Here is a 57,671-nt window from a genome sequence, read left to right on the forward strand (position 1 = left end):
CAATCCCTCATCCATCCTGTCGTGCCTGCGCGCCGCGCGCGAAAACGCCCGCGCCGTGCGTGGCGCGTTGACCACCGAGGTATGGGAGACGCAGAACCAGACCTGGCTGGAATTGCACCGGCAACTCGAAGGCGACGCCTTTGAGCGCGATCCGGGCCAGTTTTTTGAATGGGTGAAGTACCGCTCGCACCTGTCGCGCGGCGTGGTGCTGGGCACCATGCTGCAGGACGAGGCTTTTCACTTCCTGCGCATGGGCACTTTTCTGGAGCGTGCTGACAACACAGCACGGTTGCTGGACGTCAAGTTCCATGCCGTCAAGAACGATTTCTTTGGCCGCGCCAGCGAGCGCAACCAGGAGAGCGATTTCTACCACTGGAGCGCCATTTTGCGCAGCGTCTCGGCGTTTGAGGTGTACCGCAAGGTGTACCGCGATGTGATCACCCCTGGGCGTGTGGCAGACCTTCTGATTTTGCGCCGCGACATGCCGCGCTCGTTACACGCCTGTCTGCGCGAGGTGGTGGACAACCTGGCGGTGCTTGCCAATGGCCAGTCTGCAGAAACGAATCGCAGGGCAGGGCGCCTGCTGGCCGATCTGCAATACGGCCGCATTGACGAGATCCTGGCGACGGGGCTGCATGCTTTCCTCACGCAGTTCCTGGACAGGGTCAATGACCTGGGAGGCGGTATCAGCCGCGATTTTCTGGTGACAGCCGAAGATTGAGGTGCTGCATGGCGACGCCGTGCAGCGCCAGTCCTATCAGGTAGGGCGCCAAAAGTGTCCAAGGAGATTCCAGCACAGCGCGCACTGGCGCGCTGCTGTGTACCCACAGCGGCAGAGCTGCACCCCACGGCGCATGCAGGCTCGCATTCAGGATCCCAAAGGTCGTGAGCGCCAGGCCCACGACCGCGCTGAGTGCGATGCAGTAGGCCACGGGCAACTTGCGGCGCCCCGCAATGGCCACGAAGACCGCGCTGAAGAAGACGCCCAAGAACATGGCCGCCAGCCAGGCCACCGGCCACCAGCCAGCGCCTTCTGTGGCGGACTGTGCTACCAGCAGTGCGTTGAGGCCGCCCAAGACGCCCAGCGTCAGCAGCGGCGCCAGAAAGTTGCGGTACCTTGCGCTCAGCTGTGCGGAATACGCCGGTGGCGGTTGGAGCAAATGCCCTGGCATTTCACTCTTGCGCATTGCGCTTTTGGTCCCTCAGCATGAAGAGATACAGGCTCTCGACCTTCTCGCGTGCCCATGGGGTCTTGCGCAAAAATTTGAGGCTGGATCCTACGCTCGGGTCGCTTTGAAAGCAGCGGATCGGGATTTGCCGGCCCAGTTCATCCCACCCAAAATAATCGGCCAGCGCCACCACAATCGCTTCCAGCGTCACGCCGTGCAAAGGATTGTGGGGTTGTTTAGCGGGCGTTTTGGGCTGGGGGGTGTTGGCAGACGAGGGCAGGTCTCCGCTGGTGTTGTCTGGAGCGGAAGGGGGGGTGGGCTCGGTGGCATTCATGGCCGCAAGCATAAAGCCGCCGGGCACGGCGTCACACCACCCGCTGCAGGTAGCTCTCGCGCTGGAACAGTTCTGCGGCCCAGTCCACAAACGCGCGCACCTTGGCGCTCAGGTGCCGGTTGGGGGGGTACACCACGTATACGGGCAGCAGCGGCTGGGTCCACTCGGGCATCAGCTGGACCAGTGCGCCGCTTTTGAAATGGCGCGCAGCCTGGTAGCTGGTGATCTGGCCAATGCCCAATCCGGCGAGCAGTGATGTCACATACGCATTGCTCTCGTTCACGCTGAGCTGGTAGGGGCCTGTGATATCAATGGATTCATCTCCCTTGCGAAACTCCAGGGGGTAGTGGCGGCCGCTCTGCGGCGAAAAGTAAATCACGCTCGCATGTTTTTCCTCGATCTCCAGCGGGTGGGTGGGTGTTCCCTTGCGCTCCAGATAGGCGGGGGATGCCACGGTGATGAATTCCAGGTTGCCAATCCGGCGGGCCACCAGAGACTGATCGGTCAGCTCTCCACCGCGAATCACGCAATCTACGTTGTCCCCGATCAGGTCCACCATGCGGTCGCTCACACCCAGGTCCACCTGAATGTCGGGATAGCGGGCATGAAACTCTGCCAGGTGCGGAATGATGAGCAACTGCGCCACCGAGGTGCCCACATCCACGCGCAAGCGCCCGCGCGGGTTGGCTCGCGCGTTGGTCATGCTGGCCTCGATGTCGTCCAGGTCGGTCAGCAGGCGCACCGTTCGGTCGTAGTAGGCTGCACCATCGGGCGTGACCGTCACGCGGCGCGTGGTGCGGTTGAGCAGCTTCACGCGCAGCCGCTCCTCCAGCGCCTGAACGTGTTTGGTGACCGTGGCCTTGGGCAGCGAGAGGGAATCTGCTGCCCGGGTAAACGTGCCGGCCTCCACCACCCGCACGAATATGCGCATGGCCTGTATTTGGTCCATGGCTTCTCCTTGAATCTGGAACGTCAGCACCCACCAGTGGGTGCTGCGGAATTCTCACACGCGTCCCCCACTTTGATTGTTGAGCTTTTGGAAACAGTGCGGTGGTGTTTGACCTGTTTATCCCGTAGGCGCAAACCACTACATTTCATCCATCGTCAACCGACCCTCTACCTACTTACTGGGTATCCTGCCATGCAGCCCGACCGCCCGTCTTCGTCATCTTCGCCATCGCAGTCTGCTGCGGCGCCCGCCAAGGCGTCCAGGGTGGCTTCGTCCGTGTGCGCCGATTCCACCATTGAGGTGACCCGGGGGCAGGACGTGGCAGTGCGCATGTACGGCCGCAAGAAGACCGGCCAGGCGTCACCGGTGATCGTGCACTTCCACGGCGGGGCCTTCATGTCGGGTGACCTGGACAACGGCTGCACGGTGGCCTCGCTGCTGGAGAGTGCCGGGGCTGTGGTGGTGTCGGTGGCGTATCCGCTCACGCCCTTTCCGCAGCCGGTGGACACGGGTTACGGCGTACTCAAGTGGGTGCACAAGCACCGCACCAAGCTCGGAGGGCAGGGCGCAGCCGTGTACCTGGCAGGCGAAGAGGCGGGCGGCAACCTGGCTGCCGCCGTGGCACTGATGGCGCGCGATCAGTCGCACCCCCCGATGGCTGGGCAGATTCTGCTGTCGCCCATGCTGGACCCCTGTGTGGGCACCGCGTCGCTGCGCGAGGCCACGGGTGATTCCACGGGCTGCAAGTGGACCGAAGGCTGGCGCAACTTTCTGCGTTGCCCACGCGATGCGGAGCACCCCTATGCCGTGCCGGCCGGTGCACAGCGCCTGGCGGGGCTACCACCCACGCTGATTCTGGTGGGGGACACCGACCCCATGCACGATGAGGCGCTGGCCTACGCGGCCCGGCTGGAGGCCGCCGGCCTGCCGGTCACCCGCCACGTGTTCTCCAAGAACCCGCAGTGGCCCGATGCCCTGCTGCAGACCGGTCCGCACGAATGCCCTTGTGCGGCGGGTGCGCAGGAGCAGTTCCGGCAGTTCTTTGCCTCCACGCGAAGTCCGGTGCCGTCCTGACGACGGCCCCTGACACCTTCTCACACCCCTGACAGCCGCTGACCTCCACCCGGGTGGAGGCAGAGAAACGCGGGCTCGGCGCGAGCCCCATTCCCTTTTTGCATCTTGATTTCCGGCCTGGCGTGCCGGAGGGGGAACGCTTGCCCGGCGTTGCCCGCTCCGCATGTCCTAGAGCCCACTTTAGCCATTCAAACGACACGGAGGAAAGAACACACCATGCATGCATTCCTGATCACACCGGCCTGTGGCGACTGTCACAGCGCACCCGGCCGCACCGTCTTTTGACGGTGGCACGCAGGCCGCCCCGGTGTTTGTCGCCGGGGTATTGACCTTTCCACCGTGTCATTGCCGAGACTTCATCCCGCTCCCTTTGCATTGACACCTGCCGAGCACAGCCCACAGGCGCCAGCGCTCGGCGGACAAGCTTCACAGCGTGCTCCACAAGGGCACACCTACTGATCGAAAGTGACCATGAACTTCCCATCCTTCTCCAAGTTCTCCCAGCGCCGCCCCCTGGGCCTGGCCACGCTTGCCACGGCCGTGACGGCCACCGTGGCGGCTGCTGTTCTGGTGTTTCAGGCACCCGTGGCGCAGGCGGATAGCGCCCCCGCAGCACCGCCCGCCATGCCGGTGTCGGTGGCTGCCGTGCTGCAAAAAGACATCGCCCTGTGGGACGAGTTTTCTGGCCGGCTTGAAGCCGTGCAGCGCGTGGATGTGCGCCCCCGCGCTTCTGGCGCTGTGCAGGCCGTGCATTTCCGCGAAGGCTCGCTGGTCAAGCAGGGCGACCTGCTGGTCACGGTGGACCCCGCCCCCTACGCTGCCGAGGTGGACCGCGCCGAAGCCCAGGTGGTCGCCGCTCAGGCCCGCGTTTTGTACACCCGCAGCGAGCTGGAGCGCGCCACGCGCCTGCTCGAAGAAAAAGCCATTGCCCAGCGCGAGCACGACGAACGCCTGAACGCCCAGCGCGAGGCCGACGCCAACCTGCGCGCCGCCCAGGCTGCGCTGCAAACCGCCAAGCTGAACCTCGGCTACACCCAGGTGCGCGCCCCCGTGTCTGGTCGCGTGGGCCGCATCGAAGTCACCGTGGGCAACCTGGTGGCGGCCGGTGCGGGCGCCCCCGTGCTGACCACGCTGGTGTCGGTGAGCCCCATCTACGCGAGCTTCGATACCGACGAGCAGATCGTGGTGAAGGCGCTGGCCGACCTGCAAAGCAGCCAGCGTGGCAACAGTGCGCGCCAGCTGATCGAGCGCATTCCTGTGCAGATGGGCACTGGCACTGCGGGCAGCACGCCCCACGTTGGCAAATTGCAGCTCATCGACAACCAGGTCGATGCCAAGAGCGGCACCGTGCGTGTGCGTGCTGTGTTTGATAACGAAGACGGTGCCTTGATGCCCGGCCAGTTCGCCCGCATCCGCATGGGCCAGGCCCGCAACACGCAGGCGCTGCTCATCAACGAACGTGCTGTGGGCACCGATCAGAACAAGAAGTTCGTGATGGTGGTGGGCGAGGGCAACAAGGCCGAGTACCGCGAAGTCACGCTGGGCGCGCCGATTGACGGCCTGCGCGTGGTCACCTCGGGCCTCAAGGCGGGCGAGAACATCGTCGTCAACGGCCTGCAGCGCGTGCGCCCCGGCGCCGTGGTGGCGCCGCAGCCTGTGCCCATGACCGCCAAGGCCGAGATTGCGGGTGATCGCAAGGAAGCCAAGAACGCCGCCAAGTCGCCAGCCGCCTGAGCGCGCTGGACACCAGGAATTTGCATCCATGAACCTGTCCCGCTTTTTCATCGACCGCCCCATCTTTGCCGGGGTGCTGTCGGTGCTCATCTTCCTCGGGGGGCTCATCGCATTGCGCGGTCTGCCTATCTCTGAATACCCTGAAGTCGCGCCGCCCTCCGTGGTGGTGCGCGCACAGTACCCGGGCGCCAACCCCAAGGTGATCGCCGAGACCGTGGCCACGCCGCTGGAGGAATCCATTAACGGTGTGGAAGGCATGCTCTACATGGGCAGCCAGGCCACCACTGATGGTGTGATGACGCTGACGGTGACCTTTGCCCTCGGCACCGACCCCGACAAGGCCCAGCAGCTGGTGCAGAACCGCGTCTCGCAGGCCGAGCCTCGTCTGCCTGAGGAAGTGCGCCGTCTTGGTGTGACGACCGTCAAGAGCGCGCCGGACCTGACCATGGTGGTCCACCTGGTCTCGCCCAACAACCGCTACGACATCGACTACCTGCGCAACTACGCCGTGCTCAATGTGAAGGACCGCCTTGCGCGCATCCAGGGCGTGGGCCAGGTGCAGATATTTGGCGGCGGCGACTACTCCATGCGTGTGTGGCTCGACCCGCAAAAGGTCGCGCAGCGCGGCCTCTCGGCCAGCGACGTGGTGGCCGCCATCCGCGGCCAGAACGTGCAGGCCGCTGCGGGTGTGGTGGGTGCATCGCCCGGCCTGCCCGGCGTGGACTTGCAACTGTCCATCAACGCGCAGGGCCGCCTGCAGACCGAAGAAGAGTTCGGCGACATCATCGTCAAGACCGGTGCGGATGGTGCGGTGACACGCCTGCGCGACATCGCCCGCCTGGAGCTGGGCGCGGCCGACTATTCGCTGCGCTCGCTGCTCAACAACGACCCTGCCGTGGGCATGGGCGTGTTCCAGGCGCCGGGCTCCAACGCGCTCGACATCTCGGCCAACGTGCGCAAGACCATGGACGAGATCCAGAAGAACATGCCCGAAGGCGTGGAATACCGCATTGCGTACGACCCGACGCAGTTCGTGCGTGCGTCGATCCAATCCGTGATCCACACGCTGCTCGAAGCCATCGCCCTCGTGGTGCTGGTGGTGATTTTGTTCCTGCAGACCTGGCGCGCGTCCATCATCCCGTTGCTGGCGGTGCCGGTGTCGGTGGTGGGTACGTTTGCCGTGCTGCACCTGCTGGGCTTTTCGATCAATGCGCTGAGCCTGTTCGGTCTGGTGCTGGCCATCGGCATCGTGGTGGACGACGCCATCGTGGTGGTGGAGAACGTGGAGCGCAACATCGAGGCGGGCCTGACCCCGCGCGAGGCCACTTACCGCGCCATGCGCGAAGTGTCTGGCCCCATCATTGCCATCGCACTGGTGCTGGTCGCCGTGTTCGTGCCGCTAGCTTTCATCAGCGGGCTCACGGGGCAGTTCTACCGCCAGTTCGCGGTCACCATTGCGATCTCCACGGTGATCTCGGCCATCAATTCGCTGACCCTGTCGCCTGCGCTGAGCGCCTTGCTGCTCAAGGGCCACAACGAGCCCAAGGACGCGCTCACGCGTGGCATGGACAAGGTGTTCGGTGGCTTGTTTCGCGGCTTCAACCGCCTGTTCCATCGCGGCTCCGAGGCCTATAGCGGTGGCGTCAAGCGCGTCATCGGCCGCAAGGCGCTGATGTTCGTGATCTACCTGGCGCTGGTGGGTGCCACCGTGGGCCTGTTCAAGATCGTGCCCGGCGGCTTCGTGCCCGCGCAGGACAAGCAATACCTGATCGGTTTTGCCCAGCTGCCCGACGGCGCCACACTGGACCGCACCGAGAACGTGATCCGCCGCATGGGCGAAATCATGAAGGAGAACCCGAACGTCGAAGACGCGATTGCCTTCCCGGGCCTGTCGATCAACGGCTTCACCAATAGCTCCAACTCCGGCATCGTGTTCGCCACGCTCAAGCCCTTTGCCGAGCGCACGCGTGCCGACCAGAGCGGTGGCGCCGTGGCGGGGCAGTTGAACCAGGCGTTTGGCAGCATCCAGGACGCGTTCATCGCCATGTTCCCGCCGCCCCCGGTGGCGGGCCTGGGCACCACGGGCGGCTTCAAGCTGCAGATCGAAGACCGCGCATCGCTGGGCTACGAAGCCATGGACAACGCCGTGAAGGCGTTCATGGCCAAGGCCTACCAGACGCCCGAGCTGGCCGGTATTTTCAGCAGCTGGCAGGTCAACGTGCCGCAGCTGTACGCCAACATCGACCGCACCAAGGCGCGCCAGCTGGGGGTGCCGGTGACGGACATTTTCGACACGCTGCAGATTTACCTGGGCAGCCTGTACGCCAACGACTTCAACCAGTTCGGCCGCACCTACAGCGTGCGCGTGCAGGCCGATGCGGCCTACCGTGCGCGGGCTGAAGACGTGGGCCTGCTCAAGGTGCGCTCCACCACGGGTGAGATGGTGCCCCTGTCGGCGCTGATGAAGATGGAGCCCAGCTTTGGCCCCGAGCGTGCCATGCGCTACAACGGCTACCTGGCCGCTGACATCAATGGCGGCCCCGCACCCGGCTACTCGTCGGGCCAGGCCCAGGCCGCCATCGAACGCATCGCCAAGGAGACGCTGCCCCAGGGCATCACCTTCGAGTGGACCGAGCTGACCTACCAGGAAATCCTGGCCGGCAACTCCGCAGTGCTGGTGTTCCCGCTGGCGATCCTGCTGGTGTTCCTGGTGCTGGCAGCGCAGTACGAAAGCCTCACGCTGCCCATTGCCATCATTTTGATCGTGCCCATGGGCATCCTGGCGGCCATGACCGGGGTGTGGCTCAGCAAGGGCGACAACAACGTGTTCACGCAGATCGGGCTCATCGTGCTGGTGGGGCTGTCGGCCAAGAACGCGATCCTGATCGTGGAATTTGCGCGCGAGCTGGAGTTTGCCGGGCGCACGCCGGTGCAGGCCGCCATCGAGGCCAGCCGCTTGCGACTGCGCCCCATCCTGATGACCTCGCTGGCCTTCGTGATGGGCGTGTTGCCCCTGGTGCTGTCCACCGGCGCGGGCGCCGAAATGCGCAGCGCCATGGGCGTGGCCGTGTTCGCCGGGATGATTGGTGTGACGGCCTTTGGCCTGTTCCTCACGCCCGTGTTTTACGTGCTGCTGCGCAAGCTGGCAGGCAACCGCCCGCTGGTGGAGCACGGCGCGCATGTGGCGCCGATCTCGCACACCCCTGGCACCGGTGGCACCGCTCACCCCGTGCTGGCCGCGCCGCGCAAGGAGCACGAGTGATGCCCCTGACCACGGTGACAACAACGACCTTTTTGGCCCTAGACGCTCGCTCCACGGTGCACCCGCTGCTGAATGCGGCGGGTGCATCGGCCGGGGCAGGAGACCAACCATGACCGATTTGCTCTTGAAGAAAAACTCCACCGACGGCGTCCTTGCAGCGCGCAGGCGCAGCCTGCTCGCGCCCCTGGCCGCCGCCCTGGTACTGGCCGGTTGCATGACCCAGCCCGTGGCCCCCGCGCCGCATGCGGGCGTGCCCGTGCCCACCAGTTTCACGGCAGGTGGCGACGCGCTGCCCGCCGCCCCCTGGACGGTGGCCGCCCCCGCCGAGGCGCAGCCGCGCGGCGAGTGGTGGCTGGGCTTTCAAGACCCGGTGCTGGCCGACCTGGTGCAGCGTGCGGGCACGGCCAACACCAGCATCCAGCAGGCGGCAGCACGGCTGGCCGAGGCGCGCTCGCTGCTGCGCTCTGCCGATGCCGCGCGCTCGGTGCAAGTGGGCGCCTCGGCGGGCGTAACGCGCCAGGCAGGTGCTGCCACCACGGGCAGCGCAGCACCCGCCACGTTGGGCACGGCGGGGCTCAATGCCTCGTACGAGCTGGACCTGTTTGGCCGCCTCTCGCAAACCAGCGACGCCGCGCGCCTGGACGCCGACACGCGTGAGGCCCTGCTGCAAAGCACGCGCCTCATGGTGCAGGCCGACGTGGCGCAAACGTATCTCCAGCTGCGCGCCGTGCAGGCTGAGCAGGGGCTGGTGCAAGAGAGCTTGGCTGCCTACGAAGGCACGCTGCGCCTCACGCAGCGTCGCCTGCAGGCGGGCGACGTGGCCGAACTGGACGTGGCCCGCGTGCAGACCGAAGTGGCGGCCACCGAATCCGAAGCCCTGGCCTTGCAGCGCCAGCAAGCCCTGCTGACCAACGCGCTGGCCGTTCTGGCGGGCGAGGTGGCCAGCGGCTTTGTGCTGCCGCCTGCGACGGGCGATGCCGCGCTGCCCGTGATCCCCCCCGGCGTGCCTGGCACCGTGCTGGCGCGCCGCCCGGATGTGTCGGCTGCCCAGACGGCCGTGCTGGCCGCCCAGGCCCGCGTGGGCGTGGCGCAGAAGGCTTGGTTCCCTGCCGTCACGCTCACCGGCAATGCGGGGCATGCTTCGCCGGAGCTGGGTGATTTGTTCAAGTGGTCTGCGCGTGCCTGGGGCCTGAGTGCGCTGCTATCGCTGCCGATCTTTGACGGCGGCCAGCGCGACGCGCAGATCGAGGGCGCCAAGGCGCGCCTGGAAGCTGCGCTGGCGGACCACCGTGGGCAGGTGCTCAATGCGTTTCGTGACGTGGAGGACCAACTGACCTCGCTGCGCCTGTTGTCCGGCCAGGCCGAGGCGCAGGGGCGCGCGGTGACGGCGGCGCGGCGGGCTACGCAGTTGTCGGATGTGCGGTACCGCAATGGCTTGGTGAGCCAGCTGGAGCTGCTGGACGCGCGCCGCAGTGAGCTGCGCAATCGGCGGCAGGAGTTGCAGGTGCGGACGGCGCAGTATGTGGCGACGGTGGGGTTGATTCGGGCGCTGGGAGGTGGCTGGGGGGATCAGCCTGCGGTGAAGTTGGCACAGGTGTCGCCGTAGCTTTTGATTGCTATTTTTGAGTGTTTTTGGCTGCTAGCGCTTATCTGGAAAGTGCTAGTAGCTATTGTTTTTATAGCTTAGAAGCTTTTCCCACCCGTTCGGGCTGAGCCCGTCGAAGCTTGGGCGTGCTGGTCGGGTCAGCGTGCTTGGGTTGAGTGCGGAGGCCGGGTTGTCGCCCCGGCGGGCGAGTCACTTTCTTTTGCTTCGCCAAAAGAAAGTCACCAAAGAAAAGGCGACCCCCAGTCTGCGACCCCCACGCGGTGCGTGGGGGGGCAAACCTGCGTCGGGGCGGTTGCGGGGTGCGCCGTGGAACTCGCTTTGCTGCTGCGCAGCGCCGCTCGGACAACCACGGCGAGCTAGATAACAAGGCATGGGCGCTAGGGCGCCCATGCTCACCCCGCAACCGCCCCGACGCAGGCGCAGCCAGCAGGGGTGGGGAGCCGAAAAGCCGAACACCTGAACACCCACACGGGCCATTGCTTCGCTCGGCCTAGCGGTCGCGGCGCGAAGCGCCCGCGCGTTCGGGGCCGAGTGCAGCGCAGCGAAGCAATGGCCCGCGTGGATGTCCGATCCCGGGGGGTTCCCTTCAGGATGCGCCGAGGAGCGCAGGGGCCAGCGGATCAGGGCTCGCGATTGTTTGAGCGCAACGCAGTGGAGCGAGTTCGAGCGAGACCCCGCTGGACGCGAGCACCGCAGGTTGCCCCTCGCGCCCGCAAGGGCGTGTGGGGACGCAGCGTGTAGGGTCGCCTTTTCTTTGGTGACTTTCTTTTGGCGAAGCAAAAGAAAGCCACTGCGCCGCCGGGCGCACACCCCGGCCTCCGCCCAGAAGCCAAGCATGCGGTCGGGTGAGGGCATGGCTTCGACAAGCTCAGCCCGAACGGGTCGGGGCGGGCGCACAGCTTCGACAGGCTCAGCCCGAACGGGTGGGCGCGCGCACTGGCGTCGACAACCTCAGCACTAAGGGTTAAGGCAAGAACCAAACACTACAAAAACAATAGCTGCCAGTGCTTACTCCACAAGCACTAGCGGCCAAAATCGTTCAAAAAACTCTCCATCACCCCTTCAACCAGCCCCGCAACCTCTCCACCCCTTCCTCCAGCCTTCCCACATCCCGGCTCGCAAAACACCACCGCAACCACCCCGCCGCCTCACCCCCAAACGCACTGCCCGGCGCCAACCCCAGCCCCGCCTCTCGCACCAGCCGTTTGGCCAACGGCAGGCACTCGTCATGCCCGTCGATGTGGAAGAACGCATACATCCCCCCCAACGGCGTGGCCACCGACACCCCCGGCACATCGGCCAGCAATGGCACCAGCGTATCGCGGCAGGTTTTCAGGTGAGCCACCAGCGCAGGTGTTACCTCGTCCGTGCGTTGCAGCGCCAACGTGGCCCCGCGCTGCACAAACACCGGCGCGCACGAGGTGTTGAACTCGATCAATTTGCCCACTGTCGGCGTCATCGACGGCGGCAGCACCAGCCACCCCAGGCGCCAGCCGGTCATTAAAAAGCTCTTGGAAAAACTGTGCGTCACCACCAGGCGGTCGTCGGGTTCGGCCACGTCCAGAAAACTGGGTGCCGCGCCGTTGGCCGTGTCGCCCGCGTAGTACAGGCGTTCGTACACCTCATCGGCCAGCACCCATGTGCCGGTGCGGCGGCAGTGCGCGAGGATGGTGGCTTGCTCTTCGCGCGTCAGCGTCCAGCCAGTGGGGTTGTTGGGCGCGTTCACGACCAAGAGGCGTGTGGTGGGTGTGATGGCGGCCAGCAGCGCGTCCATGTCCAGCCGCCACGCGCCGTGCGCGTTGGCCACCAGCGGCACGGTGCGCACCTGTGCACCCAGAATGCGTGGCTGCGCGACCAGGTTGGGCCACACGGGGGTGACCACCACCACCTCGTCGCCCGCGTCCACCAGTGCCTGCACGGCCACCATCAGCCCGTTGACGCCACCCGACGTGACCGCAATGCGGTCAAACCACGCATCGGTGTGCTGCTGCGGGTGCAGGCCGTGCATGTAGCCCGCAATGGCGTGGCGAAGCTCAGGCAGGCCCAGGTTGTGGGCGTAGAAGGTTTCGCCTTTTTGCAGCGACGCAATGGCCGCCTCGCGGATGAAATCGGGCGTGACCTCATCGCTCTCGCCAAACCAGAACTTCAGCACATCGCTGCGCCCCATGCCCTCGTTGGCGACTTCGCGGATGCGCGACTCTTCCAGGCTTTGGACTACTTCTCGCATGCAATCTCCTTGAAAAACACAGTCATCATCGCAGGCGTATAGTCGTTTTTTCGATTTTTTCACCACATAGGCTGACCAGCCCGCGCACATGACCTATCCCAACACCCAACTCTTCATCGCAGGCCAGTGGCAAGACGCCGCCGACGGCAAATCCATCGCCGTGTTCAACCCCTCCACCGGCAAAGAAATCGGCCGCGTGGCCCACGCCAGCAAGCCCGATCTGGACCTGGCCCTGGCTGCCGCCCAAAAGGGCTTTGAAGCGTGGCGCGACATGCCGGCCGCCGAGCGCGCCAAGACCATGCGCCGCGCCGCTGCCCTGATGCGCGAACGTGCCGAGGCCATCGCTGCCATCATGGTGCAAGAGCAGGGCAAGCCCCTGGCCGAGGCCAAGGTCGAAACCATGGCGTCGGCCGACATCATTGAATGGTTCGCTGACGAATCGCTGCGCGTATACGGTCGCATCGTGCCTTCGCGCAACCTCAAGGCCACGCAGATGGTGCTGAAGGACCCCGTGGGCCCCGTGGCGGCCTTCACGCCGTGGAACTTCCCCATCAACCAGGTGGTACGCAAGCTGGCGGCAGCACTCGCCGCAGGCTGCTCCATCCTGGTCAAGGCGCCTGAGGAAACCCCCGCCAGCCCCGCCGAGCTGATCCGCGCGTTTGCCGATGCAGGCGTGCCCGCCGGCACCGTGGGCCTGGTGTATGGCGACCCTGCCGAAATTTCGAACTACCTGATTCCCCACCCCGTGATCCGCAAGGTCACGTTCACCGGCTCCACCCCCGTGGGCAAGCAGTTGGCTGCGCTGGCGGGCAAGCACATGAAGCGCGTGACCATGGAGCTGGGTGGCCACGCCCCGGTCATCGTGGCGGAAGACGCCGACCTGGAGCTGGCCATCAAGATCGGCAGCGGCGCCAAGTTCCGCAACGCCGGTCAGGTCTGCATCTCGCCCACGCGCTACCTGGTGCATGAAAGCATCCGCGCTGAATTTGTGGCGGGTTTTGCCAAGTACGCCCAGGGCCTGAAGGTGGGCGATGGCCTGACCGCTGGCACGCAAATGGGCCCGCTGGCCAACCCGCGCCGTATCACTGCCATGACCGACCTGCTGGCCGACGCCGTGCAGCAGGGCGCACAGCTGATGGCCGGTGGTGAGCGCATTGGCACAGAAGGCAACTACTTCCAGCCCACCGTGCTGGACAACGTGCCGCTGTCAGCCCGCATCGTCAACGAAGAACCTTTCGGACCGGTGGCGGCCATTCGGGGTTTCGAGAAGATCGAGGACGCGATTGCCGAAGCCAACCGCCTGCCGTTTGGTCTGGCCGGTTACGCCTTCACCACGTCACTGAAAAACGCACACCTGCTGGCGCAGCGCCTCGAAGTGGGCATGTTGTGGATCAACCAGGCGGCTGCGCCTGCGGCCGAGCTGCCCTTTGGTGGCCTCAAGGATTCGGGCTATGGATCCGAGGGCGGGCCAGAGGCGATTGAGGCGCACATGAACACGCGCCTGGTGTCGATCATGAATGTGTGAGTGACGGGGTGAGCGTCCCTCCTGCGGTCGGAGGGCGCTCGCACCCAGTGTCCCTGGCGTCACGGGCAGCGGCTGGCCGCAGAGTGATGGGCTCCGCAACAGCAGCCGCTTCCATTGCGATGAAGTGGCTGCGCCAGCTCGGCCTGCCTCTTGCCGCCCTTCTTTTAAACAGCAAATTCCCCCATGAAGTGCTTCGCGCGTTCCTGCATCCTCTTTGTCTCCTTGATTGCGCCATTGACCTACGCCGCTGCGCCAGACCCCGCGCTCCTTGGGTGCTGGCGGGCGGTAAAGATCGTTCTGTATGGGGCGGACGGGTCAACGGCAGAGGACAACTCCGGGCGCTGCGTCCTGCAGTTCAAGGACGATCAATTCGATTCGACCTGCACAACGACCGGCGGGACGGCGACAACCTCGTACCAGTACCAGATTGTTCGCCCCCACTTTTACGTGGCAAAAATGACGAGCAGCACGTTTCGCACGGACCTGATCGGATCCACGCGCGAGTACGAATACCGGATGGAAGGGGATGGACTCGTCACATCGACCGCTTCACAAGCCAAGCTGCCCGCACCCGCTGCTGCGGCGCCAAGAGTAGAAACAAAAGCCACGAAGACGCCGTGCCCGTAAGGTGGAGCGTGCTGTGGAGCCATGGCGTTCCGATAGAGGCGCTCTTGCAGCTCCCTGCAGCCTTGTGTTGGCGCTGGCATTCGTTTTTTAGGGAGGTATTTCGCATGCTTGTTCGACTGCTTGCCCCCTTGCTGGTCATGGCCTGTGCTTTGCCCGCCTGCGCAGGCATGAGCAAAGAAAGCGACAGCAACCGTGGTGGACTTTTCTTTGCCATGCTGACGCCAGACCTTGAGCCGGTGATTGCGCGTTTCGACGACAAGGCCCAGCTCCAACAACTGGCGGGGCACTGCAACATGGGCAAGGCGGTGTTTTCGCTGCAGGCGGGGGTGAGGTACCAGTGCAAGGCAGACGTGTTCAAGACCCCGTCCGGTGCAGACGACTGGGAGGGGGTCGGCGTCACGGTGCAAGGCCCTGTCCGCCAGAGTGACCGTCGGGAATACGCGCTGTTCTCGCTCACACCGCCCGCTACGCCCCGGTGGGATGTGCGCAAGATTGACCCTGACCACCGCGCGGAGCTGCAGGCCTTTCTGCAGTCAGACCCGCGCCGCTTTGGCGGTCTGATGCGCCAGTTGAAGCTGGACGCTGCCATGTCCATTCGCCCGCCGCAAGGTGCTCCAGGCGCACGCGTCACCCTGGTGGTGCCCGGCAAAGTGGTGCGCGATGCGGATGCGTTCTATGAGGCGCAAAGGCACCATGTGTTTGTGCGCAACCAAGGCGCCTACGCCTACATGGGCGTGGTGCCCGGCACGCCCGACAGCTACGTCGATATTGACGGCAACGACCTGCCCGGGCTGGTCGTGAGTGAGGGGTGCGACGGCTGGTGCATCAGCCTGTGGGGCCTGACGGGCGGGCTGCGGCAGGTGGGCACGTTTGGCGGGCATTGAAGACAGTGGGCCGGTTGCCTGCTGCTTGCCTGTGCGGCGTGCCGGTAGGTTGTTGCTCTGCCAATGAATCGCTCATTTTTTGATAGCTGCCAGTGCTTGATGTGAAAGCGCTGGCAGCAATTTTGATTTAAACCGAGGCTGCGGTCACATCAGAACCGATAGGTGGACGTCAACGTATACGTCCGCGCCTGCCCATAGAAGCAATCGCCCCGCGCCAGGCACTGCGTGATGTGCACCTTGTCGGCCAGGTTGACCACGTTGAAGGCCACGCGCCAGTCGCCAGCATCGTAGGCCACCATGGCGTCGGCCAGGGTGGCGGCGGGTGTGCTGATGGCCGTGGTGCCACTCCACTGTGACCCTGTGTAGCGCACGCCCGCGCCCACTGTCCAGCCGCCACGGCCTTGGGCTGCGAAGCGGTGGCTCAGCCAGGCCGATGCAGTGTGTTTGGGCACGCTGGCCACGGGTTGCCCCTGGTCGCCCGCGTTGCTGCGGCTGATCTTGGCGTCGGTGAAGGCGTAGCCCAGGGTGAAGTCCCACTGGCGCGCCAGGCTGGCCTGCACTTCGGCCTCGAAGCCGTTGACCTTGACTTCGCCGATCTGCAGGCTGTTGAGCGGGTTGCCGGGGTCGTTGGTCTTGCGGTTTTTCTCGCGCAGGGTGTAGACGGCGGCAAAGGCGCTGATGCCCTGGCCGGGCGGTTGCCATTTCACGCCCGCCTCCCATTGCTCGCCGCGGGTGGGCTTGTAGGGCGTGCCATAGGCGTCCACGCCGCCCAGAGGCTGGAAGGACTCGGAGTAGCCCGCGTAGGGTGCCCAGCCGCCGTCCATCTGGTAAGTGGCGCCCGCCCGTTTGCTCCAGGCCTTGTCGTCCACGGCGGCTGCGGGGCGGCCTTCGGTGTCGGTCTGCACGCTGTCGTGGCGCAGGCCCAGGGTGGCGGTCCAGCGGCCCCATTGGATCTGGTCCTGGGCGTAAAAGCCCAACTGCTTTTGCACCACATTCGGTTGGCGCACCAGCTGTGCGGCGGTGGGCGGCGTGAAGTTGCCGTACACGGGGTGGTAGACGTCGATGGCCGGGGCCACGGCGCGCCAGGCTTGCTGGCCCGTGTGGTTGCGTTGCACGTCCAGGCCCGCCAGCAGCGTGTGCTCTGTGCTGCCGGCCTGGAGCTTGCCTTCCAGCTGTGTGTCGATGAGCAGCATGCGGCCGGTGTTGATGTTCCATACGGCGTCACGCACGGCAGTGCGGTTATCGCTGTTGAACACCGGCCGGGCAGGGCGACCCGTGGCGGCGTTGGCCGTGAAGCTGGTGTAGATGGTGCGGTAGTCCACCTCGCTCACGGTGCGGCGCAGGTTCTGGCGCACGGTCCAGTCGGCGTTCAGGCGGTGGCTGAACAGGTAGCCCCACGAGTTGTTGGTGGTGTCATAGGCGTCCCAGCCAGGCTCGCCGATGAAGGTTTGGCGGGGAATCTGGCCGTAGGGGCTGGCCAGCTGTGTGCCCTGCCAGGGGAAAAAGCCGATGAGCGAGCCGCTTTTGTCTTTCTGGTGCAGGCCCTGCAGCGTGAGCGAGGTGTCGGCGTTGGGCTTCCAGGTGAGCGATGGCGCAAACACCAGGCGGTCGTCATCGACATGGTCAATCTGGCTACCGCTGTCGCGGCCCACGGCCACCAGGCGATAGAGCCACTGCCCGTCCTTGTCGAGAGCGCCGGTCATGTCTGCAGCAATCTGCTTGCGTGCGTTGTTGCCCACCTGCACCTGCACTTCGCGCAGTGTTTCAGCCTGCGGGCGCTTGCTGGTGAGGTTGAGCACGCCGCCCACGCTGCCCTGGCCATAGAGCACCGAGGTGGGGCCGCGCAAAAACTCCACGCGCTCCAGTGTGTAGGGGTCGGGGCGGCTGGTGTTGTAGGTGCCGTAGGTGCGCAGCAGGCCGTCCTGGTACTGCGTCACGGTGGCACTGCGTGCCGCAAAGCTGTCCACGCGGCTGTCGAAGTAGTTGGAGACCGCACCTGCGGTGTAGGCCGTGACCTGGCGCAGCGTTTGCACGCCCTGGGCTTCCATCTGGTCGCGCGTGATCACACTGATGGCCTGAGGGGTTTCGATGAGTGGCGTGCCGGTTTTGGTGGCGCTGAGCGCACGCTTGGCGACAAACCCGGTGACGGGGGCTGTGGGCGATTCGTTCTCGGCGCCCGCGTTGACGGTCACGGGTGCCAGCGCCTTCTCGGTCGTGGGGGCGGGGGTATCGGTCGCAGTTTGCGCATGCGCTGCGCCGCACAGGGCCAGCAATGCAGCGTGCGCGATGGCGGTGCGGCAGAGGGTGGTGCCGGGGGTCATGGTGTTTCCTTGTCGACAGTGGAAAAAAACAGGGGTTAAAAAATCGGCGCCCGGAGCGCCGGAGGTGTGTGCCGCGCTGTCAGAAGCTGTAGTCCAGCGAGACCTGCAGTGCTCGGGGCTGGCCGGGCACGACCGATCCAAAGCCCGCTGCGGTGGCGGTGCCATCCAGGTAGTAGCGGCGGTTGGCCGCGTTCTTCAGGTTGACCTGCACGCGCACGCCGCCCGCAAACTGGTAGCCCACCGCCAGGTCGACCGTGGTGTAGCCCGGCAAGCGCCATTGGTTGTCGTTGGCGGTGAACTTGTCGCCTTGGTGCACCAGACCACCGCCGACCCACAGGCCGGGCAGCCGGGGCAGGCGGTACTGCGTCCACAGCGACGCGTTGCGGCGCGTGGCCAGCCCGACGCGGTTGCCTACGTTGGCGCCCGCTGTGGTGTCGGCCAGCACCCTGGGGTTTTGGAAGCTGGCCTGGGCGGTCACCGTCCAGCCCGGGGTGATGCGGCCCTGCAGCTCCAGCTCCACGCCCTTGATGCGCTGGCGCGCGGTGAGCACCGAGTAGCCGGGGTGCAGCGGGTCGGTGGCGGGCGCGTTGGTCAGCTCCAGGTCAAAGGCCGACACGGTGGTCAGCAGGCGCTGGTTCAGCCATTCCTGCTTCCAGCCCACTTCCAGCTGTTTGCCTTCGGATGGCGCTGCAGCACGGTCGCCCCAAACCAGCGTGCCCGAGTTGGCCTGGAACGAGCGCGCATAGCTGGTGTAGACCATGCTGCCCGGCCGCACTTCCCAGCTCAGCGCGGCGCTGGGCTGGGTCTGGTTCAGGTCGGTGACGGGGGTGGTGTAAGCGTCCGTGAAGCGGTCATGGCGCAGGCCCAGCAGCAGGGCAAAGTCACCCAGCGCCATGCGGTCTTGCACAAACACGCCGGTGTTGCGCGCGTCGGATGAGAGCCGGCCCACGCCGGTGGAGGCCACAGGTGGCACCAGGCCTGAGATGGGGTTGTAGAGGTCGATGGCGCCCAGGTTGCCCGTGGTGCGCGCGCCATAAAAGCCGGAAATCGCGCGCCAGTCCAGCCCGGCCAGCACCGTGTGCTGCACCGGGCCGGTTTGCAACTGCGCGCGCAGTTCGGCCAGCGCGGTATCTGATTTGTATTTTTGCCCCGGCGCCATCCAGTAGCCACGCGCCACGCGGCCATTCGTCACCGGGCCCATGGGCGACACGATGTTCACGTTGCGGGAGGTCTCGTTGCGCGACAGGTGCACACGGCCTTCCAGCTGGTCAGAAAAGCGGTGCTGTAGCTCGGTGGAGTAAAAGCGCAGGTGGCCGTCGGTCTTCAGCCACGGCTCACCGTAGAAGGCGCCCACGGGCAGCACGTCGGCACTGCGCGGGTTCTTGGGGTCTGGCACGGCCAGACCCGAGGTGGAGGTGCCGTCGATGCTCTGGGTTTCGGCCTGTGCGCGCCAGACTGTGTCGGGTGTGATCTGCCATTCCAGGCTCCCCGCAAACCCTTGTTTGTGGGGCTTGTTGCCATCCACAAAACTACCGCCCCGGCTGGCGGCGCCGTCCAGGCGGTAGCGCAACGTGCCCTCCGCATTGAGTGGGCCCGTCAGGTCGAACTCGGCAGTGCGCAAGCCATCGCTGCCTGCGCCGATTTCCACGGTGCGCAGCGGCTCGGCCTGGGGCCGTTTGCTGACGTAGTTGACCAGGCCGCCGGGCGCCACCTGGCCGAACTCCAGCGCCGCAGGGCCTTTGATGACCTCTACGCGCTCGATGTTGAACAGTGGCGGGTCCAGCAGGTGGACGAACTTGGCCCCGTCGCGCAAGAAGTTGTAGGTGTTGCTGGCCCACAGTCCCCGGATGGAGAACTGCGAATACGAGCCGTAGTACTCGCTGCGCGAGGCCACGCCCGAGGCGTTGCGCAGCACGTCGCGCTCGGTGGTGGCCATTTGCTGCTCCAGCAGCGCGTTGTCGATCACGCTGACCGAGCGCTGTGTCTCCAGCACCGACAGACCCAGGCGCGAGCTGCTCTGGGCGCGCCGCGCCGGTGTGGCCGCTGTGCCTGCGGTGGAGTCCACCACATCCACTTGGCGCAACGTGGGCGCTAGAGTGCTCGTGTCGTCGGCGGTGGGGGTTTGCGCCTGCGCGGCGCCATAGGCAACAAGCAAAACAGCCTGCGCAATCGCAGTGCGCAGGGGGCGATGGTGGTTCATGGTGCTATGCATTGAGGAGCTGCTGACGCTTGTCAAATAAGCGCTAGCGGGGTTTTTTAAGCACAAGGTGTGCGCAAGACGGTCCAACAAGACCCGTGGCACAGGGCGTGGCAAGGGGGCGTTGGGGATGGGGGGATGTGGCGCGCTGGCCCGTCGACCGTCAGACGGGCTGGCTGGCTGGCGAGCTGACCGGATGAAGGGTTGCTGCGTGCCGGACGGGGACTGCGGCCTGGATGGCCGTGTCCCGTCGACTGGCTTAGTGGCCCTTAGGTGGCTCTGGCAGCGCTGGCGACGCCATGCCGTCGGCCAGCACAAACGTCAACGTGGTCACGTAGCTGGCTTCGCCGTACTTCTCGCCCTGGGCGGTGGTGCCTTCGGTTTTGTCGTTGTGCTTGACCTCGGCCACGTACTGGCCCTTCCACGGCGTGACGAAGGTAACGGTGCCGTCTTCGCCGGTTTCAACTTCACGTGTCCAGCCCGATGGCGCGGCCAGTTGCACCTTGGCCTTGGGCACGGGCGCCCCTTTGTAGACCACCTTCAGTTCACCGGGTTTGCCGGTGGGCACAAGATCCAGAGGGGCGGTAGGCGTCACGGGTTTGGCCAGGCCCGCCACCCAGCGGGCCGAGGGCTGCCACACCATCGCAGGCAGGTTGCGTTTGCTGCGGTCGATCAGCGGGTAGGCGGGGGCGGCAAACAGCGTGTCGGGGGTGCCAGTGGTTGTGTAGGCAAAGGCGTCCTTGCCGAGTTTGCCTTCCACGCGCTGTGCGCTGGTGCCAGCCACTTGCTCCAGCATGGGTACACCCTTGAATTGGTCCAGTCGGCCGGGCGAGGTCTCACGCAGGTTCTCATTGAATTCGCCAAAGTGCAGGCGCGCCTGACCACCTGCGTTCTCGAGCCACACTTGGTGGGCGCTGGCGGTGGTGACAGCCGTGAGGGCTGCACACCCGATCATCGTGGTCATTAAAACGGTGTTGCGTTTGGGGGTTGATGGCATGAAGGTTTTCCTTTCGGTGGTTTCAACAAAAATCAAGAAGGCGCACGGCTCCGCACCCCCGCGTGCGCGGAGGTGCTTAGAACTCATCTTTTGATAGCTGCCAGCGATTTATGGATAAGCGCTAGGTGGCGTTTTGACCCTGAATTAGGTCAGTTCGGCGCGCAGGGGCTGGCCGCAGGGCCGGAGGCCGAATCGGCAGTTAGAAGTCCATGCCCACACTCAGCGACAGCGTGCGCGGCGCGCCCACCACCAGATAGCCCGAGCCGGGGTAGCCGCCCACTGAGGCCCAGTGGTTGCGGTTGGTCAGGTTGTCGATGCGGGCGCGCAGTGTGACGAGCCTGCCTTGCACCTCGGTGAGGTAACGCGCACCCACATCCAGCCGGTTCCAGCCGGGCACGCGCAGGGTGTTGGTGGCGTTGGCGTAGCTGGCGCCGGTGTGCACCCAGCGGCCATCCACGGCCAGGCCGGGCACCCCGGGCACATCCCATTCAGCGCCCAGGTTGGCCTGCAGCTTGGGCACGCCAATGACGCGCTGGCCGTCTGTGGCGGCAGCGCCCGTGGTCAGCTGCTTCGCATCCAGCCAGGTCAGGCCACCCAGCACGCGCAGACCCTTGGTGGCCTCACCTTGCAGGGCCAGCTCCACGCCCTGGTGGCGGTCTTTGCCGCTGGTGCTGAAGACGTTGGCGGCGTTCAAAAACGCACGCGGCTTCGTGGTGGAAAACAGCGCCACGCTGCCGCCCACGCGGCCAGCGTCGAACTTCACGCCCATTTCTTTTTGCTGGGAGACATAGGGCGCCAGCATCTCGCCGCGGTTGGCCGCCGTGCCGGGTGCCGTCTGGCCCTGGCTCAGGCCTTCCACATAGTTGGCATACACCGACAGGCCCTTGTCCAGTTTGTAGACCGCCGCCAGCAGCGGGCTCGTGCGGCTTTGGTCATAGCGGTCGGTCTGCGCTGCCGTGCCGTAGGCGTAGTTGGCGATCTCCATCTTTTGGTGGCGCAGGCCGATCGTGAACAGAAGGCGGTTGTCCAGCAGATGCAGCGTGTCGCCCAGCGCAAAGCTGAAGAGGCGCGTGCTGCCGGTGCGCAGGGGGTCGGCCAAGTCGCCGCCCCGGAATGCGCCTGCACTGAGCGCTGGCAGTGGCGATGCAACGGGGCGGTACAGATTGGTGGCCTGCGTGTTGGCAAAGTCCATCGCATACGCGTTTTTCTTGTCGGCGCTGAAGTGCGATGCCACTGCCACCCATTCATGCCCCACGCTGCCGGTTTGCAGCTTGCCGCGCAGGCCCAGCTCGCCGGTGTTCACGCTGTCTTTGCGGGCATTGTCAAAACGGTAGGTGCTGGCTGCGCCTGTGCTGGCGTTCGAAACCGTCAGGTTCGCCAGCGAGTTGGCTTCTTCGCCGCGCCGCGCACCGGCTGCAGCCCAGGCGGTGGTGGTGGGCGACAGGTCCCACTCGCCGCGCAGCGTGCCGAACATGTCGCGCTCGTTCGAGTAGCTCCAGGGCTGGGCAAAGTTGGCTTGGTTGTCGGGCGCGGTGGGCACGCTGGTGACGGCGCTGCCCAACGTGACGTTGGTGCGGGTGTTCTTGAGTTGGTGGTCTTGCCAGCCGATGTCACCCGACAGGCGCACGTCGCGGCTGCGCCAGTCCATGCCTACGGCCAGCAGGCCGAGCTGCACGTCCTCGTTGTCCACCCCCGTGCCGCCGTTGCGTGCGGCAGCGTTCACGCGGATGCCGGTGTTGCCATCGGGCCCAAAGCGCCGGGCGATATCGGCCGCCACCTGGGTTTGGCCGCCGCTGGCCACGCCAAAGGTCACGCGGTTCAAGGGCTCATTGGGTGCCCGTTTGGGCAACAGGTTGATGCTGCCGCCCAGGCCGCCGCCGTTGGGGCTGGCGCCATTCAAAAAGGCCGAGGCCCCGCGCAGCACTTCCACCCGCTCAAACAGCTCGGTGGCGATGTACTGGCGCGGCAGCAGGCTGTACAGGCCGTTGTAGGCCGTGTCGTCCGAGTCGAGGATGAAGCCGCGGATGAAGAACGCCTCCTGAAAATTGCCAAAGCCGCGCGCTATGCGCACCGTGGGGTCGTTCTGCAGCACGTCGCCAACGCTGCGGGCATGGCGGTCTTGAATGAGTTCGTTGGTGTAGCTGGTGATGGAAAACGGCGTGTCCATCGCGTCCTTGGTGCCCAGGATGCCCGCACGCCCACCGCGCGCCACCTGGCCGCCCGGGTAGGTGGGCGAAAGGCCCTGCGCCGACGCATCGGCGCTGGCGTTGACCGTGACGGTGGACAAGGCCTTGCCCTGGGGTTCGGTACCACTGGCCTCAGCCTGCGCCCAAGCGGCGGGTGTGGCCAGGGTGAAGAGCAGCGCGGCGGCCAGGGCGGCCGGGGTCAGGGCTGGGCTGCGAGGGGAATGAAGATGACGCATGGCGGTAGACAGGTGCTTGAAAGCTTCAGAGTGGTTTGGCGTTGGCGCCCGCCTTGTTGGCGGGGGGCTGTGGTTGGCTGCGTGCTGCAGGGGCGGTGGCTGCAGACGGGCTGCGCGGCCAGCCGTACCAGCCCATCACCGCCACCGGAACACCCAGGCCCACCCACGACCACCAGTCGCCCCAGGTGTCGGACACGAGGGCGGTGGCGAGGCCGGTGGTGGTCAACACGGCCATCAAGATGGGCCCGCCCCACAGCGACCCGAAGGGACGCGGCTTCATGCGCGGCCCTCTGTGCTTGGAGGCGTGCGGCCGGTGCGCGCCACCATCGTGCTAGCTGGCGTGGTGGGCGGCGTGGTGTGGCCTTGCACCGTGGCGGCTGCGGTGGTGCTGCCCGCCTGCACACCCTTGCGCAGCCACAGATACAGCCCACTGCCCAGCACCACGATGGTGGCCATGTCGAGCAGCGCCCAAATGATCTTCATCGGCATGCCGCCGTAGTCGCCAAAGTGCAGCGGCTGCGACACCAGCAACGCCGTCAGGTACCAGGGCAGCTGCGGCGCAGCAGTGACCTCGGCCGTGCGCGCATCCACCAGCACGGGCTTGAGCAGCTTGGAGGTGAGCGGCTCATTGCCCCGCATGAAGAACGTGTGGTGGTGCGGGCTGGAGAACGCCGTGCCCGGGAACGCAATGAACGACAGCCTGGTGCCCGGCGCCTGGGCCTGTGTGGCCTGCAGTGCCTGCTGCAGCGGGCCGCGCTCTGTGGCGGGCACGATGGGCTGGCCCTCATAGGGCTTGAGCAGCACCGAGAGCTGGTCGTGCTGCCAGTATTTGATGATCAGGTCTGCCCACGTATTGATCATGCCCGTGCCCCCCACCACAAAGGCCCACACCAGCGTGACGATGCCCAGCAGGTTGTGCAGATCCAGCCACTTCACCCGCTTGGAGCGCTCTCGCCGTACCTCGCCAAACGCCAGCTTGCGCATGAACGGCGCATACAACACCACCCCCGTGACGATGGCCACCAGCAGCAGCAAGCCCATGAAACCCAGAAACAGCTTGCCTGGCAGTCCTGCGAACAGGTCCACATGCAGCTTGAACATCACGTACATGAAGCCTTCGTCAAACCGTGGCTGCGCCAGCACCTGCGCCGTGCGCGCATCCAACGCCACCGAGCGGAAGTCATCGGTGGGCGCTGGTGTGGGCGTGAGCGTGACGAACCACACGTTGTCATCGCCCTCTGCGTGCGATACGAACTGCACCACGCGCTCGGGGTGCAGCGCCTGCGCGGTGGCCAGCACCCGGTCGAGGCTGGCGCGGGGCGCGCTGGCGGGCATGGCAGGCGCCTCCACCTCGGTGCCCAGCAGATGGCCGATTTCGTGGTGAAAGATCAGCGGCAGGCCGGTGATGCACAGCAGCAGCATGAAGACGGTGCACACCAGGCTGGACCACTTGTGGGTCCAGCTCCAGCGGCGCAGGGCGGTGGGGCTCAGCATGGGGCGGGGTGGTAAGGGCCGTCATGCCATCGGACCACCGCCAGCGCCGCCCACGGCACGGGGCACGCTGTCGAAAAAGGGAAGGCGAAAAAGTGGTTCATCAAGCCAGACAACCCGGAAACATCGGAAGACGGTGGGTGCTGGCTGCAGCCGGGAGGCCCGTTCAAGGGCTCGCGGGAAGGGCTATGGCTGGCGGAAACTCAATTTTACATTGCAAATGGGAATTGTTTGTATTAGTGACGGTGCTGGGGGTAGAGGTGTTGCGAAATGGATGCAGCCATGCTGCCCATGGGGCGCTTGGCGGCAGGGACGGCTTTGCGCGCAGGGGCTGTGGGTGCAGGGCGGGGTTGGAGTCTGCAGGCTATATTCCTCTCGCCCCAACGCGCTGGTTTGGCATACATTCACACCGGCGTTTGAAATCAGCACATCGGCTTCAAACCCAGGCTGCGAGCCGCTTTCAGGAGAACTCTGTGTCCACGATATCCCGCGCCGTTCAGCCTGTTGCGCACGCATCTGCGAGATGCACGTGGGCCTTGTACCGGGCGCTGCACAGGGCGGCCTTGCCAGCGCTTGCTGTTCTGGCCATTTTGGGTACGGGCAACGTGCACGCCGCAGACGAAAGCACATCTGCGGAGCAAAAAGCCCGGTTCGCAATCCCCCCCGAGTTTCGGCATCTCGACTTTGTCTTGGCCGCTGCGGAAGGTGATTTGAACGGCGACGGCGTTCCCGATCGGGTCATGTTGTTGATGGGGCGCAAAGGCGAAGGCCCGCAAGAGGAGCGGCTGTTCGTCCTGACCGGACGTGCGGATGGCAGCTATCAGGTGCTCTCGGTGTCCGGCGAGTTCTGCCACCCCGGCAAGTTCTACCACCTGGACATTAAAAACAATTCGTTGTTCGTTCAGGCGGTCTACTACGCGGACGCCGCCCGGTTCTCGGGCTTCACGCTGCAGTTCCGCTACAACGCCAAGACCAAAGAGCTGGAGCACATCGGCGAGCAACAGGATGACGAAGACTACGCCAGCAACTCCTCCTACCGGGTGAGCCTCAACTACCTGACCAACGCCGCGATTCATTCGCGGCGTGCTGGAAAGAAGTACAAGGAGGTGAGAGGCCGGATCATCGATGCGCCGGGCGTGCTGCCTTTGAACGGGTTTGTCTGTGAAGGCTATGGCATGACGAGTTCGTCGGTCTACTTGGATGAAAGCTTCAAGGTGCACCAGAAGGGCGTGACACCTCCGTGATGCGGAGCGGGTTCACCGGAAGAGTCCGCAGCGCGGTTCCCTTGACAGCCACGCTTTGCTCCCAGCGCGCGGCTACGGTCCATTCAGTGCCCATCTTGGATGTCTGGCGGAAGAGGCCAAATTCCTTTGAAATTTGGGTCCTTGTACCCCTTCCGCTGTTCACACCACCCTCAGAACCGCGTCCGCAGCGTCACCTGCACCGCCCGCGGTGAGCCCGGCAGGATCAGGTTGTCGTTGCTGCCATGGGCCGACACATAGTGCTTGCGGTTGGTGAGGTTCTTGATGTTCACGTCCACATCCCACTGGCCCAGCGTGTACTGCAGCGCCGCGTCCAGCGTGGTGTATGCGGGCAGCGTGACCAGGTTGGTCAGCGAGGTGAAGCGCGCGCCCACGTAGTTCATGCCGCCACCCACGCGCAGGCCGTGGCCCAGGTCCTTCATGGCCCACAGGAAGGCCGAGTTGCGCGGTGTCAGGGGGGCCACTTTGCCTTGCGCTGCGACGGTCTGTGTGGGCAGTTGCAGCGAGCTGGTGGTGGCCAATGATTTCGTCATGCGGCCATCCAGCCAGGCATAGCCTGCACTCACATCCCAGCGGCCCGTCAGGCGGCCACTGGTGGTCAGCTCCAGGCCGTTGGTGCGCTGCGTGCCCACGTTGATCTGGCGTGAGGGGTTGGTGGGGTCGGTGTTCTTGATGTTGGTGCGCTCCAGATTGAAGAGTGCGCCCGTGATATTCATGCGGCCGTCCAGCAGGTCCAGCTTGACGCCGATTTCCTTGTTCTGCGTGATCTCGGGTTCTGCCGCCTCGTTGTTGGTGGCCAGCGCAAACGCTTCGGCCGAGGGTTGGAACGACTTGCTGTACGACACGTAGTACGACACCGCATCGCTGGGTTGCCATACGAGACCTGCGCGGGGGCTGAACTTCTTGTCGGTGCGCGAGAGCGTGGCGAGCTTGCGGTCAAACTCCGTCTGTTGCTTGAACACGTCGTAGCGTGCCCCCACCAGCGCCTTCCACTGTGGGGCCAATGTGATCTGATCCTGCCAGTACAGTGCGGCAGTGTCTTGGGTGGTGTGGCTTGGGATGGCGTTGTCGGCGGTGTAGCTGGCCGCCGGAATCGCTGGTGCCGCCACGCCCGAGGGGTTGAGGATGGAGACGCGGTCGGCCCCGCCCGAGACCGATTCGGAGCGTTTCTTTTGCGAGCCCAGCTCCATGCCCATCAGCCATTCCTGCTTGAGGCCGCCCAGCTGGTTGCGCCAGGTCAGATCGGTCTGGTTGAACACCCCTTTTTCATCGCGGAGGATGAAAGCGCGCGTGCGGCCCACCGTCATGTTCACGGGGTTGGTGGTGCCGCCGGGCAGGGTGTTGTAGCGGTCAAGTGCGTAGTCGTAGGCGCGTGTCACGTTGCGCACCGACCAGTCGTCGTTGAAGCGGTGGTTGAGCGTGGCTGCCAGCGACTGCATCGTGCTGGTGGTGGTGTCGTCCTGTGCGGCGTTGCTGGAGCCGTAGTAGGTGCCAGCGGGCACATTGACCGGGCGGCCGTTCAGGGCAGGGATGCCGAAGTCCGTCAGGCGCTTGTCGCGCGCGTTGGTGTACTGCAGCAAGAGGTCGGTTTGGGCGGCGAGCTTGAGCGCGAGCGAGGGCGCAAAGTTGTGGCGCTTCACAAACTGCTGGTCGCGGTAGCTGCCAGAGTCTTCCACGGCGGCGTTGACGCGAAAGGCGGCAGTGTCGCTGATGCCCACATTCACATCGGCCGTGGCGCGGCGGTAGTCAAAACTGCCCAGGCCCACGCTGGCCTCGCCCGAGGTTTCGCCGAACTTTGGCTTCTTGGTCACGCGGTTGATGAGGCCACCCGACGAGCCGCGCCCATACAACACGGCGGCCGGGCCTTTGAGCACTTCGATGCGCTCGATGTCGGCCAGGTCGCGGAAGTACAGCGCATCGTCGCGCACCCCGTCCACAAACTGGTCGGCAATCGCCGTGAAGCCACGAATCACCACCTGGTCGCGCTGGCCGTCGCCGTGGCTCATGGCCACGCCGGGCACATTGCGCAGGGCGTCTTCCATCGAGCGGGCGCCCTGGTCGCGCAGCAATTGGGCGGGCACCACGTTGACGGCCTGGGGCACATCACGCAGGGGTGCACTGCCCTTGGTGGCGGTGCTGGCGGCTGCCGGGGCGTAGCCGTCGTCCGCGCCGGACGATTGCACGGTGACCTCACCCAGGATCTGTGTGGCGGTGGCGGGCGGCGCGTTTTGCGCCAGAGCGGCGCCGCAGAAGGCTGCGAGCAGGGCTGCTGTCAGCGGGCGCAGTGTGTGGGGTTGGTGGAATGCGTGCATGTTTTTCCTTGGTGTGATGTGTGTGCGCAGTGCAGGGGAAGACAGCTCCGCATGCACCGGGCCTGGCGCAGGCCCGTGGCGGGCCGTTGGCTGGGGTGGTGCGCGGGGCGGGGACGGAGAGCCGGTGCAGTCGGCGGGAGGCTTAGCGCCGTTGCGGTGCGCTGGCGTTGCAGGCCACTACCAGCCCCCGGCCCAGGCCGTGAGGCCGCCCACCAGGGCGGCACCGGCGAGTGCGGGTGCGCGCCTGGGCAACCAGGTCACGGCAGCTGTTACAGCCAGGGCCGATAGCGACAGTGCGACCACCCACGCTGCAACGCCGAGCGAGGCCGGGGTGCCGCCGCCAGCGGGGCGGGCCGCCAGCCACAGCGAAAAGAGCAGCACCAGCCATCCGGCGCGGCGCAGGTGTAGCAGCTGGCGCGCGGTGCCTTCGTGGCCCCACACGTCTTCGTGGTGGCGGTCCAAGCCCAGTGCAATGGCTGACCAGGCTGAAAAACAGAGAAAGAAGGCGGACATGGTGGATCAGGCTCCCGAGGTCGAAACGTCTGGCGTGGCCGCCAGTGCGGCCTCCGGGGCTGTGCGTGGCGTCCTGGTGCTTGCAGCCTTGTGTTGGCGGGATCGACCGGGCCGCAACCGCCACGCGAGCCAACCCATGAGTGCCCCTGTGACCAGGAACGACAGGTCCATGCCTGCCCACATCCACTCACCTGCCGGCAGCGTGATCCCCAGGTGTGTGGGGGTGGTGATGGCATTGAGCAGGGGCAGCGTTGTCCACACCGCCGCCCCTGCGGCCATCAGCACGCTCCACCCCGCGCGGTGGGGGCGCACCACGGTGCTCCAAAGGCCCCACAGCAGGGCCATGCCCCAGGTGCTGAAGAAGCAGGCCAGCTCGGCGTCGGCTCGGTGGTCGGTGGTCAAGGGCAGCAGGCGGTTGGATGCCAGGAACACACCACATGCCAGCGGCAATCCACCCAGTGTGGCCATGTTGATGGCGGTCACCAGACGCTCGCCGAACGGTATGCGTGGTGTTGTTGTGTGCGGGGCGCTGGTGGTCGCGGCGTCCCTGGCCGCGCCTTTGCGTTGCGATGGTGTTTGTCGGCGTGCGCTGCGCTTGACCGTCCACAGCACCATGCCCGTGGCAATCATCAGGCTGCCCAGCAGTCCGAAGCCGAACAGTGCCCAGCGCATGCCAGGCCCTGCAAAACGCGCCATGTGCAGGCCGTAGAGCACGCCATAGGTGGTGACTGCGGGGCTGGTAGGGTCGGCCTGCTCCAGCCATTGGCCCGTGACGCCGTCAAACAGCAGGCGTGGCGGGCGGTATTGCAGGCGGTCGCCTTCGTGGCGGGTGACTTCGACCACCGCGCGACCTTCGGCATCGCGGCGCGCCTGCAGCGTGCCAATGCGCCCGCCGCTCCAGCGCGTGCTGGCTGCATCCACGATGCGCTCCAGCGCAATGGGTGGCAAAGGGTCGACCTTGTCGCTGGCCCCGCGCCGCACCCGGCGCTCGGGTTTCTCGCCCTGCAGGTCGGCAAAATAGGCGTTTGAGTCGATTCCCTTGTCGCTGCGGTATGCGGTGGCAATGCCCGACGGCATATACAGCGTGTGAAAGATCATCAGCCCGCTGAAGGTGATCATCAGGTAGAACGGCAACACCAGCACACCGCTGACGTTGTGTGCATCCAGCCAGGCGCGTTGCCCGCCCTTGGCGGGACGGAAGGTGAAGAAGTCCTTGAAAAACCGCCGGTGCGTGACGATGCCGGTGAGCAGTGCAATGAACATCATCAGCGTGGCCGCGCCCACCACCCAGCGGCCCTGAATCGCCCAGCGGCCTTTTTGCGCTGTGCGCAGTTCGAAGTGAAAGCGGTAGAAGAAGTCGCCGCCCATGGTGTCGCGCGTGGTGATGGCCTCGCCGGTTTGCGGGTTCATGCGCAGGGTCTCAAAACGGCCATTGCCCGTGTCGCGCCACAGCAGTGTCACGGCGGGGTCGCGCTCGTCGGGCAGGCGCATGATCCATTGCGTCACATCGGGCACCCGGCGTTGCAGCGCAGCCAGGGCCTTGGGGGCGACATGGGCATCGGCCGCAGGCAGTCCGTGCACCTCGGGTCGCATCCACAGATTGAATTCGCTCTTGAAGAACGACAGCGTGCCGGTGAGGAAGATGGCAAACAGCAACCATCCCAGCACCAGCCCGGCCCAGGTGTGCAGCCATGACATGGCTTGGCGAAAACCTTCGCGGTCTTTGGGTGTTTTGGCCGGTTGGGGGGCTGCGGCCGCCCCTGCGGGGAGCGTGTTGAGGTTCATGCGGCGGTCCTCATCCATTGCGTCCATTGCGGGGTGGTGGCGCAGGCACCCAGGGCCAGTGCTGGCAGCAGCGTGCCGCCCCAGGCGCCCCAGGCCGTGCGTGCGTAAAACGCCCAGGCAGCTGCCAGCGCATAGGCCAACCAGGCCAGCATGGTGGCTGTGAGGACGGCCTCCACACGGGGCATGAACGGCACGAGCCCCAGTGTCAGTGCCGCCGCGAAGCCCGCTGCCAGTGCATAGCCGCCTGCAGTGGCAGCCAGAGTGCGCGACATGATGGCCAGGCGGTAGCGCCAGTCGGCGCGGGCCGTCTTCATGGCTGTTGCACCACCCGGCCGGCGGCGCGGGCGTGTTCACAAAAGCGGGGGGATACCGCCTCCAGGCGGTGGATGCAGGCAGGGCGGCGCAGCATGAGAAAAAGCTCCAGACAGGTTTACGCATAAACGCTGGCTGCAGCGGATGGGCACAAGGCCCCGGCTGGCTGGCTGGCTGCAAGAGAACGACACCATCCATTGCACGCTGGGCGTGCGCTGGCTACCGCAGGCAGTGGCTGGGCCAGGGCGGTAGCGATGGGGCCAAAGGCATTCTACTTTTATTGAGAAGCATTCTCATTAAATGCGTAAAGATTTTATGCAGCTTGATGTGCGGCCGCAACAATGTGTGACCAGTGGTGGGCCAGATGTGGCGAGCCCGCTGCGCGATGCCGCGCCGTAGTGGCATAAAAAAACGGGCCGAAGCCCGTAGAAGAAGACGTTGTGGATGAGGGTTACAAGTCCTCATCGCACCGCGAAAAGAAATGTTTAACTATTCCGCTTCGCCCATTTGCGACTGCAGATAGTTGGGCAGGCCAACCTTGTCGATCAGGTCGATCTGGGTTTCGAGGAAGTCGATGTGCTCCTCGGTGTCGTCCAGGATCTTTTGCAGCAGGTCGCGCGAGACATAGTCACGCACCGTTTCGCAGTGGGCGATACCGTCTTTGATCGTGGCCTGCGCGCCTTGCTCGGAGCGCAGGTCGCACGCCAGAATCTCGGGCACATCCTCACCCACTTGCAGCTTGGCCAGATCTTGCAGGTTGGGCAGGCCGTCGAGCATGAAGATGCGGTCCATGAGCCAGTCGGCATGCTTCATCTCCCCGATCGACTCGGAGTATTCCTTCTTGGCCAGCTTGTCGAAGCCCCAGTGCTTGAGCATGCGGTAGTGCAAAAAATACTGGTTGATGGCCGTGAGTTCGTTCTTGAGCTGGGCCTGCAGATGGCCAATGACTTGTGCGTCACCTTTCATGGGGGACTCCTTGTTCTGTGTGTTGATGCGGGACCGATTGTCGTGACCTGTTTCCACCGGCGCAAGGCAATCCCCTGCGCGCTGGGCATGGCTGCGTGTGAGGTTGAGTTGTGTTCGCGTTCAGGAAGACGCATCGAGCCCACCTGTGTGTGCGCACCCCATGGCCAAAAAATGGTTGTCGCACCGGGGCAAATGTGGCTCATTTGCAAGATGCCACGCCATTCAATATATGCGGCACCGAGCACGCGGCGCAACTAGAGAGCACAACATGGCACCACCAATCCATTTCCCCTATTTGCCTTCAGGTGGCGTGGCCCGCATCCGGGCGCGCGGCGCAAGCCTCTTGGCGGCCCTGGCCGCAGTGGCTTTCCAAGCCACTGCCGCGGAGATTCTTCCCTATGAACTTGCAATGCTTCAACAGCAAGTTCAGCGTACGGGCTGGGTGCGGGTCATGGTGACTCTGGATCGCAGCGCTTGGCGCACGCGGTCAGAAGAACAGACATTGCGGCTGCAGGCCCTGGCCGACCGGCTGTATGCGGAATTGGGCGATTCCGCTTTTCCCACCGGCCGCAGGAACAACGGATTGGGGTGGATTGGGTTTTATACCGACTCGGCGGGCATCGCCATGCTTTCACGCACCGCATTGGCCGAAAAGTTTTCCATGGATCCAACGGGCCGGAGCTGGGGGCGTGAACGTGCCGGTGATGGCAGCTTCGAAGCGATCGACGATGCGCTCGTCGCCTCACCCACCGTAGAGGTGGACTTGGTACTGGCCACCGAAGAGCCGCCGTATACCCTGCTACCCGACGGCAGCACCCGCTTTGACGGCCCCTCGGAAGTGAACGAAGTGCTGGACCGCCTGCTTGCCGAGCCGTTTGCGCAGCACATCCAGGGCATCGACCGCAGGCAGAACCCCCAACTGGCGCCTGTGGTGCAGGCCAAAATTGATCGGGTGGCGTTTTTTGGATTGGTGGAAAGCGTGCATGTGCGGGCGGTGCGGCCGCGTGGCTTTGTGCGCCAGCCGTCGGCCATCTGGCACGAAGATGCGCTGCAGGTCGCCGCGCGTGAAGGCCGTGCGGAAATTCATATCCTTCTGCGAGGTGGCGTGACTTACACGCACTTGCCTCACCAAAGCCCCAAGGCGCGCCTCTATCAGATGGATGCCAACACCCGCGCATTGGACGAGATTCTCAAAGCTGCCGGTGTGGGGGCGTTGCCCGTGCTTTCAGAGGTTGATGCGCAAATGGGGCTGGTGCACCTTGTCGTTACCAGGCACCAGCTTGAAAAGCTGTTTGCCCAACGGGATCCGCGCATCCTGAGCGTGGATGTAAACAAGGCGATCGGTGGGCTTGCCAGTAACAACTAACCATAGGGTCCAGCCCCAACGCGCGGCGTTCGCGCAGCGCTGAATCCAGTGGCTCTACGCGTATCGTCACCCGCACTACCGCGCCGCTCCCGTACGAGCGAAAGCTATAGCAGGACAGCCCACACCCGCATCCAGCGGCATCAGCAGGTGCAGGCGCACGGTGTTGCGCAAGTAAAGCGTGGCAAGCGTCACCACTGGCGGGGTTTAGAGCTCTTCACGGAACAAATCAGCAGTGTTTGGAGCTTGTGAATCAGGTTTTTGCTATGAATTTGTGAGCATTAGGCGCTATTTGTTAAAGCGCGATAGCCGTCTTTGACCAATATCTTGGAGCGCAAGGCACGCCCTGCGGCGGCGCGCGGGCTGCGTGTGATGCTGAGAGGTGTTCGCGTTCACATCCTGTGTGCCCCGCGGCGCACCAGGGTTGTCACCGGGAGGTCGCACAGGGCGTTGTATAGTAATTGGCAATTGATTCGATGTAATCAATTAATTGGATTGATGGCTTGGAAATGCCTAAACTTCAGTCCTGTTCAGTTAACCAACCACCAAGGAACCAGCAATGTCCCTGATCAATACGCAAGTTCAGCCCTTCAAGACCACCGCTTTCGTCAACCGCGCCGGCAAGGGTGAATTCATCGACCTGACCGAGCAGTCCCTCAAGGGCAAGTGGTCCGTGCTGATCTTCATGCCTGCAGCGTTCACTTTCAACTGCCCCACCGAAATCGAAGACGCTGCCGACAACTATGCTGCGTTCCAGGCGGCTGGTGCCGAGGTCTACATCGTCACCACCGACACCCACTTCTCGCACAAGGTCTGGCACGAAACGTCGGACGCCGTGGGCAAGGCCAAGTTTCCCCTGGTCGGCGACCCTACGCACCAGCTGACCAACGCTTTCGGCGTGCACATCCCTGAAGAAGGCCTGGCACTGCGCGGCACCTTTGTGATCAACCCTGATGGCGTGATCAAGACGATGGAAATCCACTCCAACGAAATCGCCCGTGACGTGTCGGAAACCCTGCGCAAGCTCAAGGCTGCCCAGTTCACCGCCGCCAACCCTGGCCAGGTCTGCCCCGCCAAGTGGAAGGAAGGCGCCAAGACCCTGACGCCTTCGCTGGACCTGGTTGGCAAGATCTAATCCACGGCTCCTCCAAAGCCGGACAGCGTCATGGCGCCATCGCGCCATGCCGTCCGGCTTTTTTACGCCCGGACGTTGATATGCAGGCTTGAACTGCAGCCCTTTTGGCTTCAACCTCCCATACATCACAACTCGAAATTCAAAGGACACCACCATGCTCGACGAACAACTCAAGACCCAACTCGCCGCCTACCTGGAGCGCGTGCAGCAGCCGTTTGAGCTGGTGGCTTCCCTGGACGACAGCGAGACGGCGCGCGACATGCGCGAGCTGCTGACGACCATTCAATCGCTGCGCAGCGACAAGATCACCCTGCGCACCGACGGCAACGACGCGCGCAAGCCTTCGTTCAGCCTGCAGCGCGTGGGCGCCACCAACGCGCTGCGTTTTGCCGGCCTGCCCCTGGGCCATGAGTTCACCTCGCTGGTGCTGGCCCTGCTGTGGACAGGCGGCCACCCACCCAAGGTCGAGCAGGACGTGATCGATTCGATCAAGGCCCTGGACGGTGACTTCAATTTCGAGGTCTACATGAGCCTGACCTGCCACAACTGCCCCGACGTGGTGCAGGCGCTGTCGCTCATGACCATCGTCAACCCCAAGGTCAAGACCACCGTGATCGAAGGCGGCGCGTTCCAGCAGGAAGTGACTGATCGCGAGATCATGGCCGTGCCCATGGTCTTCCTGAACGGCCAGGTGTTCGGCTCGGGCCGCATGACCATCGAAGAAATCGTGGCCAAGCTCGACACCGGCTCTGCCGCCCGCGAAGCCGCCAAGCTCAGCGCCAAAGCGCCCTATGACGTGCTCATCGTCGGCGGTGGCCCTGCGGGCGCCGCAGCCGCTGTGTACGCCGCCCGCAAAGGCATCCGCACCGGCGTGGCCGCCGAGCGTTTTGGCGGCCAGGTCAACGACACGCTGGCCATCGAGAACTACATCTCGGTGCTCGAAACCGACGGCCCCAAGTTTGCCGCCGCACTCGAAGCACACACCCGTGCGTACGGCGTGGACATCATGAACCTGCAGCGCGCAGACAAGATCATTCCTGCTGAGCAGCCCGGTGGCCTCATCGAAGTGCAACTGGCCAACGGTGGCTCGCTGAAGTCCAAGACGGTAATCCTCTCGACCGGCGCCCGCTGGCGCAACGTGAACGTGCCCGGCGAAGCCGAGTACAAGAACAAGGGCGTGGCCTATTGCCCGCATTGCGACGGCCCGCTGTTCAAGGGCAAGCGCACGGCCGTGATCGGCGGCGGCAACTCGGGGGTCGAGGCGGCCATCGACCTGGCCGGCATCGTGGCCCATGTCACGCTGGTGGAGTTTGCCGACCAGCTCAAGGCCGACGCTGTGCTGGTCAACAAGCTGAAAAGCCTGCCCAACGTGACCATCCATACCAACGCGCAGACCACCGAGATCACCGGCGCCGACGGCAAGGTCAACGGCCTCAAGTACAAGGACCGCGCCACGAATGTGGAGCACCCCGTGCCGCTCGAAGGCGTGTTCGTACAGATCGGCTTGGTGCCCAACACCGAATGGCTCAAGGGCACGGTGGATCTGTCCAAGTTTGGCGAGATCATCGTGGACTCGCATGGCCGCACCAACCTGCCCGGTGTGTTCGCAGCGGGTGACTGCACCACGGTGCCGTTCAAGCAGATCGTGATCGCGGCGGGCGACGGCTCCAAGGCGGCGCTCAGTGCTTTCGACCACCTGATCCGTATGCCGGTGGTATCGGCCGCTGGCGCATCCGGCGTGGCCCCTGCGACCGCGCAGGTGGCTGTGGCCGCGTGAATGGGGTGAAAATGGCCTTGTGCGCATGATAGACATGCGCTGAAAGCTATTCATTTAATAGCAAAAAGCGGTGCCTGGGCACCGCTTTTTTATTGTGGGGAATGGCTTGCCTGCGTCAATACACCAGCCGCTCGGGCCGCACCTCTTGCAGGATGGTGGTGGCGATTTCTTCGATGGACTTGGTGGTGGTGGACAGCCATCGGATGCCCGCGCGGCGCATCATGGCTTCGGCCTCGGCCACTTCGGCTCGGCAGTTTTCGAGGCTGGCGTATTTGGAGTTGGGGCGGCGCTCGGCGCGGATCTCGGCCAGGCGCTCGGGGCTGATGGTCAGGCCGAAGATCTTTTTCTGGAACGGCATCAACGCGGGCGGCAACTGGCGGCGCTCGAAGTCCTCGGGGATCAGCGGGTAGTTGGCGGCCTTCAGGCCACACTGCATGGCCAGGTACAGGCTGGTGGGGGTTTTGCCGCTGCGGCTCACGCCGACCAGAATCACGTCGGCGCCTGCCAGATCGCGGTTGCTTTGGCCATCGTCGTGCGCCAGGCTGAAGTTGATGGCTTCGATACGGTCGGTGTATTCCTTGCTGCGGCTCACGTCACTGAAGCGGCCCACGCGGTGGTGCGACTTGATGCCCAGCTCTTCTTCCAGCGGGTGCACAAAGGTGCCGAACATGTCCAGCAGCATGCCTTTGCAGCCGTCCTGGATGACCTTGAGCACCTCCATGTTGACCAGGGTGGTGAAGACCACGGGCTTTTTGCCCTCGACCTCGCCGGTGTGGTTGATCTGCCGCACCGCCTGGTGGGCCTTGTCCACGGTGTCGATGAAGGGCAGGCGCACATGGCGCGGCTTCATCTCGAACTGGGCCAGGATGGCATTGCCGAAGGTTTCGGCGGTGATACCAGTGCCGTCGGACACAAAAAATACTGTTCGCGAGTGCATGGGGCCCCTTTTTGACTTTTTGAAAGCGTCAGCCCGCTGCCAGATGCCCGGGCCTACAATTGTCACAATTATCCAATTCTCACCATGCACACCGTCGGCCTACAACCACAACGACAAAGCTGCAGCCTGTGCATGGCCGCTCGCCCATCGCTCCAAGGGGGCGGGCGCGCAGACCCGGTTTCAACTTCTGGAGCTTTCCCATGTCTGCACTTTTCAGCCCGACCGCCCTGGTCGTACCGTTTGAAAACCTGAGAATGACCGATGTCGAGGTCGTTGGCGGTAAAAACGCCAGCCTCGGCGAGATGATCTCCCAGCTTCCGCAGGGCGTGCGCGTGCCTACGGGTTTTGCCACCACCGCCCACGCGTTCCGCGAGTTCCTGGCCTATGACGGCCTGGCCGAGCGCATCAGCGCCAAGCTCAAGGCGCTGGACACGGAAGACGTGCGTGCGCTCGCCGCCGTGGGTGCAGAAATCCGTGCCATGGTCGAGGCCCAGCCTTTCCCGGCCGATCTGCAAAAAGCCATTGCCGACGAATTCGCCCAACTCAGTGCAGGCAACCCCGCTGCCTCGTTTGCCGTGCGCTCTTCAGCCACAGCCGAAGACCTGCCCGATGCCTCGTTCGCTGGCCAGCAGGAAACCTTTCTGAATGTGGTGGGCATTGACGAAGTCATGCACAAGATGAAGGAGGTGTTCGCATCGCTGTACAACGACCGCGCCATCTCTTACCGCGTGCATAAGGGCTTCGAGCACGACGTGGTGGCCCTGTCGGCCGGTGTGCAGCGCATGGTGCGCTCCGACCTGGGCGCTGCGGGCGTGATATTCACCATCGACACCGAGTCCGGTTTCGAAGACGTCGTTTTCGTCACCAGCAGCTATGGGCTGGGCGAGACGGTGGTGCAGGGCGCCGTGAACCCCGACGAGTTCTATGTGCACAAGCCCATGCTTAAGGCGGGCAAGAAAGCATTGATCCGCCGCAATCTGGGCAGCAAGCTGATCCAGATGGTGTTCTCTACCCCCGACGAGAAAGCCCAGAGCGGCAAACTGGTCAAGACAGTGGACGTGCCCACCGAGCAGCGCAACCGCTACTCGCTGACCGATGCCGATGTGGAGCAACTGGCGCGCTACGCGCTGGTGATTGAGCAGCATTACGGCCGCCCCATGGATATCGAATGGGGCAAGGACGGCACTGACGGCCAGCTTTACATCCTGCAGGCACGGCCCGAAACCGTGAAGAGCCAGGCCAAGGGCCAGGCCGAACTGCGTTACAAGCTCAAAGGCCAGGGCACTGTGCTGGCCGAAGGCCGCGCCATTGGCCAGAAGATTGGCACCGGCCCCGTGCGCCTGGTGCACAACATTTCCGAGATGGACAAGGTCCAGCCCGGCGATGTGCTGGTGACCGACATGACCGACCCCAACTGGGAACCGGTGATGAAGCGCGCCAGCGCCATCGTCACCAACCGGGGCGGGCGCACCTGCCACGCCGCCATCATTGCGCGCGAGTTGGGTATCCCGGCGGTAGTGGGCTGTGGGAATGCGACCGAGCTGCTGAAAGACGGCACGCTGGTCACGGTGAGCTGCTCCGAGGGTGACACGGGCAAGATTTATGACGGCTTGCTCGAGACCGAAGTGACCGAAGTGTTGCGCGGAGAAATGCCGCCCATCAAGACCAAAATCATGATGAACGTGGGCAACCCCCAGCTGGCGTTTGACTTTGCCCAACTGCCCAACGAGGGTGTGGGTCTGGCCCGGCTGGAGTTCATCATCAACAACAACATTGGTGTGCACCCCAAGGCCATCCTGGACTACCCGCAGATCGATGCCGACCTGAAAAAGGCGGTGGAATCGGTGGCCCGTGGCCATGCCAGCCCCCGCGCTTTCTATGTGGACAAGGTCGCCGAAGGCGTGGCCACCATTGCCGCCGCATTCTGGCCCAAGCCCGTCATCGTGCGCCTGTCGGACTTCAAGTCCAACGAATACCGCAAGCTGATCGGCGGCAGCCGCTATGAGCCCGAGGAAGAGAACCCGATGCTGGGCTTCCGGGGTGCAGCCCGTTACATCAGCGAAGACTTCGGCGAAGCGTTTGCGATGGAATGCGAAGCCCTGAAGCGTGTGCGCAACGACATGGGCCTGAGCAACGTACAGGTGATGGTGCCGTTTGTGCGCACGCTGGGCCAGGCTGAGCGCGTGACCCAACTGCTGGCCACCCACGGCTTGCAACGTGGCAAGGACGACCTCAAGGTCATCATGATGTGCGAGGTGCCCAGCAACGCCATCCTGGCCGAGCGGTTTCTCGAATTTTTCGATGGTTTCTCCATCGGCTCCAACGACCTCACCCAGCTCACCCTGGGCCTGGACCGCGACTCGGGTCTGGAGTTGCTGGCGCGGGACTTTGACGAACGCGATCCGGCTGTCGAAGCTCTGATCCACCAGGCCATCAAGGCCTGCCTGGCGCAGGGCAAATACATCGGTATCTGCGGCCAGGGCCCCAGCGACCACCCTGACTTTGCGCAGTGGCTGGCCAAGGAAGGCATTTCGTCGATCTCGCTCAACCCCGACAGCGTGATCGCCACCTGGCAACAACTGGCGGGTTGATCCCCAAGGGCTGCCATGCGCCATTTGCGCCACCCACCACAACATCCGTGATGCGGTGTCCGTGATGCCGTTGCAGCAGCCCGCTCGCGCGCACGATGCAGAAATGGCGCGGCCTTTCCCGCCAGATCTGCACGATGTGCGCCACCTCAGGCTCAAGGCGGGTTTGCTCTTGCTGTGGGCCTTGGTGTCATTCGTGGCGACGTACTTCGCCCGAGACCTGCAGGTGCTGGTGTTTGGCGGCTGGCCCCTGGGCTACTGGATTGCGGCCCAGGGCGCCGTGTTGGTGTTCATTGGCATCGTGGTGGCCTATGGCTGGGCCATGAACCGTTTTGAGCGGCAGGACCTTGAGCGCCTCCAGGTGCCGGAACAGCCCCCTTCCACCGCCGCAGATCGTCCTCATGGCTGAGCGCAAGCCGGGCAGCGAGGACGAGGACCGTGCCTATTTGTGGCGGCTGCACCGCATCCTGGCGATGTATGTGGCAGGGGTGCTGGGTTTTCTGGCCCTCATGACCTGGGCTGAGCACCAGGGCCTCTCGCGGCACTGGATCGGCCCGATTTTTCTGTTCCTCACCGTGATGGTTTACGCCGGTATCGGTGTGTATGGCCGTACGACCGACCCCGAGGATTATTACGTGGCGGGGCGGCGCATTCCGCCCATGTACAACGGCATGGCCACGGCGGCCGACTGGATGAGCGCTGCATCGTTCATCAGCCTGTCGGGGGCGCTGTATCTGCAGGGTTTCTCGGGCACGCCGGGGCAGGCCGGTGGCTTGGCCTATCTGCTGGGTTGGACGGGGGGGTTTTGTCTGGTGGCGATGCTGATTGCGCCCCACCTGCGGGCCATGGGGTTGTATACCGTGCCCGACTTCTTTCATGTGCGGTTTGGCGGTCGCTGGCCCCGCGTCATCGCGGCCCTGGCGGCCGTGCTCTGCTCTTTCACGTACGTCGTGGCGCAGATCTATGGTGTGGGCTTGATCGCTTCGCGCCTCACGGGCGTGCAGTTCGAGATCGGCATCATGCTCGGCCTGGGGGGGTGCTGCTGTGCTCGTTTCTGGGCGGCATGCGCGCCATCACCTGGACGCAGGTGGCGCAGTATGTGGTGTTGTTGCTGGCGTTCATGATCCCCGTGTCGTGGCTGGCCTACAAGCAGCTTGGCAACCCGTTGGCACCGCTGGTCTATGGCGCGCAGATCAGCAAGATTGCCGATCTGGAGGCGCAGTTGCTGGACTCTCCTGCCGAGCACCAGGTGGTGCAGGCCTACCTGCAGCGCGCCAAGGACTTTGAGGCGCGTCTCCAAGACGTCGATGCCGCGTTGGAGCGCGAGCGCGAGAAGGGGCGCGAGCACATTCGTGCGCTGCGTGCCCAGAATGCCGATGTTGGCCTGATCGTCTCGGCCAGCCGCGAGCTGGCAGCGCTGCCGCGTGATCCGGCTGCGGCCCGTGAGCGCTGGGCCCGCGAGATGCGCGAGAACTACGAGCGTGCGCGCCCCCTGGGCGGGCTGCCGCTCCACAGCCAGGCCTATGCGGGTGATCCCGATGGCACCCCGCAGGAGCAGCGCGACTACGAACTGACGCGCCGCAACTTTCTGGCGCTCATGTTCTGCCTGATGGTGGGCACGGCGGGTTTGCCGCATCTGCTGACCCGCTACTACACCTCACCCTCGGTGTCGGCGGCGCGCGCGTCGGTGGGCTGGTCGCTGTTTTTTATTGCCCTGCTGTACCTGAGTGCACCTGCTCTGGCCGTGTTGGTGAAGTTTGAGGTCATGCAAAACCTGGTGGGCAGCAGTTTTGAGACACTGCCCAACTGGATGGCTCAGTGGGCGCGCGTGGACAGTTCGCTGCTGTCGGTGGAGGACGTGAATGGCGATGGCCTGATCCAGTTTGGCGAAATCCGGCTGGGCGCAGATCTCATCATGCTGGCCACGCCCGAGCTGGGCGGTTTGCCCTATGTTGTGTCGGGCCTGGTGGCTGCCGGCGGGCTGGCCGCTGCCCTGTCAACGGCCGATGGTTTACTGCTCACCATCAGCAACGCGCTGGTGCGGGACCTGTACTTCCAGGACACACAGCGCAAGGCATCGCCTGAGCAGCGGGTGATCCTGACCAAATTCACCTTGCTGGCCGTGGCCCTGTCAGCGGCTTTTGTGGCGGCGCTCAAGCCCTCCGAGATCCTGCCTATGGTGTCGGCGTCGTTCTCGCTGGCGGCATCGGCATTCGTGCCCGCGATGGTGCTCGGAATCTTCTGGCGCGGCACCACGCGTCAGGGGGCGGTGGCGGGCATGCTGGGGGGGTTGGCCGTCACGGTGTATTACATGCTGTCCCATGTGCCAGCGATGCAGATGCTGCCGCGCTGGCTGCTGGCCGATGGGCTCTGGTTTGGTATTCAGCCGATCTCCGCCGGGGTATTTGGCGTTCCCTGTGGGTTGCTGCTCATACTCGTTGTGAGCTGGATCACGCGCCCCGCACCCGCGCTGCCACGCATCCGGTCGGAAATGTAGGCATGGCGGGGCATGACCCCGGAATGTGTTTATGTGTAAACCCCGATTTCCATGGATGCTAAAACATGGGATTCTGGACTGCGGCGCATGACCCATCGGGCATCGCAATCGTTGCAATAACTAGGAGACGCATGGTTCTCGTCAAAACCCAGGCAGGGCAGGAGGCGCTCAAGGATCGCCGTGGCAGTTTGAGTTCGCGCCAGCGCTCGGCCTTTATTCTTTTTGACGGCAAACGCACCACGGGTGAAATCCTTGCGGCCACGGCGGCCATGGGCATCACACAGGACGATGTCCAGACGATGATTGCGCAGGGGCTTCTGGCCCCTCTGTCTGGGCAAGCTCTTGCGGTGCCATCCGCGGCGGCAGGTGCCGACTCGGCGTCGGCTCCCGTGACGACGACTGGGGAGGCGTCTGGCACCGACTTGGGCACCATCGCCTCGCCCATGGAAGGCTCCGGGCGCTCACCCAAGGAGCGTTATCAGGCCGCATACCCCATTGCCACAGAGTTGACGGCGGGGCTGGGACTTCGCGGTTTTCGCTTGAATCTGTCGGTGGAGGGGGCCGGGAGCTTTGATGACCTGGCGGCGCTGGCCCCCAAGATCCGTGAGGCTGTGGGGGACACGAAGTTCGACCGGCTGGACAAGGCGCTGTTCGATTGAACATGCCGCGCAAGCGATGCATGCCACCTTGAACGCAAAAAAAGCGGCCCGGAGGCCGCTTTTTTTATGGGGGTGAGGCGGTCAGGTGCCGTCTGCTCAGCGGCCGACCTTCAGCAGTTCCACATCAAACTTCAGTGTGGCATTGGGGGGGATCACACCGCCAGCGCCACGGGCACCGTAGCCCAGGGCGGCGGGGATGATCAGCGTGCGCTGGCCGCCCACCTTCATGCCCTGCACGCCTTCGTCCCAGCCCTTGATGACCATGCCGCCACCCAGCGAGAACTCGAAGGCATCGTTGCGGTCGCGGCTGGAGTCGAACTTGGCGCCTTGTTCGCCGTTGTTGTACAGCCAGCCGGTGTAGTGCACCGACACGTTCTGGCCTTTGGTGGCTTCGGCGCCTTCGCCCACGGTGGTGTCTTCGTATTGCAGGCCGGATGCAGTGGTGGTCAATGCCATGAGAAAATTCCTTGAATGCTATTAAAAATATAGCTCCTAGCGCTTACATATAGTGCGCTAGAAGCCATTTTGAACCCTATTTTAGCGAATGCCCCGTGAAGACACGGGCAGGCGCCATGCGGGCCAGCGGATGTGGGGTGTCAGACCTTCTTGGCGCGGCCCGCAACCCAGCGGGTGGCAAAGGCCTGCACGTCCGACAGACGCTTGAGCAGGTCGGCGCCCGATGGAGTGACGGTATAGCCGTCGCTGCCGTGATCCACAAAGCCCGCTTCGCGCAGCTCTTTGATGCGGGTGTTGAGCGTGTTGGGGGTGATGCCTCCCACGCTATCTTGCAGCAGGCGGAAGGTCTGGGGGTGACCATCCTTCAGGGCCCACAGCACACGCAGCGCATAACGGCATTCGAGTTTCTCGAAAAGCTGGTTGATGGAAGCATTTTCTTTGGAGCTCATGGACGCTTCTCCTCGCGCAAATGTTGGATCTAGGTTCGGTGCGGGTGGCCGTTTGCCGGGCCCGCTGATGCGCTGAGACTATAGCGCGGAACCCATTTTGCTACAAGTTTGGTAGCTCAGAATGCACAGCACACATGCGCTACACCCTGAAAATACGATATTGCGTATCAAACTGTTGCGACAGGGCCACGGTTTGGGGTGGTGCTATGGATGCCCGAGCCCTGCCAAATGGTTCACCAGCAACTGGGCGGCAGGCGGTAGCCATTGGGCGCTGCGGTAGCAGATGGCGAAGCGCCGTTGGGCCCACGGATCGCTCAGCGGGATGATGCGCACCGGGGCCGATTCGGCAAACGGCTGGGCCACCTCGCGGGGCACCACGCTGATGGCGAGGTTGGCGCGCACCACCCGCAGCGCTGCATCAAAATTGGACACCAGCACCCGGTGGGCGAGTACTTTTCCTTCGACTGCGGCCGCGCGCGCCAGCAGCACCTGCACGGCGCTCAGGGCGGGCATGCTGACAAATTCATGCGCCAGCACGTCGGCAAACCGCACGTTCTGCATCTGGGCCACAGGGTGCGACTGGTGCGCCACCACCGCCAGGTGGTCGCTGCGGTAGGCGCTGGTCTCCAGGCCCGAGAGGTCGGCCGCGTCCCAGCAGATGCCGATGGAGGCACTGCCGTCGCGCACGCCCTGGACCACCTCGGGGCTCACGCGCTCTTCCAGGCTGATCTGGATGTTGCGGTGTGCAGGATTTTGCAGAAAAGCCGCCACATCGTCGGCCAGCGATTCCGCCATGACGGACGCGGTGACCAGCATGCGCACATGGCCTCGGGTGCCGGTGGCGTACGCCGACATATCGCGCTCGATCTGCACTACGCTGGCCAGCATGGTGCGAGCGTGCTCCAGCAAGGTTTCTCCGGCAGCAGTGGGGACAACGCCCCGGCGCTTGCGCAGCAGCAGCGGCGTGCCCACCGTGTCTTCCAGCTGTGCCAGCCGCTTGCTGATGGCCGAACCCACGATGGACTCCTGCTCGGCCACGCGCGCGATGCTGCGCTGCTCGCACACGGCGGCAAACAGGCGCAGGGTCTGCAGATCCAGATCGCGCATGCCGTTGCCTCCAGGTTTGTGATGTTCTTGTTGGGAATCATAGGGCTTCCAAAATGTATTTTCTGATTCTGTTGGGAATTTCTAGAATCCACGGCAGCCTTCCACCAGAAAGAGACATCCCGTGAGCACCTCCCCGATCCCCTCTGAACAGCAGCGCGCCGTGGTTCGTGAAGTGGGCCTGCGCGATGGCCTGCAAAGCATTGCCACCGTGGTCTCCACCGCGCACAAGATCGAGTGGATCAACGCCGCCTATGCCGCAGGCCAGCGCGAGATCGAGGTCGGCTCTTTTGTACCGGCCCGCTTGCTGCCCCAACTGGCCGACACGGCCGAGGTGCTGGCCCATGCCAAGACTTTGCAGGGCCTGGTGGCCTCGGTGCTGGTGCCCAACACCAAAGGTGCCGAGCGCGCGCTGGCGTGCGGTGCCGACCTGATGGTGGTGCCCCTGTCGGCCAGCCATGCCCACAGCCTGGCCAACCTGCGCAAGACGCCCGACGAGGTCGTGGCCGAGGTGGCGCGCATCCGTGCACTGCGCGACGCAGGCGGCCACCACACACTGATTGAAGGCGGCGTGGGCACGGCCTTTGGCTGCACGTTGCAGGGCGAGGTGGCCGAGAGCGAGGTCCTGCGCCTGATGATGGCCCTGCTCGATGCAGGCGCCGACCGTGTGAGCCTGGCCGACACCGTGGGTTATGCCGACCCAGCCGCCGTAGCGCGCCTGTTCGAGAAAGCGCGTGCGTTGGTGGGTGACCGCCTGGCCTGCGCGCATTTCCACGACACGCGCGGCATGGGCCTGGCCAATGTGTATGCGGCCTGGCAGGCGGGCATCACGCGCTTTGATGCCTGCCTGGCGGGCATTGGCGGCTGCCCGCACGCGCCGGGGGCTAGCGGCAACGTCACCACCGAAGACCTGGTGTTCATGCTCGAACGCATGGGCATCGTCACCGGCATCGACGTGGCCGCAATGCTGGCGCTGCGCCAGCGCGTGGCGGGCTGGCTGATGGGCGAGACCCTGCACGGCACGCTCTGGCAGGCGGGGCTGCCGCAGAATGCCGCACCCGCCGCGCTGCGCGAAGACGCCACGGCCTGAACTCTTTTTTGAATGCCCTGAACATGAACGACACACCCGCCAAGCCCTCGTCCCCCCGCCTGCCGCTCGAAGGTCTGCGTGTGGTGGAGTTCACCCACATGGTCATGGGCCCCACCTGCGGCATGGTGCTGGCCGACCTGGGCGCCGAGGTCATCAAGGTCGAGCCCGTGGACGGCGACCGCACGCGCCACCTGCTGGGTGCGGGCGCTGGCTTCTTCCCCATGTTCAACCGCAACAAGAAAAGCATTGCGCTCGACCTGCGCAGCCCCGAGGGGCTGGAGGTGGCGCGCAAGCTCGCGGCATCGGCCGATGTGGTGGCCCAGAACTTCAAGCCCGGCGTGATGACCAAATACGGCCTCGACTACGCGGCGTTGAGCCAGCTCAACCCGCGCCTCATCTACGTGAACCACACGGGCTTTTTGCCCGGCCCCTACGAGCACCGCACAGCGCTCGATGAGGTGGTGCAGATGATGGGTGGCCTGGCCTACATGACTGGCCGCCCCGGCGACCCGCTGCGCGCGGGCAGCAGCGTGAACGACATCATGGGCGGCATGTTCGGCGCGATCGGTGCGATGGCGGCACTGATGCAGCGCGGCATCACCGGGCGCGGGCAGGAGGTGGATTCGGCCCTGTTCGAGAACAACGTGTTCCTGGTCGGCCAGCACATGATGCAGTACGCCGTCACTGGGCAACCCGCTGCCCCCATGCCCGACCGCATTTCGTCCTGGGCGGTGTATGACGTGTTCAGCGTGAAGGATGGCGGGCAGATTTTTCTGGCCGCCGTGAGCGATGCGCAGTGGCAGACCTTTTGTGATGCCATGGGCTATGCCGACCTGAAGGCCGACGCAGGCCTTGTCACCAACAACGACCGCGTGCGCGCCCGCCCCACGCTGATGCCCGTGCTGCGCGAGCGCCTGGCCGAGCACACGGCCGACGCACTGGCCGCCATCTTCGAGCGACACGGCCTGCCGTTTGCGCCCATCCGCCGGCCCGAAGAACTGTTTGATGACCCGCACCTGCAAGCCACGGGCGGCCTGGCCGACATCACGCTGCCTGACGGCGAGCGCGCCGGGCAGACGGCCCAGATCACGCTGATGCCACTGCGCATGGCCGGCCAGCGGCTGGATGTGCGCTGCGACCCGCCGCGCCTGGGCCAGCACACGGCCGAGCTGCTGCAAGAGCTGGGTTACACGCCCGATGCAGTGGGTGCCATGCAGGCATCAGGGGCCATCGCCTGATTTTTTGACGATCTGGTGGCACGACAACGCGGCGCAGACCGCAGCCCCAGGATTCCCTACCCACGACCGGAGACAACCCCATGCCCCACATCACCGCCACCACGGATTCGCTCCACGCCGCGCCGAGCGCCGACGGGCTTCTCACGCGCCGCCAGGCGCTGGCCACCGGCGCGGCCGCGCTGGGCGCCGCAGCCTGGGGCCTGCCCCGCATGGCGCGTGCCCAGGGCGACGGCAAGCCGCTGCGCGTGATCCTGCCGCTGTCAGCGGGCTCGGGGGCCGACGGCGCCATCCGCGCCATCAGCACCAGCCTGGCCAAGGCGCTGGGCCAGCCGGTGGTCATCGAGAACCTGCCGGGCGCGGGCGGCATCACGGGAACCACGCAGATCGTGCGTGCGCCCAAGGACGGCTCGGTGATCGGCGTGGTGTCCAACAACCACGTGGTCAACCCCAGTGTGTACAAGAACATCCCGTTCGATTCGCTCGCCGACATCACGCCCATCACCATCCTGGGCGCCACGCCCTTTGTGCTGGTGGCGCACCCGTCGTTGCCCGCCAAGACGGTGCAGGAGCTGATCGCCCTGGCCAAGGCCAAACCGGGGGTGCTCAACTATGGCTCGTCGGGCAATGGCACCATCCTGCACCTGGGTGCAGCCATGTTCGTGGACCAGGCCAAGCTTGACATCAAGCACATCCCCTACCGGGGCATGGGCCCGCTCATGAACGACATTCTGGGGGGCCAGGTGCAGCTGGGCGTGGTGGCCGTGGCGCCTGCCGCCGCGCACATCAAGGCTGGCACGCTGCGCGCCTTGGGCGTGACCACGGCCACCCGCGTGGCGGGGTTGCCCGGCGTGCCCACCATTGCCGAGCAGGGCCTGCCGGGCTTTGAGCTGGATGGCTGGATCGCGCCCATCGCCCCCGCCGGTCTGCCCAAGGCCGAGCTGGCGCGCCTGTACAACGGCTTCAAGGCCGCCATGGAAATGCCCGAGGCGCGCGATGCGCTGATGGCCCAGGGCTATGAAATCAAGCTCACCCCGCCTGAGCCCGCGGCGGCGTTCTTTCGCAGCGAAGCGGCCCGCATGGCCCAGGTGGTCAAGAACGCGAACGTGAAGATCGACTGATCGCGTTGTCAGTCATGCCCCCGGGGCTGCGGGGGGCGTACCGGGTGGTTTGAGGTGTTTTTGGCTGCTAGCGCTTGATTTTAAAGCGCTGACAGCTATTGTTTTTGTAGCATTCCGGGTGGTCTGAATCAACCGCGCGGTGCGGGCAAGGCGTGTCGCTGCTGGTTTCGCACGCGAAACACTTCCACAGCCTCCACCAGCTGGTGTGCTTGTCCGCTCAGGCTGCCTGCGGCGGCTGCGCTTTCTTCCACAAGCGCCGCGTTTTGTTGCGTGGCTTCGTCCATGCGCACGATGGCTTGCGTGACACGCAACATGTCGCTGGTTTGCGCGGCACTGGCCTGGCTGATTTCCTCCATCAGGGCGCTCACGCCCTGGATGGACGACACGACTTCCGTCATCGTGGTGCCCGCATTGCGGGCGAGGTCCGAGCCGGCTTGCACGCGCTCCACACTGGTCTGGATGAGTTCCTTGATTTCGCGCGCCGCGCTGGCGCTGCGGGTGGCCAGATTGCGCACCTCGTTCGCCACCACGGCAAAGCCGCGGCCTTGCTCACCGGCACGGGCGGCCTCCACGGCAGCATTGAGGGCCAGGATGTTGGTCTGAAACGCAATGCCGTCGATGACACCAATGATGTCGGCAATGCGGCGCGAACTGTCCTGAATGCCCTGCACCACCGCGACCATCTGCGTGACCACGTCGCCACCGCGCTGCGCCACGGTGGCGCCATTGCGGGCCAGCTCGTTGGCGCGTTGGGCATTGGAAGCGTTTTGCTGCACCGTGGCTTGCAATTGCTGCATGGAGGACGTGGTCTCGTCCAGGGAGGACGCCTGCTCTTCGGTGCGCAGGCTCAGGTCGGCGTTGCCCTGGGCGATCTCGGCGCTGGCGTTGGCCACACCTTCTGCATTGCTGCGCACGCCCGAGACCACGTTTTCCAGGTGGTCCTGCATGGCGCGCAGGGCCTCCAGCAGGCGCGCGGGCTCGTCCTTGCCTTCCACCTCGATGGTGGAGGTGAGGTCTCCGGCCGCCACCTTGTGCGCGACCGACACAGCCACACGCAGGGGGCGCACGACCGAGCGGGTCAGCAACCAGCCAGCACAGCCGCCCAGCGCGGTCACCAACGCCAGCGCCGCCAAGCTGCTCACCAGGGCTTGTTTCGCATCCTGCCCGGCCTGCTGGGCGATGTCGGTGCTGCTGGCCGCCACCTGTTCGCCCAAGGCCGTCAGCAGCTTGGCAGGGCCCTGATCAATGTCGGCCACATCCGCATCGCCTGCAGATGGCACGAAGCCCAGCGACTGGAACACCTCAAAGCCCTTGCGATAGCCCTGCGCCATCTGGGTGTGTGCCTGGGTGAACTTCTGCAGGGCTGCTTTTTCCTGGGCGTCGGCCAGTTGCGGCTCCAGCGCCTTGGCGGCATCTGCCACGCGCTTTTCGCTGGCTTGGAAGGCGGCCCAGTGCAGTTCACGCTTGCGAGAGTCTTCGCCACGCAGCAGGGTGTTTTTCCACTCCAGCACCTGGGTCTTGAACTCGCTTTCCATGCGGCTCACGGCGCGCTCTTGGGCCACACGTGCCTGCACGGTGGTGTCGTAGGTGCCCAGCGTGCGGTACAGCGCCGAGATGCCGAACAGCGCGGCCCCCAGCAGGAGCGCCAGCACCAGGCCCAGTGCGGTGGCCATGCGTGCGCCGATGGAGTGGTTGGACATTTTCATCAGAGACTCCAAAGGTTCTGCCGGAGAGCGTGTGTGCCCGTGCGTGAGACATCCTCACGCGGCTGCGGGGCCCTGGGCGCACAGGCCCAGCGGTGCGATCAGGCCTTGAGCTTGAGCAGATAGACCATCACCCGCGCCGTGGTGAGGTCCAGTTCCATGAACTCCGCCAAATCCTTGCCGGTGAGCCAGGAGGGATCCCACCGGTTCTGTTTGAGTGTGCGCAACCAGGACTCATGGGTGGTGGCCGCCTCGACCGCGCTCAACATCTCCGCTACGCGTACGGCGGGGATGCCTTTGCCGGTGAAGACGCCGCGCCAATTGGCCATCGCAGCGTCCAGTCCCTGCTCGCGGAATGCGGGCAGGCCAAAAACACTGCGGCGCGAGGAGACACCGATGGCCCTGAGCTTGCCCGCTGCGATGGCATCGCTGAACTCGCTGTAGCCCGACAAGCCCATGGCGGCGCCGCCGGACATCAGGGCATCGACCACTTCTGCGCCCCCTGGAAACGGCTTGTAGACCAGGCCTTCGGGGTTGGCCTTGGCGGCGCGTGCCAGCACCCCGGCAAAGATATGGTCCACACCACCTGCCGAGCCGCCCGCCACAGGCACAGCCTTCAGGTCTGCGCGCATGGCATCTGCAAGGTCTTTGGTGGTCTTGATGGGGGACTTGGCCGCCACGGCAGCCACCAGGTAGTCGCTGGTCAGGCGTGCGATGGGCTGTATGTGGGTCATGTCCACCGCAGGCTTTTGCAGTGCGACAGCGCCCACCATCACCATGCCGCCCATCAGCAGCGTGTTGGCGTCATTGCCGTATTTTTCGGCGTACTTGGCCAGTCCGATGGTGCCGCCTTTGCCGCCGATGTTTTCATACTCCACCTGGTCGGCAGCCCCTACGGCGGTCAAGGCAGCTCCCAGTGCGCGCCCAGTCTGGTCCCAGCCGCCACCGGGGTTGGCGGGAATCACGATGCGCAGCGTGGCCGCCAGCTTGGGTGCCTTGGTGGGCGCTGCGGGGCGAGGTGCCGCCGCGTTGCCTTGTTGTGCCCATGCACTGGGTCCAAATGCAGTCCAGGCCGCCGTCGTGAGGGCAGCTTGTGTCAGTGCCTTGCGGCGGGTGATGTGATTCATGGGATGCCTCGCGAAAGTGAAAGGGCAATGGTCAGTCAGGGGCTCAGGCTGCGTCGCAGCCGGTGCGGTGCTATTCATGTTGTATCGCTGGATGTCGATCCATCGCATGGAAGCCCCCCAGAGGATGTGTCGGCAATGGTCGCCAGCCAAACTGTCAGTCTGCTGTCGAGGGTATCAGGGTAAACGTGGTGTGTCGCACATGGCGCCATGAAAAACGCCCTGCGCCGCAGGTGCGGGGCAGGGCGTCAGGGCCTGGGGAGGCCTGGCCGTGTGCTTTTGGCTTACAGCGAGTCGATGAAGCTGCGCAGCTTGTCGGAGCGCGAAGGGTGCTTCAACTTGCGCAGTGCCTTGGCTTCTATTTGGCGAATGCGCTCACGCGTAACGTCAAACTGCTTGCCCACTTCTTCCAGCGTGTGGTCGCTGGTCATTTCGATACCGAAGCGCATGCGCAGCACCTTGGCTTCGCGGGGGTCAGGCCATCCAGGATGTCCTTGACCACGTCGCGCAGGCCGGCCTGCATGGCGGCTTCGATAGGTGCAGTGTTGGCACCGTCCTCGATGAAATCGCCCAGGTGGCTGTCGTCGTCGTCCCCGATCGGCGTTTCCATGGAGATCGGCTCCTTGGCGATCTTCATGATCTTGCGGATCTTGTCTTCCGGGATCTCCATCTTGGCCGCCAGGATGGACGCATCGGGCTCAAAGCCGAACTCTTGCAAGTGCTGGCGGCTGATGCGGTTCATCTTGTTGATCGTCTCGATCATGTGCACCGGGATACGGATGGTGCGCGCCTGGTCGGCGATCGAGCGGGTGATGGCCTGGCGGATCCACCAGGTGGCATACGTCGAGAACTTGTAGCCGCGACGGTATTCGAACTTGTCCACCGCCTTCATCAGGCCGATGTTGCCTTCCTGGATCAGGTCCAGGAACTGCAGGCCACGGTTGGTGTACTTCTTGGCGATCGAGATCACGAGGCGCAGGTTGGCCTCGATCATTTCCTTCTTGGCATCGCGCGAGGTGGCTTCACCTTCGTTCATGCGCTTGTTGATGCCCTTGAGTTCGGTCAGCGGCACCACCACGCGCGACTGCAGGTCCATCAGCTTTTGCTGCAGGTCCTGGATGGGCGGGATGTTGCGCGCAATGATCGAAGACCAAGGCTTGCCAGCGGAGGCTTGCTTTTCGACCCATTGCAGGTTCAGCAGGTTGGGCGGGAAGTCCTTGATGAACGTCTCTTGCGGCATGCCGCACTTGTCCACAATGATGCGGCGAAGCTCGCGCTCCTTCTTGCGCACATCGTCCACCTGGCCGCGCACCATGTCGCACAGCTTTTCGATGGTCTTGGCCGTGAAGCGGATGGTCATCAGCTCTTCTGACAGGGCGTGCTGCGCCTTCACGTAGGCGGGCGTACCGTAGCCTTCTTTGTCATAGACCTTGTGGACCTTCTCGAACAGCTCGCGCAGCTTGTCAAAACGCTCCAGCGCTTGCTTCTTGAGTTCTTCGAGTTTTTTGGTCAAGGCCTTGGAGCCGCCCTTGCCGTCGTCGTCATCGGCTTCGTCGAATTCGTCGAAGTCTTCTTCGGCCACATAGTCGTCGGCCTCGTTGGGGTTGGAGAAACCGTCCACGATGGTCGAGATCACGACCTTGCCTTCGCGGATGTCTTCGCCCATGTTCAGGATTTCGGCGATGGTGGCGGGCGATGCGCTGATCGCCTCCATCATCGCCATCAGACCGCCTTCGATGCGCTTGGCGATTTCGATTTCGCCTTCGCGGGTCAGCAGCTCGACCGTGCCCATTTCGCGCATGTACATGCGAACGGGGTCGGTGGTGCGGCCGAATTCCGAGTCCACGGTGGACAAGGCGGCTTCGGCGGCTTCTTCGGCTTCTTCTTCGGTGGCGCCAGCGGGGGCGTTGTCCGTGATGATCAGCGCTTCGGCATCGGGCGTCTGCTCGTACACCGCCACGCCCAGGTCGTTCAGCGTGGTGATGACGGCTTCAAGGGTTTCGGCATCAACGAGCTTGTCGGGCAAGTGGTCGTTGATTTCCACGTGCGTGAGGTAGCCGCGGGTCTTGCCCAGCTTGATCAGGGCCTTCAGGCGCGCACGGCGCTTGGCCATGTCTTCTTCCGACAGGACGGTTTCGTCCAGGCCGAATTCCTTCATCAAGGCGCGTTCCTTCGCCTTGCTGATCTTCATGCGCAGAGGCTTGACCTTCTCGACCGTCGCCGCTGTCTCGGTGGTGGTCTCTTCGACTTCACCTTCCAGGTCCGCTTCGATGTCGGACAGGTCGGTGTCGTCACCGCTTTCATCGCTGGCAGCTCCTGCCTTTGGCTTGCGGCCACGCTTGGCGGGCGCCTTGGCTTCAGCGGCACCGGCGGCTTTGGCGGGGCGGCCTGGGCGCTTCTTGGGGGTATCGTCTTCATCAGATGCGACAGCCTTGGCGCGGGCAGGCTTCTTCTTCAGCAACTCATCGGCAGCTTTGATCAGCTCGGCGGTACTTTTCACGGACACAGTTTTGACTTTCTTGGCTGCTGGGGCCGGCGCGGGCATGGACTTTGGGGTCGCAGCTTTCGCAGATGCCTTGGCAGCAGGGGTGGGAACAGCCTTCGCGGCAGTGCCTGGAGCAGACTTGGGCGGCTTCGCGGACTTTTGAGCGGGCATGGAACAACCTCAGAATCAAAAACAGACACAAAGAAATCGCAAGCGCCACAGATCCCGGCGCGGGTGGCAACGCGAAGCTCAAGGGTCTTCGCGCTTCGAGGGGAGGCCCTCAGCGGCAAGATGTCTGGGCGATCATTTGGTGTGCAGTCCTTGCGATAAGTGGGCCCATCAGCGCATAGGTGCGCGTTTGTCACGGTGGCCCGGCTCGGAGGTGCTGCTGTCGCTCTTGCCGATAACTAACCCTACATTATACCGTTAAAGAGAATTTCAAGCCTCTTTGGTGACCGCGTTCTGTAGTGCGTTGCGCTTTTGTTCCAGCGCGCGGTAGCGCTCCAGGGCCGAGGGATCTTGTGCCACTTGCAGAACCAGCAGTTTTTGCTGTTCCTTGATGTCTTCGACCTGCATGCGGTTGAGCAGATCGCGCAACTCCAGCCGAAGTTCCTGCAAGTCGCCCTCTGTCTGGGCGTGGGAGCCGGTCATCACCTTGACGGCCAGGGTCTCGCATTCGTGGTCACGCAGGCTCTCGCGCAGTACCGCCCAGGCCAGCGGGCCCTGTTCGTGGAAAAGGGCCTCCAGCCAGGTGAACAGCGGGCCATGCGGCGAGGGTTGGGCACACAGGGTGGTGTGGTCGTCGTGGGTCAGTTCTTCCAGGAACGCCATGTGCGACAGAAGCAACCGTGCGGCGTGGTCTGCGCGGCTGGCCGTGGGAGTCCGCGGCAGACGGGGCTGCGGAGGCCATGGGGCATCCTTGTCTCTTTTTTTCCAGCCATTGCCGCTTTTCCAGTCGCTCCCCTTGCGAAACGGTGGCTTGCCCTGCCCGCCATAACTGCTGAAGCTCTCATAGCTATTGGCATGGCCCGCTGGCTCGTGGGGGGCGCTGGACCAGTGGTCCCCATCTGGCGGGCTGTCCCACGCAGGGGCATCGTCTTGGTGGGGAGGGCGGGGATTCTGGCGTTGCGGGTTGCCCGTATGGGGGGGGCGCACGCCCTCTCGGGCCGTACCCTGGCTCCACAGGTCTGACAGATCCCGGGCGTTGAGTTGGGTCAGCTCTGCCAGTTCACCCAGCAATTGGCGTTTGAGCACGCCGTCGGGCAGGGACGTCCACAGGGGGCGCGCATTGCTGGCCATGTGGGCGCGGCCTTCGGCCGTGCCCAGGTCGCAGCCATCGCTGGCCGCCTCGATGAGAAACCGGCTCAGGGGCACGGCATCGCCCACATGCCGGGCGAAGGCGTCTGTGCCATGGGCGCGGATGAAACTGTCCGGGTCGTGCTCGGCGGGCAGGAACAAAAATTTGATGCTGCGCGTGTCGGTGGCGTGGGGCAGGGCGCCATCGAGTGCCTTGCGGGCAGCGCGCCGCCCAGCGTTGTCGCCATCAAAGCTGAACACTACCGAGTCGGTAAAACGCAGCAGTTTTTGCACATGCTCGGGCGTACAGGCAGTGCCCAGCGTGGCCACCGCGTTCGGAAAGCCCAGCTGTGCCAGGGCCACTACATCCATGTAGCCTTCGGTGACCAGTGCGTAGCCCGCTTCGCGGATGGCAGTGCGGGCCTCAAACAGGCCATACAGCTCGCGCCCCTTGTGGAACACCGGGGTTTCGGGCGAGTTAAGGTACTTGGGCTTGTCGTCCCCCAGTACCCTTCCGCCAAAACCGATGCACTCACCCTTGACGTTGCGGATGGGGAACATCACCCGGTCGCGGAAGCGGTCGTAACGCTTGTCCTGCCCGTCCTCGCCCACGATGACCAGGCCGCTCTCTTCCAGCAGCGGGTCGTCGTACTGGGGGAAAACGCTGGCCAGGCTGCGCCAGCCCTCAGGCGCGTAGCCCAGACCGTAGCGCTTGGCCACCGAGCCGGACACGCCCCGGCCCTTGAAATACCCGATGGCACGCTGCGATTCGCGCAGCTGGCGGCGGTAGGCGTCTGCCGCTTTTTCCAGCACATCGCTCAGGGTGGCCTGTTTCTGGCGCGCAGCGGCGGCGCGTTCCTTCTCTTGGGGGGAGATGTCGTCGTCGGGCACCTGCAGGCCCACGCCCTGGGCCAGGTCCTGCACGGCCTCGACAAAGCCCATGCCAGCGTGCTCCATCAGAAAACTGATGGCATTGCCGTTTTTGCCGCAGCCAAAGCAGTGATAGAACTGTTTGGCGGGACTGACGCTGAAAGAGGGCGACTTTTCCCCATGAAAAGGGCACAGTCCCATGAAATTGGCTCCGCCCTTCTTCAGTTGAACGTAGCGGCCCACGATGTCGACCACGTCAACACGGGCGAGCAGTTCCTGAATGAAAGACTGAGGGATCGTCACGCGGTGTATTGTCCGCGTAAACTCTTTGTTACTAAGTATTGCAAAACGGGGCTTTCGGCATGGTGTTCATGGCGTGGCGGCAGGCGGTGGGCACGTTCACGCGGCAGATGCCGCGCCGTGTTGTGGCTGCGCTGTTGGTGGTCGCCTCTGGCATGGTGCTGCTTGCGGGGCCTGTGCAGGCAGGCACCGTTCTTCGTGTGCTGTCATGGCCCGGTTACGCTGACCCTGATTTTGTGGCGGTGTTCGAGAAGCGCTTTGGGGTCAAGGTCGAGATCACCACAGTCGCGTCTGACGATGTTCTGCGCGCCAAGCTGGCCAGCCCGGAAGGCCCTGGTTTTGACCTGGTGGCCGCGAATACCGCCGAAATTGCCCGGCTGGTGGCACAGAATATGTTGACTCCGTTGCCCATTAGCAACATTTCAAACACTGCGCGCCAGTTGCCGCGGTTTCGCCAGTTGCACGCCATTGCGGGCATCACCTCGCGCGGCGACGTGTATGCCATGCCCTTCACCTACTCGGAGATGGGGCTGATCTACGACCGCAAACAGTTCAGTTCCCCGCCCGATTCGATTGCCGTCCTGTGGGACCCCCGCTGGCAGGGCCGGGTGCTGGCGTTTGATGGCAGTAGCCACGGGTTTTCGCTGGCTGCCATGTACCGGGGCCTGGCGCCGTTCCGCATCGATGCGGGCCGTTTTCGCCCGCTGGCCAAAGACCTTGTGGCCTTGCGCCGCAACGTCCGCTCTTTCTACAGCCTGCCTGAGGAGTCGGTCGAGCTGTTTCGCAAGCACAAGGTGGCGGTGATGCATGCCAACTATGGCCAGCAGCAGCTCAAGCAGTTGCGCGATGCCGGACTGGATGTGGGCTATGTGGTGCCCAAGGAGGGTGCGCTGGCCTGGCTCGATTGCTGGGCCATCACCCGCCGGTCCACCCAGGTGGCCCTGGCGGCGGAGTGGATCAACTACATGCTCGAACCCACCGTCAGCCGTGAGTTCACCCGGCGCCAGGGCTTGGCCAACACCTTGGACGAGCCGCCTGCGCTTTCGGGCGATGTGCCGATGGGCCCGATCGTCTGGCTGGAGCCGGTGGAAGACGAAGCCCTGCGCGCGCAACTGTGGCAGCGCATTTTGTCGGGCGACCGACCTGCGCGGTTCTGACGCATGAAACACATGAAATGGGGCATTGCACTGCGGCTGGGGGCCTTGCTGGCTTCGTTCAGTGTTTTTGCGGCCATTCTCGCGGGTTACTACACCTTTGATTCGAGCCGGGAGCGTCTTCAGGGGCGGGCGGAGCGGTCACTCATGGCCACCACCCAGGTGCTGGCGCGCCACATGCAGGCGGGCTTTGGCACGGTGGCGCGTGATACCGCCTTCCTGGCCAACGTGGCGGCCGTGGAGCAGGACCGAGGCCGTCTGGCCGATGTGTTCAAGGCCAGCTTGGCGGCCCACCCTAGCTACCTGCAAATCCGGTTCATTGGCGCCAAGGACTACGGGCTGGAGCTGGTGCGCATCGA

The 57,671-nt window shown here is 64.5% G+C and carries 42 protein-coding genes and 2 pseudogenes (2 of these 44 only partly in view); 21 read left to right on the plus strand and 23 right to left on the minus strand.

All coding sequences use genetic code 11. The annotated features are described in order from the left end of the window. Nucleotides 1–721 carry the 3' portion of an alpha-E domain-containing protein gene (locus CLU85_RS08405; RefSeq protein WP_100409869.1) on the plus strand. The gene continues 239 nt to the left of window position 1, outside the view, so only the last 721 of its 960 coding nucleotides appear in the window; its start codon lies off the left edge, out of view; the stop codon is at nt 719–721. Here CLU85_RS08405 and CLU85_RS08410 read toward each other — a convergent pair. From CLU85_RS08410 to CLU85_RS08420, 3 genes are read right to left on the minus strand one after another with little or no spacing between them, the layout of a single operon-like run. Beyond that, nucleotides 687–1,187 (minus strand): hypothetical protein, encoded by a 501-nt coding sequence (locus tag CLU85_RS08410; RefSeq protein WP_157803947.1) that lies wholly within the window; start codon nt 1,185–1,187, stop codon nt 687–689. The genes CLU85_RS08405 and CLU85_RS08410 overlap by 35 nt on opposite strands. Next, nucleotides 1,174–1,503: a VF530 family DNA-binding protein gene (locus CLU85_RS08415; protein ID WP_232727770.1), complete on the minus strand. Its 330-nt coding sequence runs from the start codon at nt 1,501–1,503 to the stop codon at nt 1,174–1,176. Before CLU85_RS08415 ends, CLU85_RS08410 begins: the two co-directional genes overlap by 14 nt. Nucleotides 1,504–1,534: 31 nt before the next feature. Further along, nucleotides 1,535–2,452, minus strand: a complete 918-nt coding sequence (locus tag CLU85_RS08420; protein WP_100409871.1) for a LysR family transcriptional regulator — start codon at nt 2,450–2,452, stop codon at nt 1,535–1,537. Nucleotides 2,453–2,644: 192 nt separating this feature from the next. Here CLU85_RS08420 and CLU85_RS08425 point away from each other — a divergent pair, with 192 nt between their 5' ends. The 4 genes from CLU85_RS08425 to CLU85_RS08440 all read left to right on the plus strand — a co-directional run bounded on the left by CLU85_RS08425 (nt 2,645) and on the right by CLU85_RS08440 (nt 10,128). Continuing rightward, nucleotides 2,645–3,526, plus strand: a complete 882-nt coding sequence (locus CLU85_RS08425; protein WP_198509158.1) for an alpha/beta hydrolase — start codon at nt 2,645–2,647, stop codon at nt 3,524–3,526. A 471-nt stretch (nt 3,527–3,997) separates the two neighbouring features. Then, entirely contained in the window at nt 3,998–5,260 is a 1,263-nt protein-coding gene (locus tag CLU85_RS08430) for an efflux RND transporter periplasmic adaptor subunit (protein ID WP_100409873.1), read from the plus strand. Nucleotides 5,261–5,288: 28 nt separating this feature from the next. Then, a complete protein-coding gene (locus CLU85_RS08435) occupies nt 5,289–8,522 on the plus strand; it encodes an efflux RND transporter permease subunit (RefSeq protein WP_100409874.1) in 3,234 nt (1,077 codons plus the stop codon). A gap of 109 nt (nt 8,523–8,631) precedes the next feature. Continuing rightward, complete coding sequence (locus tag CLU85_RS08440) at nt 8,632–10,128, plus strand: efflux transporter outer membrane subunit (RefSeq protein ID WP_100409875.1); 1,497 nt, start codon at nt 8,632–8,634, stop codon at nt 10,126–10,128. 1,054 nt (nt 10,129–11,182) lie between these two features. On the opposite strand, the gene CLU85_RS08445 is transcribed toward CLU85_RS08440, so the two are convergent. Beyond that, nucleotides 11,183–12,355, minus strand: coding sequence for a pyridoxal phosphate-dependent aminotransferase (locus CLU85_RS08445; protein ID WP_100409876.1), 1,173 nt, complete (start codon nt 12,353–12,355; stop codon nt 11,183–11,185). Between the two features lie 88 nt (nt 12,356–12,443). Between CLU85_RS08445 and CLU85_RS08450 the strand changes: the two genes are divergently transcribed. The 3 genes from CLU85_RS08450 to CLU85_RS08460 all read left to right on the plus strand — a co-directional run bounded on the left by CLU85_RS08450 (nt 12,444) and on the right by CLU85_RS08460 (nt 15,391). Continuing rightward, complete coding sequence (locus tag CLU85_RS08450; protein ID WP_100409877.1) at nt 12,444–13,880, plus strand: NAD-dependent succinate-semialdehyde dehydrogenase; 1,437 nt, start codon at nt 12,444–12,446, stop codon at nt 13,878–13,880. 183 nt (nt 13,881–14,063) lie between these two features. After that, on the plus strand, nt 14,064–14,507 hold the full coding sequence (locus tag CLU85_RS08455) for a hypothetical protein (protein ID WP_100409878.1): 444 nt from the start codon (nt 14,064–14,066) through the stop codon (nt 14,505–14,507). Between the two features lie 104 nt (nt 14,508–14,611). Then, the gene (locus CLU85_RS08460) at nt 14,612–15,391 is read left to right on the plus strand and encodes a hypothetical protein (protein ID WP_100409879.1); all 780 of its coding nucleotides are present in this window, start codon (nt 14,612–14,614) and stop codon (nt 15,389–15,391) included. Nucleotides 15,392–15,540: 149 nt separating this feature from the next. Here CLU85_RS08460 and CLU85_RS08465 read toward each other — a convergent pair whose 3' ends face one another. The 6 genes from CLU85_RS08465 to CLU85_RS08490 all read right to left on the minus strand — a co-directional run bounded on the left by CLU85_RS08465 (nt 15,541) and on the right by CLU85_RS08490 (nt 24,822). Next, a complete protein-coding gene (locus CLU85_RS08465; RefSeq protein WP_100409880.1) occupies nt 15,541–17,712 on the minus strand; it encodes a TonB-dependent siderophore receptor in 2,172 nt (723 codons plus the stop codon). A gap of 79 nt (nt 17,713–17,791) precedes the next feature. Further along, a complete protein-coding gene (locus CLU85_RS08470) occupies nt 17,792–19,912 on the minus strand; it encodes a TonB-dependent siderophore receptor (RefSeq protein ID WP_100409881.1) in 2,121 nt (706 codons plus the stop codon). 256 nt (nt 19,913–20,168) lie between these two features. Continuing rightward, entirely contained in the window at nt 20,169–20,873 is a 705-nt protein-coding gene (locus CLU85_RS08475; RefSeq protein ID WP_100409882.1) for a TonB-dependent receptor, read from the minus strand. Nucleotides 20,874–21,105: 232 nt separating this feature from the next. Further along, nucleotides 21,106–23,328, minus strand: coding sequence for a TonB-dependent siderophore receptor (locus tag CLU85_RS08480; RefSeq protein WP_100409883.1), 2,223 nt, complete (start codon nt 23,326–23,328; stop codon nt 21,106–21,108). A 25-nt stretch (nt 23,329–23,353) separates the two neighbouring features. Further along, the gene (locus CLU85_RS08485; RefSeq protein WP_100409884.1) at nt 23,354–23,608 is read right to left on the minus strand and encodes a hypothetical protein; all 255 of its coding nucleotides are present in this window, start codon (nt 23,606–23,608) and stop codon (nt 23,354–23,356) included. After that, a complete protein-coding gene (locus CLU85_RS08490; protein WP_100409885.1) occupies nt 23,605–24,822 on the minus strand; it encodes a PepSY domain-containing protein in 1,218 nt (405 codons plus the stop codon). Before CLU85_RS08490 ends, CLU85_RS08485 begins: the two co-directional genes overlap by 4 nt. 470 nt (nt 24,823–25,292) lie before the next feature. On the opposite strand from CLU85_RS08490, the gene CLU85_RS08495 reads away from it, so the two are divergent. Then, the gene (locus tag CLU85_RS08495) at nt 25,293–26,063 is read left to right on the plus strand and encodes a hypothetical protein (protein ID WP_157803948.1); all 771 of its coding nucleotides are present in this window, start codon (nt 25,293–25,295) and stop codon (nt 26,061–26,063) included. A gap of 170 nt (nt 26,064–26,233) precedes the next feature. Here the strand turns inward: CLU85_RS08495 and CLU85_RS08500 are convergent, their stop codons facing one another. The 5 genes from CLU85_RS08500 to bfr all read right to left on the minus strand — a co-directional run bounded on the left by CLU85_RS08500 (nt 26,234) and on the right by bfr (nt 31,969). Continuing rightward, the gene (locus tag CLU85_RS08500) at nt 26,234–28,393 is read right to left on the minus strand and encodes a TonB-dependent siderophore receptor (RefSeq protein WP_100409887.1); all 2,160 of its coding nucleotides are present in this window, start codon (nt 28,391–28,393) and stop codon (nt 26,234–26,236) included. 177 nt (nt 28,394–28,570) lie between these two features. Beyond that, nucleotides 28,571–28,906 (minus strand): DUF3325 domain-containing protein, encoded by a 336-nt coding sequence (locus tag CLU85_RS08505; RefSeq protein WP_100409888.1) that lies wholly within the window; start codon nt 28,904–28,906, stop codon nt 28,571–28,573. 6 nt (nt 28,907–28,912) lie between these two features. Further along, nucleotides 28,913–30,691, minus strand: coding sequence for a PepSY domain-containing protein (locus tag CLU85_RS08510; RefSeq protein ID WP_100409889.1), 1,779 nt, complete (start codon nt 30,689–30,691; stop codon nt 28,913–28,915). Next, nucleotides 30,688–31,005 (minus strand): DUF3649 domain-containing protein, encoded by a 318-nt coding sequence (locus CLU85_RS08515; protein WP_100409890.1) that lies wholly within the window; start codon nt 31,003–31,005, stop codon nt 30,688–30,690. The genes CLU85_RS08510 and CLU85_RS08515 overlap by 4 nt, the downstream gene beginning before the upstream one ends. A gap of 487 nt (nt 31,006–31,492) precedes the next feature. Next, the gene (gene bfr, locus CLU85_RS08520; RefSeq protein WP_100409891.1) at nt 31,493–31,969 is read right to left on the minus strand and encodes a bacterioferritin; all 477 of its coding nucleotides are present in this window, start codon (nt 31,967–31,969) and stop codon (nt 31,493–31,495) included. Between the two features lie 175 nt (nt 31,970–32,144). On the opposite strand from bfr, the gene CLU85_RS08525 reads away from it, so the two are divergent. The 3 genes from CLU85_RS08525 to ahpF all read left to right on the plus strand — a co-directional run bounded on the left by CLU85_RS08525 (nt 32,145) and on the right by ahpF (nt 36,244). Next, entirely contained in the window at nt 32,145–33,335 is a 1,191-nt protein-coding gene (locus CLU85_RS08525) for a hypothetical protein (RefSeq protein WP_157803949.1), read from the plus strand. A gap of 556 nt (nt 33,336–33,891) precedes the next feature. Further along, nucleotides 33,892–34,467, plus strand: a complete 576-nt coding sequence (gene ahpC, locus CLU85_RS08535) for an alkyl hydroperoxide reductase subunit C (RefSeq protein WP_100409893.1) — start codon at nt 33,892–33,894, stop codon at nt 34,465–34,467. 154 nt (nt 34,468–34,621) lie between these two features. Then, nucleotides 34,622–36,244: an alkyl hydroperoxide reductase subunit F gene (gene ahpF / locus CLU85_RS08540; protein WP_100409894.1), complete on the plus strand. Its 1,623-nt coding sequence runs from the start codon at nt 34,622–34,624 to the stop codon at nt 36,242–36,244. A 115-nt stretch (nt 36,245–36,359) separates the two neighbouring features. Here ahpF and CLU85_RS08545 read toward each other — a convergent pair whose 3' ends face one another. Beyond that, on the minus strand, nt 36,360–37,181 hold the full coding sequence (locus CLU85_RS08545) for a pyruvate, water dikinase regulatory protein (protein WP_100409895.1): 822 nt from the start codon (nt 37,179–37,181) through the stop codon (nt 36,360–36,362). A 200-nt stretch (nt 37,182–37,381) separates the two neighbouring features. Between CLU85_RS08545 and ppsA the strand changes: the two genes are divergently transcribed. From ppsA to CLU85_RS08565, 4 genes and pseudogenes are all read left to right on the plus strand, one after another. Next, nucleotides 37,382–39,772 (plus strand): phosphoenolpyruvate synthase, encoded by a 2,391-nt coding sequence (gene ppsA / locus CLU85_RS08550; protein ID WP_100409896.1) that lies wholly within the window; start codon nt 37,382–37,384, stop codon nt 39,770–39,772. Nucleotides 39,773–39,836: 64 nt separating this feature from the next. Next, nucleotides 39,837–40,178 (plus strand): DUF4212 domain-containing protein, encoded by a 342-nt coding sequence (locus CLU85_RS08555; RefSeq protein ID WP_100409897.1) that lies wholly within the window; start codon nt 39,837–39,839, stop codon nt 40,176–40,178. Next, nucleotides 40,171–42,266: pseudogene (locus CLU85_RS08560) on the plus strand (VC_2705 family sodium/solute symporter). Before CLU85_RS08555 ends, CLU85_RS08560 begins: the two are co-directional and overlap by 8 nt. A 131-nt stretch (nt 42,267–42,397) precedes the next feature. Continuing rightward, entirely contained in the window at nt 42,398–42,925 is a 528-nt protein-coding gene (locus CLU85_RS08565) for a hypothetical protein (RefSeq protein ID WP_100409898.1), read from the plus strand. Between the two features lie 96 nt (nt 42,926–43,021). On the opposite strand, the gene CLU85_RS08570 is transcribed toward CLU85_RS08565, so the two are convergent. The 3 genes from CLU85_RS08570 to CLU85_RS08580 all read right to left on the minus strand — a co-directional run bounded on the left by CLU85_RS08570 (nt 43,022) and on the right by CLU85_RS08580 (nt 44,937). After that, nucleotides 43,022–43,381: an FKBP-type peptidyl-prolyl cis-trans isomerase gene (locus CLU85_RS08570; protein WP_100409899.1), complete on the minus strand. Its 360-nt coding sequence runs from the start codon at nt 43,379–43,381 to the stop codon at nt 43,022–43,024. A gap of 140 nt (nt 43,382–43,521) precedes the next feature. After that, nucleotides 43,522–43,830, minus strand: coding sequence for a helix-turn-helix domain-containing protein (locus CLU85_RS08575; RefSeq protein ID WP_100409900.1), 309 nt, complete (start codon nt 43,828–43,830; stop codon nt 43,522–43,524). A 204-nt stretch (nt 43,831–44,034) separates the two neighbouring features. Continuing rightward, on the minus strand, nt 44,035–44,937 hold the full coding sequence (locus tag CLU85_RS08580; protein ID WP_100409901.1) for a LysR family transcriptional regulator: 903 nt from the start codon (nt 44,935–44,937) through the stop codon (nt 44,035–44,037). Nucleotides 44,938–45,058: 121 nt separating this feature from the next. Between CLU85_RS08580 and CLU85_RS08585 the strand changes: the two genes are divergently transcribed. The 3 genes from CLU85_RS08585 (at nt 45,059) to CLU85_RS08595 (ending at nt 48,380) form a co-directional block, all read left to right on the plus strand. Next, nucleotides 45,059–46,024 carry a hydroxymethylglutaryl-CoA lyase gene (locus tag CLU85_RS08585; protein WP_198509159.1) on the plus strand — a complete coding sequence of 322 codons (966 nt, stop codon included), beginning with the start codon at nt 45,059–45,061 and terminating at the stop codon, nt 46,022–46,024. A 23-nt stretch (nt 46,025–46,047) separates the two neighbouring features. Next, complete coding sequence (locus tag CLU85_RS08590) at nt 46,048–47,262, plus strand: CaiB/BaiF CoA-transferase family protein (protein WP_100409902.1); 1,215 nt, start codon at nt 46,048–46,050, stop codon at nt 47,260–47,262. A gap of 80 nt (nt 47,263–47,342) precedes the next feature. After that, on the plus strand, nt 47,343–48,380 hold the full coding sequence (locus tag CLU85_RS08595) for a tripartite tricarboxylate transporter substrate binding protein (RefSeq protein ID WP_100409903.1): 1,038 nt from the start codon (nt 47,343–47,345) through the stop codon (nt 48,378–48,380). A gap of 128 nt (nt 48,381–48,508) precedes the next feature. Here CLU85_RS08595 and CLU85_RS08600 read toward each other — a convergent pair whose 3' ends face one another. From CLU85_RS08600 to dnaG, 4 genes and pseudogenes are all read right to left on the minus strand, one after another. Next, entirely contained in the window at nt 48,509–50,086 is a 1,578-nt protein-coding gene (locus tag CLU85_RS08600) for a methyl-accepting chemotaxis protein (protein ID WP_100409904.1), read from the minus strand. A gap of 98 nt (nt 50,087–50,184) precedes the next feature. Then, the gene (locus tag CLU85_RS08605) at nt 50,185–51,210 is read right to left on the minus strand and encodes a tripartite tricarboxylate transporter substrate binding protein (protein WP_100409905.1); all 1,026 of its coding nucleotides are present in this window, start codon (nt 51,208–51,210) and stop codon (nt 50,185–50,187) included. Nucleotides 51,211–51,491: 281 nt separating this feature from the next. Then, nucleotides 51,492–53,863: pseudogene (rpoD, locus tag CLU85_RS08610) on the minus strand (RNA polymerase sigma factor RpoD). A gap of 267 nt (nt 53,864–54,130) precedes the next feature. Further along, a complete protein-coding gene (gene dnaG, locus CLU85_RS08615; RefSeq protein ID WP_100409906.1) occupies nt 54,131–56,161 on the minus strand; it encodes a DNA primase in 2,031 nt (676 codons plus the stop codon). 59 nt (nt 56,162–56,220) lie between these two features. Between dnaG and CLU85_RS08620 the strand changes: the two genes are divergently transcribed. Both CLU85_RS08620 and CLU85_RS08625 read left to right on the plus strand, forming a co-directional pair. Beyond that, nucleotides 56,221–57,315, plus strand: a complete 1,095-nt coding sequence (locus tag CLU85_RS08620; RefSeq protein ID WP_369858177.1) for a PotD/PotF family extracellular solute-binding protein — start codon at nt 56,221–56,223, stop codon at nt 57,313–57,315. A gap of 3 nt (nt 57,316–57,318) precedes the next feature. Beyond that, on the plus strand, nt 57,319–57,671 hold the start of the coding sequence (locus tag CLU85_RS08625) for a GGDEF domain-containing protein (protein WP_232727771.1). The gene runs 1,315 nt beyond the window's last position; 353 of the gene's 1,668 nt are visible here — the first part of the coding sequence; its start codon is at nt 57,319–57,321; the stop codon falls past the right edge of the window.

The organism is Acidovorax sp. 69 (assembly GCF_002797445.1).
GTDB lineage: Bacteria > Pseudomonadota > Gammaproteobacteria > Burkholderiales > Burkholderiaceae_C > Acidovorax.

What these genes read in the sequence shown, in the direction of transcription:
- CLU85_RS08410 (WP_157803947.1), bottom strand. Translation starts at nt 1,187, where the DNA reads ATGCGCAAGAGTGAAATGCCAGGGCATTTGCTCCAACCGCCACCGGCG.
- CLU85_RS08415 (WP_232727770.1), bottom strand. Translation starts at nt 1,503, where the DNA reads ATGAATGCCACCGAGCCCACCCCCCCTTCCGCTCCAGACAACACCAGC.
- CLU85_RS08420 (WP_100409871.1), bottom strand. Translation starts at nt 2,452, where the DNA reads ATGGACCAAATACAGGCCATGCGCATATTCGTGCGGGTGGTGGAGGCC.
- CLU85_RS08425 (WP_198509158.1), top strand. Translation starts at nt 2,645, where the DNA reads ATGCAGCCCGACCGCCCGTCTTCGTCATCTTCGCCATCGCAGTCTGCT.
- CLU85_RS08430 (WP_100409873.1), top strand. Translation starts at nt 3,998, where the DNA reads ATGAACTTCCCATCCTTCTCCAAGTTCTCCCAGCGCCGCCCCCTGGGC.
- CLU85_RS08435 (WP_100409874.1), top strand. Translation starts at nt 5,289, where the DNA reads ATGAACCTGTCCCGCTTTTTCATCGACCGCCCCATCTTTGCCGGGGTG.
- CLU85_RS08440 (WP_100409875.1), top strand. Translation starts at nt 8,632, where the DNA reads ATGACCGATTTGCTCTTGAAGAAAAACTCCACCGACGGCGTCCTTGCA.
- CLU85_RS08445 (WP_100409876.1), bottom strand. Translation starts at nt 12,355, where the DNA reads ATGCGAGAAGTAGTCCAAAGCCTGGAAGAGTCGCGCATCCGCGAAGTC.
- CLU85_RS08450 (WP_100409877.1), top strand. Translation starts at nt 12,444, where the DNA reads ATGACCTATCCCAACACCCAACTCTTCATCGCAGGCCAGTGGCAAGAC.
- CLU85_RS08455 (WP_100409878.1), top strand. Translation starts at nt 14,064, where the DNA reads ATGAAGTGCTTCGCGCGTTCCTGCATCCTCTTTGTCTCCTTGATTGCG.
- CLU85_RS08460 (WP_100409879.1), top strand. Translation starts at nt 14,612, where the DNA reads ATGCTTGTTCGACTGCTTGCCCCCTTGCTGGTCATGGCCTGTGCTTTG.
- CLU85_RS08465 (WP_100409880.1), bottom strand. Translation starts at nt 17,712, where the DNA reads ATGACCCCCGGCACCACCCTCTGCCGCACCGCCATCGCGCACGCTGCA.
- CLU85_RS08470 (WP_100409881.1), bottom strand. Translation starts at nt 19,912, where the DNA reads ATGAACCACCATCGCCCCCTGCGCACTGCGATTGCGCAGGCTGTTTTG.
- CLU85_RS08475 (WP_100409882.1), bottom strand. Translation starts at nt 20,873, where the DNA reads ATGACCACGATGATCGGGTGTGCAGCCCTCACGGCTGTCACCACCGCC.
- CLU85_RS08480 (WP_100409883.1), bottom strand. Translation starts at nt 23,328, where the DNA reads ATGCGTCATCTTCATTCCCCTCGCAGCCCAGCCCTGACCCCGGCCGCC.
- CLU85_RS08485 (WP_100409884.1), bottom strand. Translation starts at nt 23,608, where the DNA reads ATGAAGCCGCGTCCCTTCGGGTCGCTGTGGGGCGGGCCCATCTTGATG.
- CLU85_RS08490 (WP_100409885.1), bottom strand. Translation starts at nt 24,822, where the DNA reads ATGCTGAGCCCCACCGCCCTGCGCCGCTGGAGCTGGACCCACAAGTGG.
- CLU85_RS08500 (WP_100409887.1), bottom strand. Translation starts at nt 28,393, where the DNA reads ATGCACGCATTCCACCAACCCCACACACTGCGCCCGCTGACAGCAGCC.
- CLU85_RS08505 (WP_100409888.1), bottom strand. Translation starts at nt 28,906, where the DNA reads ATGTCCGCCTTCTTTCTCTGTTTTTCAGCCTGGTCAGCCATTGCACTG.
- CLU85_RS08510 (WP_100409889.1), bottom strand. Translation starts at nt 30,691, where the DNA reads ATGAACCTCAACACGCTCCCCGCAGGGGCGGCCGCAGCCCCCCAACCG.
- CLU85_RS08515 (WP_100409890.1), bottom strand. Translation starts at nt 31,005, where the DNA reads ATGAAGACGGCCCGCGCCGACTGGCGCTACCGCCTGGCCATCATGTCG.
- bfr (WP_100409891.1), bottom strand. Translation starts at nt 31,969, where the DNA reads ATGAAAGGTGACGCACAAGTCATTGGCCATCTGCAGGCCCAGCTCAAG.
- ahpC (WP_100409893.1), top strand. Translation starts at nt 33,892, where the DNA reads ATGTCCCTGATCAATACGCAAGTTCAGCCCTTCAAGACCACCGCTTTC.
- ahpF (WP_100409894.1), top strand. Translation starts at nt 34,622, where the DNA reads ATGCTCGACGAACAACTCAAGACCCAACTCGCCGCCTACCTGGAGCGC.
- CLU85_RS08545 (WP_100409895.1), bottom strand. Translation starts at nt 37,181, where the DNA reads ATGCACTCGCGAACAGTATTTTTTGTGTCCGACGGCACTGGTATCACC.
- ppsA (WP_100409896.1), top strand. Translation starts at nt 37,382, where the DNA reads ATGTCTGCACTTTTCAGCCCGACCGCCCTGGTCGTACCGTTTGAAAAC.
- CLU85_RS08555 (WP_100409897.1), top strand. Translation starts at nt 39,837, where the DNA reads ATGCCGTTGCAGCAGCCCGCTCGCGCGCACGATGCAGAAATGGCGCGG.
- CLU85_RS08565 (WP_100409898.1), top strand. Translation starts at nt 42,398, where the DNA reads ATGGTTCTCGTCAAAACCCAGGCAGGGCAGGAGGCGCTCAAGGATCGC.
- CLU85_RS08570 (WP_100409899.1), bottom strand. Translation starts at nt 43,381, where the DNA reads ATGGCATTGACCACCACTGCATCCGGCCTGCAATACGAAGACACCACC.
- CLU85_RS08575 (WP_100409900.1), bottom strand. Translation starts at nt 43,830, where the DNA reads ATGAGCTCCAAAGAAAATGCTTCCATCAACCAGCTTTTCGAGAAACTC.
- CLU85_RS08580 (WP_100409901.1), bottom strand. Translation starts at nt 44,937, where the DNA reads ATGCGCGATCTGGATCTGCAGACCCTGCGCCTGTTTGCCGCCGTGTGC.
- CLU85_RS08590 (WP_100409902.1), top strand. Translation starts at nt 46,048, where the DNA reads ATGAACGACACACCCGCCAAGCCCTCGTCCCCCCGCCTGCCGCTCGAA.
- CLU85_RS08595 (WP_100409903.1), top strand. Translation starts at nt 47,343, where the DNA reads ATGCCCCACATCACCGCCACCACGGATTCGCTCCACGCCGCGCCGAGC.
- CLU85_RS08600 (WP_100409904.1), bottom strand. Translation starts at nt 50,086, where the DNA reads ATGAAAATGTCCAACCACTCCATCGGCGCACGCATGGCCACCGCACTG.
- CLU85_RS08605 (WP_100409905.1), bottom strand. Translation starts at nt 51,210, where the DNA reads ATGAATCACATCACCCGCCGCAAGGCACTGACACAAGCTGCCCTCACG.
- CLU85_RS08620 (WP_369858177.1), top strand. Translation starts at nt 56,221, where the DNA reads ATGGTGTTCATGGCGTGGCGGCAGGCGGTGGGCACGTTCACGCGGCAG.